Raw genomic sequence first — 54195 nt, forward strand, 5'->3', positions numbered from 1 at the left:
CATGATCAAACTCTTCAGTTCAAACATCTTTGGGTTTTTAAGAAACCCTAAACTTGGCTCAGCAATCGTTGGTTACATCTTTGATTTCTCGCGGAGTAACTTGTGATGCTGATAATCTTGTTGACTACCAGTCTGACTCCACAAGCACCCACACGAATTGCTTGATTCAGTTGTTAAAGAGCGGTTGGTTAAGATCTTTCGTCTCAACCGAGGCGCGCATTCTACAGCAGCCTCATTTACTGTCAAGCGATTATTTTCATTAAGAATCAATCACTTAGCTAGGTGAGCAGCAACTGCTCGCTAGCGGGAGGCGAATAATACAGGACTAAAATTCGCGGTCAACCCCTGTCTGAAAATTCTTTTTGGTAGCCAAGTGCTCATGCTGCCACAGTCGACCTGCCACGCCGAGATGGTCGTCACTGCGTCTATATATATAGAAGGGAAGCTATGGTGCTGACAGCGTTGCGAGAGAATCCATTGCAGCATCAGTGCATACGAGCAGACGCTCAGCGCTACGCTACGCTACCAGCTCAACGTAACTCGACTCCCCGCCCGAATCTCACCCTCCATGGTGATGCACCGATTGTTCTTTAGTCAGTGCCTAGCCATCGCTGGCAGTCCAGCGCCACACGGCCCGGACTTGAAGCCGTGCCCCCCCGTGGCGAGAGAACTTGCTCACGCTGGGCTGCGAACCGCCCCCTGTAATCCTCCGCCAAACCAGCAGTCACTCCAACGCCCCCAAAACACTTCGCAAAACCTCACTGTGTTTAACCTGAATCCCACCCCTGTTTAAAGACATCCGTCGTTACGTCATCCCAGGCTACAACGCCTTGCGCCATTACCTACGACTACGCCAGAATCCGCCGGCTTGTGCGCCTCGAGTGCGGGCTCTATCGTGGGCTGGTCACTGAAAAGCAGTGATCGGGTTTGGTAGCCCGGCATACCCAGGCGCATCGCGCACCTCCTGTAGAGATGGATTTTTCATCTCGGCTTGATGGTGGCCATGCGTAGGGCGTCTTCGGGCGCGCCGGGCTCCTGGGCCGGTCTACCAACCTGTGCATGGCCGCCACCCCTCGTTTGGTAGCGAATGGTGAAGGCTCCTTAATCGTTTTCCCAGGAGTGTCATCCATGTTCAAAATTACGCCCAACCCACCACAAACCGATCCAGCGTCCCCCTACGAATTAGCCGACTCGAAGAAATTCCACGAAGCCGCCGAACGCGCCCTCGACCACTACCTGAAACCCGCAGCCGCCATCAACGCCACGCCCTACAAAACCAGCACTATGTTCTCCGCAAACCCAAAAACCCCGACTGAGGAATTGCTGGTTAACGCCAGTGAATCGCTGGGCTCGGCTTCGGTCATGCTTGGGAATGTGATTGGACTGGTGGACGGGTCGGCTCGCAAGACACTGCAAGGAATTGCGCAGGTAGTGATGCTGGGGGAATTGGCAGTGAATCGGGCGTTGGATAACGTTGTGCCGGTGGAGTAAGTCGTGATCCTCTGGGGCAGCGACAGGTTGTTGCCCCAGAAGGATCAACTACTGACAAAGCTGCATGATGCGTCCGCTTTCGGCCAAGAGCTGCCGTTCGAGAAATGCAGCTTCTGACCCATTACAGACATCGATTCAGGGGCCACTGGAATAGATGAGCACAGCTATAAATGCTACGAATGGAGATAGCAGAATCAGTCCACCGACGACAACTGCCCAGCCCCAGGAAAAACCACTCTCACCCTTGAAGCGGCCGCCACTCAGCAAACCCAGCACAAAAACACCAATGCGATGAGCTATCAAATCGATAACGAAGTCCATTGCTCCTTTCTCCTTGTCGGTTTTCCCAGCAATGTCAGAACGTCTGCTTCTGGCCGAAAGCAGACCTTACAACAGTAACCCCCTCTCCCGTCACAGACCTGTCACACCCAATTGCTAGCCTCACCCCGCCCAAACGCCCCCCTCTTCTCCGAATGCCTTCCAACCCAAGGAACCGCCTAAAGTGTTCCCAACCCCACCCCGCCAAAAAATTATCCTCCGCTCCGCAAACCTCCACTCCGAAGACTTCGGCGCGCTCTTCTCCAAACTCTTCGGCAACCGCTATTCCGACACCCCGCCTTTACCCTCCAACATCATCATCGGCGGTGTCTATGGCCGTCACGAAGGCGTCAGTTTTCGTCGCATGCATTACCACGGCGATTTCACCGTGACCTTCCCAGACCCGCAGGACGAAATTACTTTCGTCATCCCCACTGCCGGCAGGATCATCTTCAACCACGCCACCGAATCCATCGGCATGGCGCACATCGGTTTAGCCATCGACAAGGCTGACATTCGCTCGATGCACTTCCTCGACAATCACGCGCAGCATGGGATGTCGATTAGTCGGGGTCAGCTCACCGAGCGGTTGTCGATGCTGTTGGGTAAGCCGGTTCTGCAGAAGATTGTGTTTGAGCCGGTGGTGGATCTGAACACGGCGCCGTTTCAGGGGATCAAGGCGTTGATCGATTTGGCGACGGGGACGGAGTTTGATGTGTTGATCAACACCGGCACGTTGATGCCGTCGCGGTTGCGGGAGATGTTGATTGATGCGGTGCTGGAAGCCTGGCCGCACAATTTCACTGAGGCCTTGCGCCGCCCTGCTCCGTTGATTGCGCCGCGGCATGTGAAGTTGGTGGTGGAGTTTATCCAGGCGCATCCGGAGCAGTTGGTGAGTGGTGTGGATCTGGCGCGGTTGAGTAATGTCAGTCAGCGCGCATTGCAGGAGGGGTTTCGGCGGTTTGTCGGGACGTCGATTGTGGCGTATCAGCGGCAGGTGCGGTTGGAGCGGGCTTATGAGACGTTGGCGCAGCGGCATTCGGGGTCGGTGACTGAGGTGGCGTTGCGGTTTGGGTTTAGTAACGTCGGGCGGTTTTGTCAGTATTTTCAGAAGGCTTATGGGGTCAGTCCTGCGCAGTTGATCGGTCGGCGTTGAGCGTTGCTCGGAAATATTGATCTGCGACAAGTTTGCTGGCGGGCGGCGGGGGTAAGCTGGTTTTGCTGAAGAAACAGCCGTGCAGCCGCACGTCACGGGCCGAGGGCCAAGGTGGCGTCAAATGAATAAAAAACGCATTGTCTGGGGGAGCATTCTCCTGGGCCTTCCGTGTGTCTTGCTTCCCGTACTTTTGATGGGCTATGTCGCCTGGGTGTTGAACCTGGCCGCGACGCAGCAACGTCTGGAATCGCTGGCCGTCGTGGCCTCGAATCGCGCCAACAATACGTTCCATGAAGCGGCCGGCGTGCTGAAGAGCATCGCTGCGTCCGAACTCGCCCCTTGCACCCCGGACAGCATCGATGAAATGCGTCTGCTGACCATCAACACCTTCTCGGTGAAGTCGATCGGCTACGTCGAGGAAGAGGTTTACGTCTGCGGTTCGTGGGGGACGGTGGGCCATCGGGTGACGCCGTGGAAGGAAGATTTCACCACCGCTGATGGTGTGCGTGTGTCGCTTGGCGTTCAGGCGCGAATTGTTCCCGCCAAGCCGATGATGGCGCTGCAATATGCTGCGTTTAACGTGCTGGTCGACCCTGAGCAGTTTTTGCAGGTGATGGTGGAGGATGATGTGCATCTGATGGTCGGCACCGCCGCCGGGCAACTGGTCGGTGTATCACGGCCGGGGGCGGAGCGGTTCATTAGCCGGGTACATTTGGGCTCGGCCACAGCGCTGGAGGATGGCTATCTCTATACGCTGGTGCACAGCGGCGACTGGGTGGCGATTGCCGCGGTGTCGCGCCATGAGTTACTGCAGGGGCTGATCCGCAGGGAGATGCTGTTATTGCCGATGGGTGGGCTGCTCGCCGGCATGCTGGTGTTGATGCTCGTCGGGCGTACCCGGCAGCGCTTGTCGCCACTGGCCGAACTTGAGGTGGCGGTGCGCAATCACGAGTTCATCGTGCACTATCAGCCGATCATCGATTTGCACGATGGCGCCTGCGTCGGGGCCGAAGCGCTGGTGCGCTGGCTGCGTCCGGACGGCAGCCTGGTGCCGCCAGACGCGTTTATTCCATTAGCGGAGCAGAGTGGTTTGATTCTGCCGATCACGGATCAGGTCATCGACCATGTACTCGAGGATCTGGGGCCGCTACTGGTGCAGCAGCGTGATCTGCATGTGGCGATCAACCTGGCGGCGGCGGATGTCAGCAGCGGGCGTTTTCTGCCCCGGCTGCAAGCGGCGATAAGCAAGGCTGATGTGTGGCCGAGTCAGATATGGCTTGAGGCAACCGAGCGCGGCTTTCTGCAGATTGATGCGGCGCGGCAGATGATTAATCGGGCGCGAGAGTTGGGCTTTGTGGCGGCCATCGACGATTTCGGCACCGGGTTTTCCAGCCTGCAGCATCTGCAGCAGTTGCCATTGGATGTGTTGAAGATCGACAAGTCGTTCGTCGACAGCATCGACGTCGATCCGGCGGCGTCTTCGGTGACGGTGCATATCATCGAAATGGCCAAGAGTCTGCGCTTGAAACTGGTGGCTGAGGGCATAGAGACCGAGGCGCAGCGCGAGTATTTGCGTGGTCATGGCGTGCACTTCGGGCAAGGTTGGCTGTTTGCCAGACCGATGCCCGTCGCGCAATTTTATGGGTTCCTGCACAAGCATTCGAATACTCAGGCGCCAGTTGGGCAAGCACTTGAATGCCTGTGAATGCAGCGCTTTTAGAACTGGTAACTGGCCTTCAGGCTACCTGCGAAACCGTGGCTATCCCCGCCTCCGCTGGCACCCACTTCAGCGCCCACGCTCACCGGGCCAAGGCTGGCCATCAGGTTGACGCCGCCGCTGAACTGATCGCGGTTGTCGAAAGCGGCGCGTTGTTCGACATCCAGCCCCAGTAAGTGACCTTCACTGTCGACCTGATGATTGCCGAGTACATGCTCGTAACCCACGCGCGCACCGGGCACCAGTTGCCAGTTACCCATGGCAATCGGGGTGAAGGACATGTCGAGATTGGCCACGGCGCTGCGGCGGGTTTGTTTGCTGTCGTCGACGTCCAACGACAGTTCGCTGCCCTTCTCTTTGAAGCCTTTCAGATCGAGGTGGCTGACACGCACGCCGAGACTCGGCTCCAGAATCACGCCACTTACAGGTACGCGGTAACCCAGCGCCAACGTCGCGCCGGTGAGGTTGCCGTGGGTGTCGCCCTTCGCTGTGCCGAGGCCGCTACCGAGGTCGCGTTTGCTGTCGTAATCGACGTAACCGGCGCTGGCGTTGGCATCGACGAACAGGCCGCGTTCCAGACTGGTGAAACCGTAGCGGGCGCCAATGTTGAAGAAGGTGAAGTCGGTATCGGCCTCGCCACCCGCACCACCGACAGTGCCTTTGCTGTAGCCGAAGCCGCCGCGTGCGCTGAGTTGTTCGGTGAAGCGTTGGGTGATGCCGACCATCAGGCCCTGGCTGTGTTCGTTGCTGCTGTCGGCATGGGCTGAGCCGTCGGTGCCGAGGTAGCCGGCGAGCGCGGTGGTCCACAAACGGTATTGGCCGACTTTGAGGTCGGTGCCGCTGGCGAAGGGGGCGGTGGCTTGTTCAATCAGTGCGTTCTGGCGCAGCAGGTAGCTGGCGGCGTCAGCGTGGACTTGGCCGCCTACCGTGGATTCGACGCCGCCGAGGGTGCCGGCGTCGATGGCCGATTGCAGGTAATAGTTGTAAGCGCTGTAGGTGCCGGACAGGTTGGTGTTCTGCAACTGGCGCAAAAGCTCGGCGCCGGCAGCCGCGTTGCGGATCAGGCCAACCTGACCGGGCAGGCTGTTGTACTCGACCAGTTTGCCGCGCAGGACGTAGATGGTTTCCTGCGACAGGCCCAGGCCTTGTTTGAGGTAGTTGTCCATGCTGCCGTATTCGGCGGTGACTTCATCGAGGCCGGCCTGCAAGTAGCTGGCCTGCACACCGAGCAGTGGCGCGTAGATGCTCGCCATACTTGCCGGCATTGCTTTCAACGTGGCAGCGACGCGGGCGGCGGTGTAGTCGTTGGTCGCCAGGTAATTGGCCATGATGGTAGCGTCGTCGACGCCGGCGATGCTCTGCAACACGGCGGCGGTCCAGCCGGTGCGATCCTTGCCGGCGGTGCAGTGGAACAACTGTGCGGCGTCGACGCTGGCGAGTTCGTTGAACAGTTTGCCGAACTGGCCGCGCATGCCCGCATCGCTGACGAACGCGCGGTTGGTCTGTTCCATCATGGCGATGGCGTCGGCGGCGCTTTTGAACGAGATCGTGGTGATGTTTGCGCCGGAAGTGGTGCTGCCGATGATGTCGATGTTTTCGTAGGTTGCGCCAGTGAGCAGGGTGTCCGGCGTCGCGGCGATTTCGCTTGGCGTGCGCAGGTCGTAAATGGCGTTGATACCGAGACTGTTGAGCGTCGTCAGATCCGCCGCCGACGGGGTCAGCGCGTTGGAGCGGTAGAACACGCCACTACGCATCGTCCCATCGTGGGCGGTGGAATACGCGGTGGTGAGGCCGGCGATGTCACGGAAGTTGTCGATGCTGCTCAGACGCGGCGTATCGAGCGCGACGGACTCGGCAGCGTGGGCAGCGGCGATAGACAGGCTCAGAACGGACAGCGAACACAGAAGACGTTGGAACACAGTGCAGCCTCATGGAATAAGCGTTGGGCTGGTGACTATGTGCAATGAAGTGATACGGAATATGACAGATTGAGTTCGAGTGAAAATGGCTGCGCGATTGGGCCGTGGGGTACGTAATCTGTCCATTAACGACGACTTCAGCGATTTCCCGCGGGCGCTGATGTTTGCCGATGAACTTGATCCGCTACGAGACGATACCCTGATAAAGCGCACTGGCCGTCAGCAGCGCCGCAACCAAGTGGCCAAAAAAAGCCCGGCGGTTGAGGCCGGGCTTTCATCGAGTATTGCGGTCAAACCTTGCACTCAGACTGCACGGCGTTCGAGCAGACGGTCAGAACCACCTTCGGCTACCCGATTGCCTATCAGGCGATCCGAACCATCGGCGGCAACGGCGTCGCTGAACAGTGGATCGGTTTCAGTCGCGGCAAAAGCGTTCAGTGCAAAGATCGAGAAAGCGATGCCGAGGATGGTTTGACGTTTCATGGCGGTGTGCTCCAGAAGTGCAGTGAGTGGGTATGGAGCCGATCTTACGCCGCAAATCTGATATGAAAACCTGATTGAGTTAATGGCTGTTATTGACACAGTCAATGATACCGCCGATCAAACACATTCAGGTCAGGACGCTGTTCGACTCATCCTTGTTCGCCGGTAGAAAAAGCCGGCCCCTCAATGTGATAGACCGTGGGCTCCTGCGAAAAATATTCCTCCAGGCCCAGCATGAATATCCGATGGTCTTCGCTCGCTTCAAAGCCCGGGGTGTGATCTTCCAGTGTTTGCCACTGCACGATCAGGCTGAATTGATGGGGGGTTTCGATCCCCTGAGCGAGCGTGTGACCGATATACCCCTTTGCGCGGCTGAGCAAAGGAGCCACCTCGGCAAATGCATGTCTGAATTTTTCAATGTGTTGCTGGTGAACCGGGAGCAAAGCGATTTCATAAATCATGGCGTTTCTCCAAATCGAGTTTCAATAGTCAACAATGCGCACTGATCAGGTGAGTCTACGGCGCGACGGTAATTGCGATTTTTCCCTGAAGACCGTTGTTGCGACTCTCCAGCCGCGCATGAGCAAGTGGAATGTCGGCAAGCGAATACACAGCACCCACATGCGGCCGTAGCTGACCGCGCTCCACCAATGCGCTCAACTCATCCAGCTTGCCGCGATTTTGTCGGGTGAACACGAAGTGATAACTGGCGTTCTTGCCCCAGGCCTGAACGAGGTTTTGTGGCTGGGCAATGTCCACAATCGAGACCACCCGGCCAAGTTGCGCGAGTACATCGGGGCTGCGCGACAATGTGTTGCCACCAATGGTGTCGAACACCACATCGACGCCGTGGCCAGCCGTTTCCCGCAGGATGACCTCGACGTAATCTTCCTTTTCGTAGTCGATAATCACGTCGGCACCCAAACCCCGTGCGAACTCGAAGTTTGCCTCGCGTACGGTAGTGAACACCTTGGCGCCCATGGCTTTTGCCAGCTGTATCGCGACATGACCGACGCCGCCCGCACCGCCGTGCACCAGGATGCTTTCCCCCACTCTGAGCGCCGCTCGCACGACCAGTGCTTCCCACGCCGTCCCGCCAACCAGCGTCAAACTTGCCGCTTCAAGATGGCTCAGCGAAGGCGGCTTCTTGCCAATGATGCTTTCGGCCGCCACGTGGTATTCGGCATAACTGCCTGAGCCTTCAAATATTTGCGGGGTGTACCAGACTTCGTCTCCCGGAGCGAAAGCTGTCACCCCCGGCCCGACAGCTTCGACAACCCCAGACACGTCGTGCCCGGTGATGGCCGGCAGCGGCACCAGATCGGGATAATCGCCACGTCGAACCTGGAAATCCAACGGATTGATGGAGGTTGCGTGTACCCGAACCAAGACCTGTCCTGCCTGCGGCACTGGTTTGGGCACGTCGCAAAGTTCGAACGATTCCGGACCGCCAAATGATTTCAGTATCAGCGCTTTCACTGTAAATCCTCATTTCGACAAAAAGGGATATCGAGATTTCTCGATATATTGGGGCAAAAAAACTACAGATCTTTCCCTATGATCTCGGCAAGCACACGGAGGGTGGCTTCATTGCGTTTGTAGTAAGTCCACTGACCGATGCGCGTGACTTCGACCAGGCCTACTCGTTGCAGCGTTGCAAGATAAGACGACACCGTCGACTGCGAAAGTCCGACGCCTTCTTGAATACTGCTGACGCAAACGCCCACCGTGTGAACGTCCCCTTCATCCTGTGGAGGGAAGTTCTTCTCGGGGTCCTTCAAACCGGTCAGGATTTCAAGACGTGTACGGTTTGAGAGTGCTTTGAATATTTCGAGTAAGTCCATGCCGCGAGGATATCGACATTTTTCGATATGTCAATACGGAAAACATCCTCACCCGTTATGGTTTCAAGGCGTGATCGTCTGCAGTGTGGGAGACGGCCATTGATTTCTTCTCCGGGACCACAAAACTCACTGTCGTGCTGGTGAGTACTTTGTGAGTCGGATCGGCTACTTCCAAAAGAACCTTGTGAGCGCCGGGCGTCAGTCCCACCAGAATAATCGGGCCTTCGCTGGTATGTGCCCATGTGCCCTTCCAGTCGTCGACGGTCACATGGAGGTGCCCGAGACGCGGTGAAACATCGGCAGCCGCTTTGCCAAATACCGGCATGACCCTGGCGTGATCCGCTTGATATTGAATAATGACAACTCCACGGGCGAGTGGCTCGGCAAGCGGCGCGTAGGCAATGAGTTTCGGCGCAGTTTCAGAGTCCAATGGCAGTATTGCCGGTGGAGAATCGGCGTTTGCTATCCCTACTCCGCACACGGCGGTGCAAAAGAAGGCGCTCAATGTCAGGGCAAATAGGTTTCCGGAAGCGAGGGGCATGGGTTTTCTCCCGCGTTATTTCATTCAAGCCTAGTTCAAACCAATGGTTGCTGTTGCCCCTCGTGGCCGAGAGCGATGCCGAGGCGCGCATGCGGCGCTGCCAGTCTGGGTCAGCCCTAAGCTATCCTTCACGCAGAGATGCCGAGCCGAGCAGCCGATACTGTCATCAGCAGATCAAGAAGAAGGAGCTTTTGTGATCCCGGAATATCGACTCCGAATCTACTGTCTCATCTGCGCCCTGTTGTGCCTGCTCTGCGCATGGGCAGTAGCCGAACAGCTAAACGACGCACTGAATATTGGACAATTCGATTCAATGACAGGGCGTAGCCCGCACAAAGTCAAAGAACACTTTGTCTTCGACGAGCAGCCACGGCGCTTCAGCTTGTATCTGCTGCGCGACATCGCCGTATTCATTGCATCCGGCGGCGCTGGACTGGCCTTCTCGTGGGGGGCTCTGCGGGGACGGCGGTCGTTCAAGCGCTTGCGCGCAAAGTTCTAGCGCCTCTTTTAAAAAGCACTCACTCTTCATCGGTCGAATATTCAAGCGACTGAACTCAACCACTGGGCATCACCAGACATGAACCAACTGTTAGCCATTCGTGTGTTTGCCCGGGTCGTCGAAGCGGGATCATTTGTAAAGGCTGCGGACTCTTTGGAGATGCCTAAAGCGACCGTAAGCAAGTTGATTCAAGACCTCGAAAGTTTTTTGCGGGTGCGCCTGCTCCAACGCACCACGCGCAGTGTGACCGTCACCGTCGAAGGGGCCAAATATTACGAACAGACCGCTCGAATCATTCGCGATCTTGAAGAGATTGATTCCTGCCTTCAAAGCACGCGACTCAATCCTGGCGGCACACTTCATGTCGATGTAGGTGGTTCCGTGGCCACTTCGTTGATCATTCCGGCCTTGCCGGCGTTTTTTGCGCGGTTTCCCGATATCAAGATCGACCTTGGCGTGAGCGACCGGCATGTCGACTTGATCAGTGAAAACGTCGACTGTGTGATTCGCGGTGGCGCCCTCCGGGAGCAGTCATTGGCGGCAAGGTTCCTGGGCGAGGCTTCTTGGACCACCTGTGCCTCACCGACCTACTTGCAGCAATTTGGTAAGCCTGCTCACCCGTCGGAGCTGGAAAAGGAGCATCGCCTTGTCAGTTATCAATCGGCGCGCACCCGTCGAGCGGTCCCGGCAGTGTTTCAGCGCGGCGAAGAGAACATCGAGGTGATCGGCAACAGTGCGTTGAGTGTCAATGAAAGCAATGCGCACATCGCTGCTGGACTGGCGGGGCTGGGTGTAATCCATACGTTCAGTTATTCCGTGCAGTCTTACATCGAGACCGGCGCATTGGTGGCCATCCTGCAAGACTGGCGTCCAGCCCCCTACCCCTTTCATGTCGCCTATCCGCCGAACCGCAACCTCAGCCACCGGGTCCGTGTGTTCATCGACTGGCTGGTGGAGCACTTTTCCACGTTGCAGTGATCGCTCCACGCAGGCCATGCGCAATCAGATTTGTGCAGCACCACCGTCGACGAACAATTCGATACCGTTGATGAAGCTGCTGTCATCAGAAGCCAGGAACAACACGGCCTTGGCGACTTCTTTCGGATCACCCAGACGCCCCATCGGCACCAGGCTGGCCAGATGCGCGTGCAGACCGTCAACCTGTTCTGCCGGTACCAGGCCTGCCAGACCGGGCGTGGCGACCGGGCCAGGGCTGATGGCATTCACACGAATGTTGCGCGGTTTCAGATCCAGCAGCCAAGAGCGGGCGAAGTTGCGCACGGCGGCTTTACTCGCGCTGTAGACGCTGAAGTTTTCGGTGCCTTGGCTGGCAGTGGTCGACGCCGTCAGGATCACCGAGCCACCGTCTTTGAGCAGCGGCAACGCCTTCTGTACGGTAAAGAGCAGGCCTTTAACGTTAACGCTGAAGATGCGGTCGAAATGCTCTTCGGTGATCGACCCCAGGGGCAACATGTCGCCACCACCGGCATTGGCAAAGACGATATCGAGCTGGCCGGCCTGCGCCGCAATGACCGAGAAAACGTTATCCAGATCAGCCAGATTGGCCACGTCGTCCTTGATACCGAATGCCTTGTCGCCAATCAGGGCGACCGCTGCATCCAGCTCGGCCTGACGGCGACCGGTGATGAAAACCGTTGCACCCTGTGCTGCAAACTCCTGCGCGGAGGCCAGGCCGATACCTGTGGTGCCGCCGGTAACCAGTGCAACTTTACCTGCCAGTTTATTGCTCATCTGTGATGCTCCGAGTGACTGCGTAGTGGGGTTTCAGTTCGGTATTTCGAACCGGTGAATCCACTCTATGCCTGCCGATTGCACAGAAAAACCGGGTAAATCCGATTTGTCTATCCATCCACTTGGATAATTAAAATCGGTGTATCCATCAGATAACGGCTCGAATCTTCATTCGGACAAACAAAAAACGCACCCGAAGGTGCGCCTTGATGCGATCAAACAGGATCAAGCGGTGAAACCACCGTCGGCGACGATGTCGGCGCCCGTGACACAGCGACAACTTGCCCGGCAGTTTTCAGGCCGTAACGGCTGACGTTTCTGCGCACCTTCTTCCATCGATCAACAATCGTCCAAAAGCAGACGTCAAACCTGTCACGCGGTTATGATCCCGAACACCCGGCCTCCATGGACTCACGCTGATGCCAAGTTCAAAAACCCGCCCTACCCCCGCGCCACTGCTCAAGCCAGGCGAAACAGTGGTGCTGTTCGACGGCGTGTGCAAGCTGTGCAATGGCTGGGCACGGTTTCTGATTCGGCATGATCATCAGCGGCGTGTGCGCTTGGCGGCAGTTCAGTCACCCGAAGGCCAGGCACTGCTGGCATGGGCGGGTTTGCCGGTGGATCAGTTCGACACCATGGCAGTGATTCGCGATCGGCAATATTGGGAACGTTCCGATGCCTTTTTCGAAGTCATCGGCCAGTTATCCGCCCGTTGGCAACCCTTGCGATTGCTGCGTGTCGTCCCGCGCAGGTTGCGCGATTGGGCCTATGACCGCATTGCGCTGAATCGTTATCGGCTGTTCGGCAAGTACAATACGTGCCTGCTGCCGAATCCTGACCACGAACAACGCTTTTTGAAAATGACGATGCCGTTCGTGGCTAAATCAGAAAACTGACCAATTGGACCGGCGTCATCTTCGTCACCATCATCAGCACTATCACAAACATCCCGGCAAAACCGGCGACGCCCATCCAGAACCACTTTCTGTACACGGCTCGATAATCTTCATTGAGCCCCGTCCCGGCCTCCCCCGCACTCGTTGCCATCACACACAGGCGTTTCTGCAAGACCAACACCGGCAGCCAAAGCGACCCGACACAAAGGAAAATGACCAGCGAGGTCAGCACCCACTCAGTAGTCATGGGCAGGCCCGAGAGCCTCATCAGCAGATAGCCCGTGATGATCTGTACAAAGCCTGCCGGTGTGGTGATCCAGGCATCGAAACGCACGACCATGCGCGCGACGTGGGCGATCACCTGCGGATTGGCCGTGCGGCTCGCGGCGACCAGATAGAGGTAGGAACCCATGCCGAAACCGAACAGGAAAATCGCCGCAATGATGTGCAGGTATTTGAGGCCCAGATAGAGCATGTTCAGTGCTGCCCGTCAGAGAAATGCACGGACAAACTCAGGTTGTCCGGATCATTGATCGCGGCCAGGTATTCGTCGACGCTGACTTCACCCACGCAAGGTCGGGCCCCGGGTTGCGGCACGTAGCCTTGGGCCATTTTTGCGGCCAGCGCCACAGCCGCGCAGCTTGGGATTTCCGGGCCTTTGTCATTGAGTGCGGTCAGTTGCGCAGTCATGGATAGCGGTTGTCCTTCAGCGCCAATCCCCTGAACGTCGATGTACATTGCACTTTTGCCATCGCCGAAACGTTCGAACCGGGTGCCCAGCCGATGCAACCTTGCGGCCCAAACGGTATGGTCGCGAACCAGTCCGGTCTTCAGCGCCTGCGCCAAGAGAGCGTTGGCGATACCGCCCAGCTTCAACCCGGCGCCAGCCTTGAACCTCAGGGTTTGCGCGCCATAGCGGCCGTCAAAAATATCCATGTCCGGCACATCGACGTTGGCCAACAAACGGGTGCCCAGTTGCGGCATCTTGCGCAGGGTCAGATCCTGCCAACCCGACACCTCATGCACCTTACCGTCCTTCAGTTGTTTGATCGGTTTGCCTGCGTAGGCCAGAACACCTTCAATCGTCGACAGCCCCGGCATCTTTGCCGAAGAAGAAATGCCGTGTTCGATCGAGTCGATCCGTGCGAAGCGATGGCGTTGCTGATCGATGATCGCCGATGAAAGTGTCGGCACCGAACTGCAACCACTGAGGATCGCCACGCCCGCCGCTTTCGCACTGGCATCGAGAACGCCCACGGCATTGACGAAGGTTCGGCAGTCCGCCAGATCGCAATAATTCACCCCGGCAGCGATGCAGCTTTCGGCGACCGCATAGGATTGGCCCTGAAACGGCCCGCCGGTATGAACCACCAACTGGATGTTCAATGAACGCAAAACCGAGCTGAACTCCGCTCCCATGGCATCACCGCACCAGCCTTCGGCGACCGTGCCGGGCTGGCGGTTCAACTCATCGAGCTTGCGCTGCAACTTTTGCGCATCACGCCCCGAGAGCAAAAGCTCCACACCCGGCATGACCGCCAAATGCCTGCAAACGATGCTACCGAAATTGCCGTAGCCACCGACCACCATCACCCTGAACGGCATTTAACGCTTCCCTAAATGACAGGCTGTTCTCAGCCAATTCCGACACGGACCTACCGGCGTGAAGAATATAGAGCCGAGCGTCAGCTAGCCACTCAACAAATCCAAGGCGCCTGTGCGGTCACGTCAGATCGAGACTTGCTCAAGAAAGATCAACTGCAACGGCTCAGCGAGCAGATCATTCGCCGCTGCAGCAAAGCGCTGGAAGTATGGCGTGGCGAAATGCGCGTCCAGCGCCGCTTGATCCTTGAATGCCTCACGCATGTAGAACGTGCCGCGCTCGTCACGCAGTTCAAACAACACATAGTCGAGATTGCCTGGCTCTGCCCGGGTGGGCTCAACCAATGCCAACAACCCCTCTTTCAATGCCTGCTCCTGACCCGTTCTGGCCTTGAGCACGGCAATCGAAACCAACACTTCAGCGGATGTAGTCATCATCAATTCTCCAAAATCCAAAACAGGTATTAACGGGTAGGTGCTGGCGCCGCATCGATTTTCAGGCGTAGCAGGCTGTAGGGTTTTTGCCGCTGATCCTGACCACCGCGAAACGCCGCTTGGCGGTGTAACTGGTTCGCGATGAAATACAGATAACCGTCGGGACCGATCGATAAGGTGTCGGGCCAGAGCAGACGCGGATCGTGCACCAACGTCTGCCATTGGCCATCCGGCAGGCGCTTGCGGATCGCGTTGTGCTCGTAGTCCCCGGCATAGACAGCGCCTTCGGCATCCGCCTCCATGCCATCGGACGCGCCCTTCTCACCCAGATCCTGCACTGCGGCGGCCAGTTGCTGTTCGCTTACGCGGGTATCACGCAGCAGCGCTGTGGATACGGCATACAAATGCCGGCTCGACAGTGGCGTGAAATACAGCGTCTTGCCGTCCGCCGACAGCGCGATCCCGTCGGATGCCACGCCTAACGGTTTGCGTTTGCCGTCAGGTCCTTCGACCGTCACTGCCAAGCCTTCAACCACCGGTACAAAAGCCGGATCAACCGAGGTTGCCGGGACGTCGCTCAAGCGGCGCATGGCACGGCCAGTGGCAATGTCCATGACGATGATCGCCCCGGGGCCGCGCAAGGATGAGTCAGTGAGGTAGACCGTGCCTTCGGCGCCGGTGCGAAAGTCGAAACGCATGTCGTTGACGTAGGTACTGGGCAACATGACGTTCTCTGGAAACACCAGGCGCTTGACGACTTTGTTGCTGGCAAGGTCTATCGCCACCAGCTTCGCGCCACGCGGCTTCGGTTCAGCGAAGCCCGGCGCGGCCGTGTCGAGAAGCCAGACGCGGCCCTGCCCGTCAGCAACCACACTCTGTACGCTGATCAGACCATCGCTCGGATCGTTGGGGTTTTCCCGGTTGATCGCGGCGTTCGGATAAGCCACTACCTGGCCGCTGCGGATCTCGCCCACGGTGAAAGGTACGTTGTCACCCCAACGCGGAAAGTTGACGAAGATCCGCCCGGTCTCACTGACCGTTACGCCGGTTGGCATCGCGTCGTAAAACCCATGGACCTGTTCCAGTTTGCCGAAGGATCGATCAGCGGGTGCATCCGCCTCTAAAGGAATGGCGCTGATCGCATGAGCGAACGGCGTCGACAACACAGCGGCCGAGACCATGGCCAACAGGACGGGAAGTTTTTTCATACGCATAACGTGCTCCTGGCGGCCGCTTCGAAGGCCCCCTCTGAATGTCTGGACGGTGCTGATCAGAACCCTTCAAGAACGATTTTTCCCCGGGCTTTGCCGTTCTCGACCAGCGCATGGGCGCGCCGCATGTTTGCTGCGTTGATCGCGCCGAAATGCTCGCCCACGGTGGTCTGCAAAACGCCCCGATCAATCAGGTCCGAGATCCGGTCAAGCAAGTGATGCTGCTCGATCATGTCCGCGGTTTCGTACAGCGAGCGGGTGAACATCAACTCCCAATGCAGCGACAACGACTTGCGCTTGAGCGGCATCACATCAAGACGCTCGGGATCGTCGATCACGCCCAGACGCCCCTGCGGCTTGAGCACTTCAATCAGCTGTAAAAAGTGTTGCTCGGTATGGGTCAGACTGGCGACATAGTCGACTTCGCAAAGGCCCAGCGCCTGCAACTGACTGAGCATCGGCTGGCTATGGTCGATGACGTGATGCGCCCCCAATTGCTTCACCCAATCCGCCGTTTCCGGACGTGACGCCGTGCCAATCACCGTAAGGCGGGTCAACTGCCGGGCCAGTTGCACCAGCATCGAACCCACGCCGCCAGCCGCTCCCGTGATCAACAGGCACTCGCCCTCCCCTGAACCCTCAACGACGCCGAGCCGGTTAAACAGCAACTCCCAGGCAGTGATCGAGGTCAGTGGCAACGCGGCAGCCGCGCCTGCGCTCAAGGATTGTGGTTTGTGCCCGACAATCCGCTCATCCACCACATGCAATTCGCTGTAACTGCCGGCGCGGGCAATCGAGCCGGCGTAGAACACTTCATCACCGGGTTGAAACAAGGTCACTTCAGACCCGACCTCACGGACAATACCTGCCGCATCCCAGCCAAGGATTTTCGGTTCCTTGGTGAAAGTACCGGCACGTACCTTGGTATCGACCGGATTGACTGAAACCGCCCGCACTTCGACCAGCAGATCCCGTGGGCCGGGCACTGGCGCAGGCATATAGATGTCATGCAATGACTGTGGATCTTCAATGGGTATGGCGTGCCGGGTGAAGGTGATGGCTTTCATGGAAACTCGCTGTCTGAAGGGCTGATACGTTGATATGCCCCCATCTTCGGCTTCACACGGACAAAGAAAAACCTGCAGAATGCGCCAACACTTTCACTACAGGAGTGAAAATGATCCGCATCGATGATCTTGGTTTGTTCATCCGCAGCGCAGCGCTGGGCAGCTTTACCGCTGCGGCGCTGGAGACTGATCTGTTGCCCGGTCAGGTCGCTGCTGCCATCAAACGCCTGGAGCGCGAGCTGGACGTTCGTCTGTTCGCGCGCACTACGCGCAGCCTGAGGTTGACCGCCGAGGGCGAGCAATACCTGCCCACTGCGCACGCCGTGCTGGAGGCGTTGAAGCAAGGCAAGGAAAACCTGCGGGGAGAAAACGCCACGCTACGCGGCGTGCTGCAAGTCACCGCGCCTTCTGACTTGGGGCGCAATATTTTGCTGCCGTGGTTAACCGCGTTCCGTCGTCAGCATCCGGAACTTACCCTGCGCTTTGTCCTGTCGGACCAAATGGCCGATCTGTTCCGCGATCCGGTGGATGTCGCCATTCGGTATGGCTCGAACGAAGACGCCAATTATGTCGCGCTGCCTCTGGCACCCTGGAACCACAGAGTGCTGGTGGCCTCCCCGGACTATGTGCAACGTCACGGGCAGCCAACAACCCCCGATGATTTGTTGCAGCATGCGTGCCTGCTCTATCTGCAGGCGGGCCGGGTCTACGACAAATGGTGCCTGGGCACGCAAACGATTCAAGTCTGCGGCCCGCTGTTCAGCGACGACGCCGATGTGGTTCGGCGCTGGGCACTGGACGGTGAAGGTATCGCCTATAAATCGTGGCTGGATGTCAGCGCCGATGTGAGCGCAGGTCGTCTGCTTGTGCTCCTGCCGGACTATCCCGGCGAAGCCTCGCCGTTGAGCCTGGTATGCCCGCATCGCAAGCAGATTACCCCTGCGGTATCGCAACTCTATAGCTGGTTGAGCAACCAGTTTTCCTGCATGGCGAGAATTTGAACGCAAGACCGCTCCAGGACTTCTCTTTTCACTTCTGGCACATTGACACTCATGGGCTATCCTTCGCTGACGGCCATCGCACAGAACGTTGCATTATCATGTCCAGGGAAGGCCAATGTTGTAGGGGTGCAAGAAAACACAAACTTGCAACTTCAACCTTTAGTGCAGCGGAGAAGCAAAATGCCGTTAATCACTGATGTCGCTAACGCGATCCGTAAAGATGAGCCAAAAAATCTGTTTTGCGTTGTCGAGTTTGGTGATCATGGCAATGTATTCGTTTTTTCATCTGGCAAAGGATGGCGACCACAGGGTGCAAATATTGAATTTTTTCGCGGTAACGAACTGGTCAACTTCTTTCACGACAATAACAAGTCGGATGGGGAAGAAAGAATGGTGAATAACTTTGACTCCATCTATAAATCACACGGAAACTCGACTCAGCACATCACCATGATTACGGCTGCCAGCCCGTGTTCTCGCGTTTGTTCCCGAGTAATCGTTGAGCTCGCTCTGCGATACAAAGAACACATAAAAACCTGGACTATCGCCTATCATGCCCCTTACCTGGGAGAAGGCCAGGATGGTTTTGCTGAAGCCATGTACACCCTGAACAGATACTGGGACGGCAAGCCTCAGATTCGTGCATTCAATCTGACCGGTGTATATGTGGACACCAATACCGTCCACAGTCGGCGAGCCTGAACGCAAGTAGCAGGAATCGTATTGTTGAACACCCATCTCGGCAAATAACCTGACCTTGTTCTTTGGGTTTCCAGGTTGCGTCTTTTACATCCACCGAATGATTTGTCATCGCCTTCCCCCGTGCCGTTCCCAGCGCCGATGTCAGGCGCGCGCATTCTATTCGCCGACAGTGCCGACGGCCGTGTCGCGTTGTATCTGGCGCAGCAACTACAGGATCTGCGCAAAATTAAATGAACCCAGCGTCACACGCGCCACCTAACAGAGACCATCAGGAGGTAGCCAATGCAAATCGAAACCGTGTGGATCGTACTGGCGGCAGTTCTTCTGCTGATCGAACTTTGGGCCATCAATCGGGTGCGTAAAAGCGAGGGGAAATCGAATAACAAGGGAGTTTGGATCGTGTTGATTGTGTTTGTGCCGCTGTTCGGGCTGATTGCCTGGGCGATCGCTGGTCCCAAACACATCAGCCAAAATACGGCATCGCATCCCGGTCGCTAAAAAAGCACCGCGCCGGCTTCACGCATAAGAATCTCGATGGTCTTCGGACCAATCCCGTCAAACTCCGCCAGGCGCTTCTCAAACGCTTGGCGTTCGGCGCTCGCCGCAACAATATTGCCGACCTTTCCCACGTACTCATGATTGAGCTTGTGGGCCAAGAAGGACATGGCGGCCGAAAATATGGCGGCGTAAATGTCTGAAGGCACCCGAGGCCCGGCAGAACATGCCGGGCTTTTTTTGCGTTAATTTCACTACCACTCACTGCCGAATATCGAGGGTGCCTACGTCTGCTCAATCCACCCGGGTATCACGCTGGAGGCGGTTGTGGGTCGTCTTGTCAGTGAAGAGATCATCGAGAACGCAACACACTGGTACCAGAACTAATGGTCACCCAATTGGAGGCAAAGTCATGCTGGAACAAGTTGATTCGCATGCCTATCAATGGCTGACCGCTGCGCTGGACAAACCTTTTGGCAGAGGCATCAAACTGCAGATTGACGTTGAAGCTGTCGCGCCCGTCATTCGCAGGCTTGAAGAGGCGGGTTTTGCACTTTACAGAGCCTGCCAGGACACCTGGTATCGGGCGGACAAGGTAGAAGTGGGTCAACGCGAATTCATCGTTCAGGCCCCTGACGGTTATCTTGTAAGGTTGGTAGAGCGTTTGGATGAGCGGCCAGTCAGTTCAATCTGATGGTTCGCCATTGCCTCCCACAATTCCACTAACCTCATCACACTCAAGGACACTACCCATCATGGATGAAACCATCACTTACCGAGTCGCAACCGCCGCCGATGCACTGACCCTGTGCGAGCTGGGCCAATTGCTAAACGCGGTGCACCACGCTGCCCGCCCCGACATCTACGCCGCCGCCACCGAAGATTTTTCCCGCGACCTGCCGCACTGGTCAGGGGTTTTCGAAAAGCCGGATCAGATTGTCTTCATCGCCCACGTCGGCGATCAGGCTGCGGCTTTTATCACGGCCAATCTGTCGGCAAGCGCCGGGCCGCTGATGCAGCCGCAAAAGGTCGTTCGCATCGGATCGGTTTGCGTAGCGGAGCAGTTTTCCGGCAAAGGCATTGGTCGCGCGCTGCTCCAGTTCGTCAGAGACTGGGCAATTGAACATGACGCACAGGATTTGCGGCTGACGGTCTGGCCATTCAACGAACGCGCGGCGCGCATGTACGCCGAGTTTGGTTTTGAGAATCGTGCCGTCGAGATGGGTATGCGTCTGGCGTGAACTGACAGGTTCAGACGAAGAACTCGTCTACGCTCACTCCATCGCATCCCCTGCCATTGGCACGATTGGAGACTCTGACATGATTCGCACTCTGCTGGCCGCCCTGACTTTGCTCGCCCTCAGTCATCAGGCCCACGCTGACGTGACGCCCTTCCCTGCGGCCTTTCGGGTTCAGGAAATCCCGGTCGATGGCGCGACGATGCACGTGCGCATCGGTGGCAAAGGCCCTGCGGTGGTTCTATTGCATGGCTTCGGCGACACCGGCGACATGTGGGCGCCGATGGCGGCCGATCTGGCGCGCGACCACACAGTGGTGGTCCCGGACCTGCGGGGCATGGGTTTGTCGTCGATCCCGGAGGGCGGCTACGACAAGAAAACTCAGGCCGCTGACATTCGCGCAGTTCTCAGTGCGCTGAAGATCGAACACTCAGTGGTCATCGGTCACGACATCGGCACCATGGTCGCCTTCGCCTACGCCGCACGCTACCCCGAGCGCACCGAGCGCTTGGTGGTGATGGATGCGCCCGTCCCCGGCATCACGCCATGGAACGACATCGTGCGCTCGCCGATGCTCTGGCACTTCGACTTCGGCGGTGCCGACATGGAGCGCCTGGTGGCGGGCCGCGAACGCATCTACCTCGACCGTTTCTGGAACGAATTCGCCGGCACGCCCGCGAAGATCGATGAGGACACCCGCCAGCATTACGCCAAACTTTACGCTCGGCCCGGCGCCATGCGCGCCGCGTTCGCCCAGTTCCGCAGCATTCGCCAGGATGCCACCGACAACGCACCCGTGTTGCAGAAACGCCTGACCATGCCGGTGCTGGCCGTCGGCGGCGAGAAGTCCTTTGGCAACAATGAGGCAATCGTCATGCGTAACGCGGCGGACAAGGTGACGGAAGTGGTGATTCCGGGGGCGGGGCACTGGCTGATGGAGGAAGCGCCGGCACCGACGATCAAGGCCGTTCGGGACTTTATCTCGATGTGAGGAAATGAGGTTGCCTGCGTCCTGCCCATGCGTCAGGATTCCACCCCTTTTGGACCATTGGGCAAGCGACCGACACGCCCTTCGATCGTCGATATTCAACTGACAAACCGAGTAGTCACCATGAACCGTCAGAAAAAACTGCAGCAGTTGTTCAAGGAAAAAGCCAAAAAGGCCAGCGCGAAACTCGCGCCGAAAAAGCCCAAATACATCAGCAAGGCTGATCGGGCCAAGCTGGAGGCTGAGGCGGCAGCTTCGACCGGGAGCCCCGCGACCACTGATTAATCCGGACACCGCATCAGCGGGAGGCATTCAATGGATCTGAAGTTCAGTCACGTCGATGTGCTGGTCAACCATCTCGAGGACGCGTGTGCCTACTACGCGCAGATCCTCAAAGCCAATATCTGCAAAACCCAGACATGGCAACGCGGTGGCCTGCATGTGCGCTACGCCGTCGCGATGATCGGACAAGAGCGTTTCATGCTGGTGCAACCGCTGGAAGGGAACTTGAAGACGCTGCTCGATACCGTCGGCGAAGGCATGATTTACCGTCACTGCTACACGACACCGGACATCGAGAAAGCTTATGACGACCTGCTGATCGCCGGTGTGCAGCCTGAAGATGAAAATGGCAATCCACTGACCCGCCAACACCTGCAATCCCCTTCCGGGACACGCATTATCTGGTTGCCGAAACGCTTCGGTCACTTCTCTATTGAAATTCTGGAAGAACAATCACTGGAAGCGTTCATTGAAACTGCGTTTGCTTGAGTGATGAACAACGCCCGAGATTGGGCGAGCGCCTCCGTCCTTTCTCAAAGCGTTTTACCTGCCAGCCAAGCCCCCCAGAACAGACTGCTGAAAAACCGTATCGCCTCACCAAATCCAGCTTCGTGCAACAGCGCCTGAACCGCCGCCTCCGAATGCGGCGGATCGGCACCCTGAAGAATCTTGCCAAGCTTGGCCTGCACCTCATCCGCACTGGCACCCTGCTGCCGCCACCGCTGCCCCCATGCTGCCAGCAATAAAGGTTGGCTGGCATAAGCGTAGTGGTTGCCCGCGACGATCAGCGGCGCACCTGGTTTCAGGCGAGCCTGAATCGATTGCAGGATTGCTCGTTTGGGTTCCTCGCCATTCAGATGATGGAGCACGCCGATCAACGTCGCCGCGTCGAATGACTCATCAGCCGGCAAGTCATCGACATGCCCGAGATGCACATCCGTTCTGTGCAGCAAATCATTGGCCTGCAAATGCTGCGTCGCGGCCTCCAGCATTGGCTCGGAAGGATCAACCGCCGTGAAGCGCCAGCTCGGCTCCAGTGCGGCCATCGCTATGATTTCCTCCGCTGTACCGCCAGCGCCGACGACCAGTATTTTGGCCGAGGGCGAGGCGCCGAGGCTGGCCGCCAACATGCACGCCGCCAGATCGTGGCATGCGTCATAACCCGCCAGTGCGATGCGGCTTTGGCTGGCGTATTCGTTGGCGCGGGAGGTGTCGAATTTTTCAGCGGGGTTGGCAGCGGATGAGTTCAATGGGCGATTCTCCTTGTCTTTGCAGCAAGGTACGCCGTGGTGTGGGATAAGAAAAATTCAATGATTTCATGTGGTGCATTCCTGTGGGGAATGCGGAACTGGAGTCCTGGCTTACTTCCTCGAGTATCGATGGCGTCTTGATACCTGCCACTCAACCCCAGTGATCGGGTTCAGTAGCCCATGGTAAATGAAAGTGCATAAGCGTCTCTAAATCAGATTTTTATAGACCTTTTCAACCGTCCGCTTTCGGCCAGAAGCGGACGATCAATTAGGAGTTGTAACAAAGAGTTGTCCGCCATTTAATGAGCGATCGAACATCAGGTTGATGAACCGCAAATGAGTAAACTGGGTTGCAAGTGTGGCCATGTGATTACCGATCAGACCGACAGCTTGCCCTACAAGGCGAGCTTGCTTCGCGACGAGGTGGAAAATAAATTTTGGGATGAGGTGCACCGAGAACTCAAACCTCTGGTCGAGGCGGCGGAGTCCGGAGACAAGACTTCAATCGCCGATGCATTTGGCGAGTTTTCACCCATATTCAGCGCTGCTGACAAGCTGCAAGACCGGATATCCAGCCTTTACATTCAACGAATGTCGACTGCCTACGAGTGCCAGAACTGTGGGCGCCTTTGGGTGCAAAAAAATAACAGTGAACGATTTGTTTCCTATGTCCCAGAGGAAGGCGCATATGGCGCGATCCTGGCAGTGGCATCAGGAGTACCTGAAAATCTGGATTAAGCATGCGCGATTGGTCGGAAGCTGAGATTGCAATCGGTAGCAATCGACCCATAGGGGACACTCGAAAATGGAGAGGTTGACTGTCCGTCTCTCGGCATAGCAGCTTCCCAGCCAGCATTCTCTCTAATGCCCCGATACAAGGTTTCCGATGTCTATTGATCTTGATGAGTTGTTAGAGCGCGTGAACGATGAGCAATCGTTCATTGAGTTTATCCAGGCTCTTGGCTCTGATTTTGCCAGTGAGCGCGTATTGGAGGAAACGACGCCATCGTCTCCTTATGGGCCAGGCGCCTTGGGGTGGGAAAATGGCTCTATAGATACATTTTTCGATGCAGCTGCTGAATGGGCGACCGCCAGTACCAGGAGCTTTCCTCCGAGTGCTCCTGTTTCAAATGTATGGCAGCGGTGTGCATCCATTTTGCTGGCTGGCAAATTTTATGAGTGAACGCTAGTTCTACCTTCAGAGAAAATCGAGAGACTCATTCAGTCTGCTATTGGCCGATTGCTGCCTGTCGTGAATGGGAGCAAACGGCCACAATCGGACAGTCGGATTAAGGGCGGCGCTTGGTAGCAGCCTCAATTCCTCGGCGCGATAAACGAGCAGTACCTCACAGACATCACTGACAAACGCTATCTGGTTTTCCCGGTCGACGACGAACACCGTGTCCAGCATCAGGTGAATCAATTTTGGATAGAGCGCTCGTAAATCAACGAGCATGGCTTCAGTGTCCGGTTCAGATAGCGCGATAAAAGCCTTAACGTGATGGGCGACGGCAAGCAACCCCATTCGATTTGACCGATATCGGATGGCCTGCACACTTCCCAGCTCATCAATGATGGTCATTTTTCCCGATTGGTCGATCAACGTGCCAAACGCAACGGCTCGGCAAAGGCGCCGGGCCGTGAAGAGCCGTGCTTAGAGGAACGTCAGGACAGCGTTGAACACCAGTGCCGCGACAAAGCCAACAGGCGCTGCGCGAAACAGGAGCTGCTGGAATAGAGAGCTGCGACTCTGCTCCGTGGCACACGAGCCTAATATCAAGCTGCCACCCGAGGAGAACGGCGAGATGGAGGTGGCTTGAGCGCCCACGACGATGGCCACGAACAGGATCATCGGATCGAGCCCCAGTGCAGTGGCAAGCGGTGGCACCAACGGGAATAGCGCCGGCGTCACCACCCCCAGCGTGCTGGAGAACAGCGACATGAACGCCGCCACCACACCGAAGACAATCGGCACCATGATGGGCGCAATGCTATTGCCCATCCACGATGCAAGCAAACCGATGGTCCCGGCTTTGATCGCGACCGAAATCAGCATGCCTACACCGCAGATCATGATCAACGTGCCCCAGGGCACGGACGCCATTGCCTTGCGTTCGTCGCCCAGTTTCAGCAAGAGCGCGATCACCGAGAACAGGCTGGCGATCAAACCGATGTCCATCTTCGAATTGATGAAGCTCACCGTGGAGTTGTCCGGGAAGACAATTTGCGCGACGGGCGCCGCCAGTACGATCACCATCATCGCCAACGTCAGCCACAGGGTGATTGTCTGCTCGCGGTTCAGCGGCGACGGCACGGCGACCGCATAAGCGGACGCCTTCATCGCCTTGCCATGGCCGGTGAGAAACACTAATACCGAAATCACCGCCAGCGGTATCACCAGGGTACTGGCGAAAATCGCTGCGGCGTTGATGAAGGCCTCGTTTTCTGGGATGCCGGCATTGACCATCAAGCCACGAAAAATGATACCACTCTGGCTGGAAACGAAGTTGGCTCCGCTCAAGGCGCCATAGTTGACCGCCATGCCGCCCGTGATCAGGCTCATCCCGGTGCGCTCACACAGCAGCAGCGTGATGGGCGCCATGAACGCCAGCACTGTGTAGTAGCCCGCCCCCATCGCCGAGATGGTGGTTGCCGTGAAGAAGACCGCGAACGGCAACAATTGAGGCATCGACCGGCATCGATAAATCAGATGCTCCGCCAGTTTTTCAAGCGTGCCATTGACGGTGGCAAAACTATAGAACAGACAAACCGAGAAGATGATGAAGAAAATCTTCAACGGCCACAGGCTGATGACTTCGGACGGGCTCAACCCCATGCCGTAACAGCCGATCAGGTAAGCAAAAGCGATGGCGAACAGACCTATGTTGATCTTGGTCTTGTAACCCAGGGCAACGGCGATAACGATTGCCGCGACGACGAGCAGGCTCATCATGATGGAAGTCCTATTGTTGTTATTGATTGTTTAGCTGCATATGTCGAAGCCAAACAGCTTCGCCGGGTTGTCCTTGAGCACATGCGCCCGCTCGGCCGCGTCCGGTAGCAAGCCTTCGAGGAAAGCCACTTGCCGGGTATAGTCCGTCTGCTGTTCATACTGAGTGTTGGGCCAATCGCTGCCCCAGACGAGTCGCTGGAGACCGCCACTCGTGTCGCGCAACAGCGCCAGCCCATGCGATGCCTGGGCAAGATCGGATTGACTGCGGTACGCGGCGGACAGCTTGAGCCAAACCCCGTCATCGTTCAGCAACTCAAGAAACGCCTGATGGTTGGGGTTCCCGACATCGATGCCCCCCGTCGGCAGGCCGAAATGATCGATGACGACGGTCACACCGCAGGCCCTGATGGCCGATACGATCGGCGCCAGGTCATCGATGCCACGCTGAATTTCAACTTGCCATCCCCGCAGCGCCAACCGCTGGAACAGAGCGGTCCAGGCTGGGCCGCTGTAATCCGCCAGCGCCTTACCAATGAGATTCAAACGGATGCCGACCACACCCGCTTCGGCCAATTCGTCCAACTGGGTTTCGCTGACGTCGACATCCACCACCGCCACCCCACGCAAGCGCTGCGGATAACGGCGCAACGCGTCGAGCATGAAGTGATTGTCGGTGCCCAGAAAGCTCGGCTGAATCAACACGCCGTGTGAAAAACCGTGGCGATCCAGGTGATCCACGTATTGCTCCACTAAAGCGTTGTAACTCGGGCTGTAGCGACGGTTGGCAACCATCGGCAGATCTTGGCGGAAGACGTGGGCGTGCGTGTCCACACCGGTGAAGGCTGGCGGGTGAAGGCTGGTCATAAACAGATAACCCCGGTCGTTTGTTGTTATGGAAAATCACCTGCCGCCATGAGAAATCAGGTCCTTTTGCCCAATTTCCCATCGTCAGCATGTGTATAAAATTCGACAATTCATATATATGACTAGATCACCATATATTCACGGATGGATATCTGTCAAACCTCACACAGGTGATAAAGTGGCTCGGCATGCCGAAAAGGAATCAAAGAAAAATGAACGCCCCTACCCTCGGATACGACGAGCGCTTGCCGCTCTATCAGCGCCTGCGAGAAGAAATGCTCGCCAAGATCGCCACCGGCGAATGGATGCCAGGTTCGCCCATCCCCACGGAGGCCGAGCTCACCAAACACTATGGTGTGGCCATCGGCACGGTACGAAAGGCCGTGGATACACTGGTCAATGAAGGTCTGCTCCTGCGCAGCCAAGGCCGGGGCACCTACGTGCGCCGCCCCAACTTCGATGCCTCACTGGCGCGATTCTTCAGGCAAGTGAATGCCGCGGGTGGGCGCGAAATACCGACCAGCCGCATCTTGGCAAAGAACCGGCAAAAACCCTCACAGCTGGTGGCAACAGCACTGAAGTTGCAGGACGGCGAAGACGTCGTGCATCTGGAACGGCTGCGGATGGTTGAAAGCCGCACACTGTTTCACGAGGATATCTGGCTCCCCGCCACACGGTTCGGCGTATTGCTGGAAATTAATTCCGAAAGCTTCGGCGACCTGCTCTACCCGTTTTATGAAACCCAGTGCGGCCAATGTATCGGCTCGGCGACAGAGACCCTCACCGTAGAGCAAGCCGACCGGGCCACCGCCAAAATCCTTTCGATCAAAGAAGGCGCCCCGGTCGTCACCATCGAGCGCACCGCCCTCGGCTATGACCGCTCCCCGCTCGAATACCGAATTTCCCGCGCGGCGGCCGAGGGGTTCAGGTACCAGATCGATATCTCATGAGCAGTGACAAGGGCACCCACGCCCTCGCCGCCCGGTGTCGGGATTACGCCAGCGGTCCAGCCGATCCAGCTCTCGATTGACCGCCAACTCACCGAGCATGATGATCTGCACAATCCCCAACAACGCATTACGACTCGGCCACTGAAACGTCTGCGCCAAGTCGCAGGCCATTACAATGGCCGACGCCAAGGATTCACAGGCGTGAACCAGCAAGTCTTCCGTGTCGAAATCCGGGTTAATCGCATACATTGTGCTCGGGACCCGGCTGCGGGTTTTGATGTCTTCGGTGTTGAGGTAATAGGCGAGGGAGTTAGCCTTATGGGCGCCACATTTGGAGCAAAACCGAAAGGGAACTTCAGGTGAGCATCCGCGTAGGGTCCAGGCTGCCAGAAGCAGTCATTGAGCATTCTTCGGACCTACCTCTTTTTCCGCTCAGTGTATGAACAGCTAGTGACCGGCGTTAGCAAGATGCCGGTCACTTCCACTATTTTATTTACTGATGGACACAATGGTGGCTCTGCCACCATCTAGCCGAAACGAAAACGAAACACGGTCTCCAGCCGTCAACCCTTTCAGTTGATCGTCCGATACGGAAAAGGCCATGGTCATCGGGGGCCATTGCACAGCTGGAACAGCGCCGTGAGAGATGGTCACCGTATGCTTCGTAGAATCTATAGCCTTGATCGTTCCGTCGGCGGTGGCGACTGGAGCCTGTTTTGTTTCCTGCTCCATCTTCATGCCATCCATACCGTCCATTTTCATACCCGGCATGTCCTCTGCCAGCGCCGAAAAAGACAGCGTAACTACGGTGCTAGCAACTGCAATCATGGTCAATTTCATACAACTTTTCCTTGAGGTTTTTTGGGTTCAACTGCGAGGCGGCGGCGACGCATCAGGCGATAAGCTGCCGGAATGACAAACAGGGAAAGCAAGGGTGCCGTGATCATGCCGCCCACCATGGGCGCGGCGATGCGACTCATCACTTCGCTCCCAGTACCGCTGCCCAACAGAATGGGCAGCAGGCCGGCAATAATGACGGCTACGGTCATGGCCTTGGGGCGAACGCGCTGCACAGCACCTTCACGAATCGCCGCGACCAATCCACGCTCAGTGCTGTCGCCGAGGTCTTCACGTTCGGCCCAGGCGTTCTTCAGATAGAGCAGCATGATCACGCCAAACTCGGCAGAAACCCCGGCCAAGGCGATAAAGCCAACACCGGTAGCGACCGAAAGATTGAATCCCAACAGATAGAGGAACCATGCCCCGCCCGTCAGTGCGAATGGCAGCGTGGCCATGATCAGCAAGGCCTCATCGAAGCGGGCGAACGTCAGGTAGAGCAATACGAAGATGATCAACAGCGTGGCAGGCACCACCAGCTTGAGTCTTGCGTTGGCCCGTTCGAGAAACTCGAACTGCCCTGAGTAACTCAGACTCATGCCGGGCTGCAACTTGACCTGCTCATTGACGACCCGGCGTAGATCAGCAACTACCGAGGCAATGTCCCGGCCACGCACGTCGATGTATACCCAACCAGAGGGCCGCGCGTTCTCGCTCTTGAGCATCGGCGGACCGTCAGTAACTTTGACCTTCGCCACGGTACCGAGGGTGATCTGGCTACCTAGCGGGGTATAGATCGGCAATTGCTCCAAGGCACCGAGCGAGTCACGCCACTCTCGTGGGTAACGCACGTTGATCGGGAAGCGTGCGAGCCCTTCAATGGTCTCACCAACATTTTCACCGCCGATAGCGCCGGCCACGATGGACTGAACATCGGCGATATTCAGTCCGTAGCGAGCGGCGGCTTTGCGGTCGATATCCACGTCGATATAGCGGCCACCGGTCAGACGCTCGGCCAGAGCCGAACTGACGCCGGACACGCCCTTGGCCACTCGCTCAACCGCCTGAGTCGCAGCATCAATTTCCGTCAGGTTGGTACCGGCAACTTTCACGCCGATGGGACTCTTGATCCCGGTCGCCAGCATGTCGATACGGTTGCGAATCGGTGGTATCCAGATATTGGTTAGCCCAGGAACCCGTACCACTCGATCCAGTTCTTCCACCAACTTTTCCTGGGTCATGCCTGCACGCCATTGCTCGTGCGGCTTGAACTGGATGGTGGTTTCGAACATCTCCAGCGGTGCCGGGTCGGTGGCGGTTTCAGCGCGTCCGGCTTTACCGAAGACATGTTCGACCTCTGGGACGGTCTTGATCAAACGGTCGGTCTGTTGCAGCAGTTGCGCGGCCTTCTGCGCCGACAGCCCCGGCAAAGCCGAAGGCATATAGAGCAGATCGCCTTCGTCCAGCGGTGGAAGAAACTCACCACCCAATCGAGACATTGGCCACAGCGCACTGACAAAAACCAACAGCGCCACCAGTAGCGTGACTTTGGGGCGGCGTAGCACCGCATCCAAGGCTGGCTGATAGATCCTGATCAACCAACGGTTCAACGGGTTCTGTTGCTCATTGGGGATTCGTCCTCTGATCCAATAGCCCATCAGCACTGGCACCAAGGTCACTGACAATCCCGCCGCTGCGGCCATGGCGTAGGTCTTGGTGAACGCCAAAGGGCCAAACAGCCGACCCTCCTGGGCTTCCAGCGTGAACACCGGGATGAACGACAGAGTGATGATCAACAAACAGAAGAATAGCGCCGGGCCTACCTCTGCCGCCGCCTCAGTCATTACATGCCAATGACGCTCCCCCTTCAGTTCTTCCCCCGGATTGGCCGCGTGCCAAGCCTCAATCTTCTTGTGCGCGTTCTCGATCATCACCACGGCGGCATCGACCATGGCGCCGATGGCGATGGCTATTCCGCCCAAGGACATGATGTTGGCGTTGATGCCCTGATAGCGCATGACGATGAAGGCAATCAGCACCCCCACCGGCAGCGAAATGATCGCCACCAGGGATGAACGCAGGTGCCAGAGGAAGATCCCACACACCAGCGCGACGACGATGAACTCTTCGATGAGCTTGTGGCTGAGATTTTCCACCGCGCGGTCGATCAGCTTGCTGCGGTCGTAGGTCGTGACGATTTCCACCCCGGCCGGCAGGCTGCTTTTCAGTTCGTCGAGTTTGGTCTTGACCGCCGCAATGGTCTCGCGAGCATTCTTGCCGCTGCGCAAAATCACCACGCCGCCGACGGTCTCGCCTTCGCCGTCGAGTTCAGTAATGCCACGCCGCATTTCCGGTCCCAACTGAATCGTCGCGACATCGCCAAGGGTTACCGGCACACCGCCGAAACCCAGTTTGAGCGGGATCGCCCGAAAGTCATTAAGCGTCTTCAAGTATCCGGAAGCGCGCACGATGAACTCGGTCTCTGCCATCTCCAGCACGGCACCACCGGTTTCCTGATTGGCCTTGCCGATAGCGTCGGTCACCTCAGCCTGAGTGATACCGAGGCTGGCCAGTTTGAGCGGATCAATCTGCACCTGGTACTGCTTGACCATGCCACCCACGGTGGCCACTTCCGCAACGTTGGGCAGGGTCTTGAGTTCGAACTTGAGGAACCAGTCCTGAAGTGCGCGTAGCTGCGCCAGGTCGTGTCCTCCACTGCGATCTACCAATGCGTACTGATAGATCCAGCCCACGCCCGTCGCATCCGGCCCCAACGCCGGCTTGGCGCTGGCCGGCAACCGACTTTGTATTTGGCTCAGATACTCCAACACCCGCGAGCGAGCCCAGTACAAGTCCGTGCCGTCTTCGAACAGCACGTAAACGAAGCTGTCACCGAAGAAGGAATAACCACGCACAGTCTTGGCTCCCGGTACTGAGAGCATGGTGGTGGCCAACGGATAGGTCACCTGGTTCTCGACGATCTGCGGCGCTTGTCCCGGATAAGGGGTCCGGATGATCACCTGAACATCCGAGAGATCTGGCAGCGCATCGATGGGCGTGCTCTGCACTGACCAGATGCCCCAGGCCGTAACGAACAGCGTCGCCAGTAGCACCAGGAATCGGTTGGCCACTGACCAGCGAATCAGGGCCGCGATCATGGCTGGCTCCCCGATTTATCCAGACGCTCAACACGCAAGCCATCATCGGTCTGGCTCACCGCAATCCGAACCTTGTCACCCGCTTTCAGTCCCTGCACCAGAGTCGGATTGGCGAGTGGAAACGTCATCGTCATGCCTGGCATGCCCAGTGTCTTGAAGGGACCGTGGGCAAGCGTGACTTCTTTATCGTTGATCTCAACGATCTGCCCATCCGCTTCATGAAAGCTGGAGGCTGCTGCGCTGGGTGGTGACTCTTTCTCCGTGCTTGCAACAACGCCCTTGAGACTGGCCTCCGAGTCGAGCAAGAACTGGCCAGAGGTAACCACCTTCTGACCTCCTTCCAGACCTTTCAATATCGCCGTCTTGCCATCGCTTTCCTGCCCGAGTTGCACTTCAACAGGGCGGTAGCGACCCGCGTCTTCGGCGAGCATCACCAAGGCACGTCGGCCAGTGCGAATGACGGCTTCGCTCGGCACCCACAACACACTTTGCTCAGTTGAGCGGTTCAGGCGTACCTGTGCGGTCATACCCGGTCTGAGGCGCCCGTCCGGATTGGGCAGTTCCACCCGCACGCGAAGGGTGCGGCTGTCGGGATTGGTCTCGGGCAAAATCGCGCTGACCTTGCCATTGAGTATTGTCCCTGGGAAAGCTGGCAGACGCGCTTCGACTGCCTGTCCCGTGGTGATCGATCCGGCATCCGATTCTGGTACGGCCACAGCTAGCCAGACACTGCTCAAGCCATTAACGCGTGCCAGGGTGTCGCCGGTCGCCACGGTCATACCCGCGCGCACGTTCAACTCTTGCAGCACACCGGCAATGGGAGTGGTCAAAGTCAGGTACGGCTGAACCTTACCGACACGCTCTACCTGAGTAATCAGCGCTGCCGGCATCCCTGTGAGCCGCAGACGCTGACGGGCCGCATCCAACAGGGCAGCATCCCCGTTGCGTTTCAGGGCAAGGAACTCTGTCTGAGCCGCGGCCCATTCCGGCACCAGGATATCTGCCAACGCCGCGTTGGCTTTGAGCACATCACCGGACGCATGGGCATAGACCCGCTCCACAAAGCCAGCGGTGCGTGCCTGAATCACAGCGACATCACGTTCGTTGAACACCAAGACACCTGTCACGTCGAGACTGGAATCAAAGATCCCACGGGTGACGGTCGCAAAACGCAGTCCGAGATTTTGGGTCAGACTTGGATCGATACTGACGGTCGCTCGATCCCCTGCGCCGCTGGCGTACTGCGGGACCAGTTGCATGTCCATGAAGGGGGACTTACCCGGCTTATCGAACTTTTGCTGCGGGTACATGGGGTCGTACCAATACAGTGCTTTACGTTCACCCGGTGAATTGAGGCTCTGCTCTGGGGTGGAAACTGGTACTGCGCTCATGCGCTGATGCGCGAACCAGTAACCACCGGCAACACCCAATGCCAACGAGATGCCCACCAGCAATACCCCATTCCATTTTTTGAGGTTCATTGGCTGGACTCCCCATAAGCAAAATAAAGACGCGCACTGGTCAGCGCTCGCTGTTCTTCCACGTCGATCTGTTTGAGGCGGGCTTCGATGAGTTCACGTCGGGCGGCAACAACGGCGTTCAAATCGCCTTTGCCGGCACGGTAACTGGCCATGCTGAGGTCGACCTTTTCCTTGGCCAGCGGCAACAGGCTTTCCTGGTTTCGGCGCACGGCACGATTCAGACGCTCATAGTCGGCCAGTTCGCTCTCCAGTTGCTGAGTGTGCTCGCGTGACAGGGCTTCGCGCTCGGCCTCAAGCTGACTGAGTTCAGCCTGTTTGGCGGCGATTTTGGGGTTTTGGCGCGAGTCAGGAAACAGCGGCAGGTCCCAGGAAAATTGCACGCTGACCATATCGCCAAACTCACGGCCACGGCGCTGATAATCCAGTTCCCAGCTCCAGTCCGACTGCTTCTCCGACACGGCTTCACGAACCTTGGCTTGCGCTTCACGGGTCATCGGCGCAAACGCTGCCAGCTCGGGATGATGTTGCAGTTTATGGGCGTAGCCGGAGGTATCGACGGGCCATTCAGGCAAGCTGCCCACAGGCTTATCGTTGGCGGCGGAGCCAACCCAGCGTTTGAGGGCTGCTCGGGCCTGCGCTCTCTGGAGAATCAGATTGTCCTGTTGCTCCGCCAGTTGAGCTGCTTCCTGCTTGGGTGTCACCGCATCGGCGGGTTGAGCGCGGCCACCGGCAATCTGGGCCCGGACGGTATCGGTCAACAGGCGATTTTCTTTGTAGAAGTCCTGGAACAGCGCATCTTTACGCTCAACCGAGTAACTACTGATCCAGGCCAACGCCGTGGACTGGCGTACCTTCAGACGTTCGACTCGACGCTCCGCAGCGGCGCGATCAATGGCCGCATCAGCGACCTCGACGCGCGCTTTGCGCTTATCGCTGTTGGGCATCTCTTGCCTGACCCCGACCATTTGCATGGTCATGAAGTCCTGGTCGATGCTCCAGCGATCCGGACCGCCAATGGGGTAGTTCTGCACACCTAGCAGTAGCTTGGGGTCAGGTAGTTCACCGGCTGGAATAGCTGCACTGCTGGCAGCCTGAATTTTGGCGTCTTGTGCGGTCAGCGACGGCGCATTGTTTTCGGCCAGCCGCAACGCTTCATCGAGTGTCAATGCGGCAGCGAAGCTCGGCAATGCCAGTACGCTTGCCGCCAGACCGGCCACGAGGGACCAGCCTGTGCAATAGCACTTGGAGTTCATGTTTACGATTCCTGTGATCATCCACTGCACGCGTCAAAAAGACATGCGCGCAGCTAGTCCATCCCGCTAATGCGGAAAGAGGCTCAAAGTGGGACAGGAATCAAACGCGAGGCGGTCGCCATACCCCGGACGGGGTCTGTACGGGTAGGGAATTGCTGAAGAAGGTAAGCACGACGGGGCTGAATACGGTTACTTGAGGCTTGAAGATCGAGACTTGCAGCATGCCACCTGTTTTGCATTCCTGGCCCGGCTTACAAGGTTTGCCGTGCTCGGAAGGGCTTTTCATATCGTTGCAGCAGTCCATGCCCATGTCGTCCATCATCGCCATACCCATCGTCTTCATTGGGCACGGTTCTGTCGGTGCTTGGACACCCGCCATCCCGCTGAGGGGAAGCGCCAAGCTAATCATGAAGATGATGCAAAACCGCAGATAGCGTTTCATGGGCTGGAGTGTAGTCGCTGCAAATGGCTCTTACAATTGGAAGCGGTCGACCCAATAGGCCTGCCAAAGGCGATAAAACACATCCTGAGTTAAGCCAGCATTACCGACGCGGAATAAAGCTTCTGAGACGCAGTTTCTAGATCTGCAAGTGATTCAAAAACGATCAAGGCATCACTCAAGCCAGCAGCCCCCATCCCAACCCTGCTAATCTCCCCCAATGAAAACCGCCATTATCTCCGATACCCATGGCCTCCTCCGCCCCGAAGCCCTCGCCGCCCTCCAAGGCTGCGACCTCATCATCCACGCTGGTGACATCGGCAACCCCGAAATTCTGGATCAACTTTCCGAAATTGCGCCGCTCCACGCCGTACGCGGCAACAACGACCTGAACCTGCCCTGGGCCGCCGACCTCCCCGACTACCTCACCTTCGACCTCAACGGCTGGCAAACCCTGCTCACCCACGATATCGCCGACGTCCCCACCGATCTCGACAGCCACGTCAAACGGGTCATTACCGGCCACTCGCACAAACCCTGCATCGAATGGCGCGGTGATCGTCTGTACCTCAATCCCGGCAGCGCCGGTCGTCGTCGTTTCAAACTCCCGGTCACTCTGGCGTTGCTCGACGTCACCCCAGACGCCCTGCAACCCCAGATAATCCACCTCCTCCCCTGAAACTTTTCCTCAATCCTCGTACCGATCACCTAACCTCATAAACTGTGTGATCAATTCGGGTCTACCCCTCCATGCGCAACACATTGAAGTCATTGTTTTTTGTCGCGCTCACGTTGCTTGCTCCGGGCGGTTCGTCGCTATGGGCGGCTGATCTACCGGCGCCTTCCACGATGGCTGCCGCGCCAGCTACGGTCATTTCCCAAAACGACTTGCAAGCCCTTCAACAACGCCTCGACGGGCTCAAGCAACAAATCTCGTCTGCCAACAATTACAACCAGCTCGAAGGGCCGCAGGATCGGGTGCAGGCGTTCATTCTGGATGTTGATCGGTTGTCGGCGTCGTTGTTGCCGCAGCAGGCGCAACTGGCGGTGCAATTGGGTGTGTTGGGGGCGGCGCCGGATACCGGGGTGGCGTCTGAGCAGGCGGATATCATTGCGCAGCGGGCGTCGCTGGCAGAACAAAAGAACAAGGTTGATGCGACGCTGAAGAATCTGGCGGCGTTGAAGCAGAGCGCGGCGGATCTGATCACGCAGATTGCCGGGATCCGGCGCACGTTGCTGGAGAGTGAGCTGACGCTGCGCACCAACAGTGTGTTGAGTCCGGATTTCTGGGCGCCACTGATCAAACCCCGGCCCGATGATCGGCAACGTTTTAGTTTTTTTGTAGATCGGGTGGGCGATACGTGGGCCAGGGTCTGGGCGCCGGGGCAGCGTTTTTATACCAGTGTGCTGGTGTTGTTGGCGTTGGTGATCTGGACGTTCGGACGCAGGCTGGCCGAGCGTGGGCTGACGTGGGTGTGCATCCATCGCATGCCGGAGGGGCGTGTGCGCCGCAGTGCATTGGCGTTCGCTTCGGCGTTGGCGACCATTGTCACCACGGGCATTGCCCTGCAACTACTGTTCTACGCCCTCACCCGCCACGCACCTTTGCCGCCGGTGCTGGATACGTTTTCCGAGGAGTTCGAAAAGGTCGTGTACGCCTGCGTGTTGATCACCGGGCTGAGCCGCGCGCTGCTCTCGACCAAACATCCGTCGTGGCGGCTGCCGGCGATTGCCGATCCGGTAGCGCTGGCACTGAAGCCTTACCCGCGCATTCTTTCCGGCACGTTGCTGGTGCTGGTGACACTGGTGCAGGTCAGCAACGCCACCGGCATGAGCAGCCAGATCGTGCTCGCCGGGCGGGGCGTGATCGCGATTGCTGTAATGGTGATCATCGTGGCAATGCTGTTGCGGGTCAGCAAAGTGCGCAAGGCAATGATTGCTGCCAACGACACATCGGCGGCAGGCAACGTGTTCGCCGGGGTGATTTACACCGTCGCCAGTGTTTCGATGTTTGTCTCGATGGCTGCGTTGCTCATCGGTTATGTGTCGCTGGCCCGGTTCATTACTTATGAAGTGGTGTGGGCGTACATCGTACTGTCGGGGTTTTACTTGCTGATCCAATTCATCAAGGACGGCTGCGAATATGTGTTTTCGCCCAAACATTCGAGCGGAAAGGCGCTTAAGCAGTTGCTGGGGATTGGTGATCGGCGGCTGGATCAGATCTCGATTCTATTGTCCGGGTTCAGCCGCGCCGGGCTGTTGCTGCTGGCGGTGATTGCGCTGTTTGTCGGCGGCATCGGCACCACGCTCGGGCAACTACTAAGCAACATCATGGCCATTCTCGGCGGCGCCGGGTTGCGCAAACTGAACATCGTCCCCGGGCATCTGCTCAATGCGGTACTGGCGTTGTTGATCGGCATCTACCTGATTCGCGCCCTGCGCCGCTGGCTGGACAACGAGTTCCTGCCCAAGACTGATATGGACCCGGGCATGTGCGCGTCGTTGAGCACGCTGTTTTCCAATATCGGTTATGCGCTGGTGATCCTGTTGACGCTGTCGTCGCTGGGGGTGCAGTGGACCAACCTGGCGTGGATCGTCAGTGCGCTGTCGGTGGGGATCGGTTTTGGTTTACAGGAGATCGTGAAGAACTTCGTTTCGGGTCTGATTCTGCTGACCGAGCGTCCGGTGAAGGTCGGCGATTTGATCAGTATCAGTGGCGTCGAGGGTGATATCCGCCGGATCAACGTCCGCGCTACGGAGATACAGCTCAGCGACCGCTCGATTGTGATCGTGCCCAACTCGCAATTGATCTCGCAGAACTTGCGCAACGTTACGCTAGGGGGGAGCGCCCAGGGCGTGGCATCGCTTGAATTGGTATTCCCGCTGGATATCGATCCTGAGGAGGTGAAGGAGCTGTTGCTAAACACTTATCGAGAGAACGAAAGCATCCTCGATAAACCGGCGTCGTTTGTGCGTTTCAGCAAGTTGTCGCAGGACGGGATTACGTTGACGATTACCGGTTATGTAGGCAGCCCGAGGATTGTCGGGGTGACCAAGAGTGATTTGTTGTTCGAGATTCTCAAGCGGCTGGGGGCGGCGGGTATTGAGTTGGCGAAGCTGCCGGCGAGTGCCTGAAGCGGCTTTTATGTCTCGATACATCTGCGGCGTCAACGAACGACCCGGCTCGGCGCATCGATGAGGTCTGCCTTGCCTCCGGCAAGCGAGGGCGCCGAAGCAGTGACGATGTCGTGTGGAAATCCGAGGGATATTGCGCTGGCACTATCCAGATGTTCCAGTTGTTCCACCGTCAATTTAACGTCCGCTGACGCAAGGTTATCGGCCATCTGCTCCGGCGTGCGCGGACCAATGATGGGGAGTGTTCCCTTGGCCAGAACCCAGGCGATTGCGATCTGACCCGGTGAATGGCCGGTCTCTTTGGCGATCGCCAACACTGAATCCACAGTTGCGGTCTTGCGCTCGCTGCTCTCGTCGTGGATGACCGCCCCCAAACCCTGGGCACGACCGGTTTCCCCTTTGCGGTACTTACCGGTCAGCAAACCACCGCCTAGCGGTGACCATCCAACGGTTCCCAAATTGAAAGCGGCCGCCATCGGCAGAAGTTCGCGTTCGGCCGACCGCTCCACCAGACTGTGTTCCAACTGCACCGCCGAAATAGCCGACCAGCCACGAAGCTCGGCCAGGGTGGCGGCCGTCGCCACCCGCCAGGCCGGGAAGTCTGACAATCCACCATAGAGAACTTTGCCAGAGCGGATCAGATCGTCCAGCCCCCGTACGATTTCTTCGACAGGCGTCACGCCATCGGGCATATGCACCCATAACAGATCAATTCGATCTGTCTTGAGGCGCTTGAGGCTAGCTTCCACCGAGCTGAGCATGGCTTTGCGGCTATTGCCGGAACGCAGGACGCCGGCACCAGGTGAATCACCGAGCGAGAATTTGGTCGCCAGCACGACTTCATCGCGCTCGGTAGCCATGAAATCGCCGAGCATTGATTCCGATTGTCCGAATTGATATTGATCGGCCGTATCAATGAAGTTGCCGCCCGCTTCACGGTAACCGTTGTAGATTTTTCGCGCTTCGTCCTGATCGGAGCCATAGCCCCAGCCTTTACCGAAGTTGCCAGTGCCCAGCGCGAGCGAAGATACCCGCAGGCCGGTATTGCCGAAGATTCGATAACGCATGGCTTGCTCCTTCCAAGCAGGAGGCTACAGCGACCTGCGCTGGGTTGAACGTGAATGGATGCGCAAGAAGTTTAGACGGCTGATTGCAGTCTTGCTGCAGGCGGTAATGGGCGCTATCCACCGATCATTACCGACGAGATGAGCCGCTATCTGCTGCTCTGTCGGGTACTGCGCAGCATGCATGAGAGCCGACGCAACAGGGCTTTGAGCGGGCCTCCCGTCATTTGCACTTGGCCAATACCACCTGACAGGTATTCGGCGTGCCCCCCGATCGCCCGGCGTAGCGCATGCAATTGGTCATGGATTTTTGCCGAGCCATGTTCAGGCTGGAACCCCAGGCGAGACCGCCCTCCCCAACCGTCGGCAGCGCCTTGGCATAGCAGCTGTCGCCGACGCCTGATGGCGGATAGTGTTTTCGGTTTGAGCAGCCGCCGCTCAGCGCCAGGCTGAGGGCGATCAAGATGGACAAGGGCCACAGCGAGCATCGGCGTCTGAGTATTCCCCTCATCGCGTTTCTCCTGCCGCAATCGGGTCGTGACGTATTGAGTCTAGTCGGTATGCGCAGCGGCCTCTCACTGCTCCGTCGCCTGACGATACTCCCGGGGCGTAAACCCGGTCGAAGCCTTGAACTGCCGGGTAAACGCACTGTGATCGGTGTAACCGCATTGCAGCGCAACGTCGGTGATCGGTAAATCGGTATGCAGCAGACGATGCGCATGTTCCAGCCGCACCTTCTGGATCATCTGCCGTGGCGTCAGGTGGAACACCCGTTTGCAGTAGCGTTCCAGTTGCGCCACGGAAATACCGGCAATGCGCGTCAGTTCGCCCAATGTGACGCGGCGGTTGAAGTGCGTGCGGATGTGTTCGTCGACAGCGGCCAGCCGCTCAAACGCCGGGTGGGTTTCGCTGGCTGATTGCAGATCGACGGAGATGCCGGCCAGCCCGATGATCTGCCCCTCGCGGTTGTACAGCGGTTGTTTATGAGTCAGGCACCAACCCGGTTCGCGACTGCCGTACAGATGCAGTTCCAGCTGATCCTCCAGCACAAAGCCCTCTTCCAGCACTTTGCGATCCTGTTCGGTGTAGCCCGGCCCCAATTGCGCCGGGAACACCTGCACGCTGGTTTTGCCGAGCAACGGACGCAAGTCCTTCAAACCACAGCGCTGCACCAGTGTGCGGTTAGCGAGGACGTAACGGGCTTGAACATCCTTGATGAATATCGCTGCGTTGGGGATCACATCGAGCATCGGCAACAGCAGCGCGGCGCCGGCCAATAGCTCGTCCAGGGTTTGCGGGCGGCTCTGAGACAGCATCGAAAAGGCGCTCTTCATTGAAGATCCCTCCCTGTTCGTGGATATGCCAAGTGCCCGTGCTGCGGCAGTCGCGAGCAGATTGCAGCATCGCTCAAGTCGTGTCGAGGGCCGCGTTTCATCGGCGCAACTGTGCCGATTTCGTCATCGATCCCGCTGAAAAACATCAATCACCGCCCTGTCGATGAGTTCAAAGTTTGCCCGTCCCAGTGACACAACTGCCAGCACCGTGAACACACGCCCTGCCGGCGCCTACTGAAATCACTCAACGGGGCACGTCCATGAAACGAGTACACGTCATCGATTCCCACACCGGCGGTGAACCCACGCGCCTGGTGATGAACGGCTTCCCCGAACTGCCCGGCGGCACCATGGCCGAAAAACGCGACGCCCTGCGCACTCAGCATGATCCATGGCGCCGCGCCTGCCTGCTGGAACCGCGCGGCAACGATGTGTTGGTCGGTGCGCTGTACTGCGAGCCGGTATCGGCGGACGCCACGTGTGGGGTGATTTTCTTTAACAATGCCGGGTATCTCGGCATGTGCGGCCACGGCACCATCGGCCTGATCAATTCGTTGCACTACCTGGGACTGATCGCGCCGGGCGAGCACAAGATCGACACACCCGTCGGCGCGGTCACCGCGACATTGCATGAAGACAGCAGCGTGACCCTGGGTAACGTGCCGTCCTGGCGTTATCGCAAACAGGTGCCGGTGGAAGTGCCGGGTTACGGCCGTGTGTCCGGCGATATCGCTTATGGCGGCAACTGGTTTTTCCTCGTCTCCGAGCATGGGCAAACGCTGAGCATGGACAACGTTGAACACCTCACCGCGTACACCTGGGCGATGCTCAAGGCTCTCGAAGATCAAGGCATCTATGGCGAGGACGGTGCCGTGATCGACCACATCGAGCTGTTCGCTGACGACGCCAATGCCGACAGCCGCAACTTCGTCATGTGCCCCGGCAAAGCCTATGACCGCTCACCCTGCGGTACCGGCACCAGCGCCAAACTCGCCTGCCTGGCCGCCGACGACAAGCTGCGACCCGGCGAGCGCTGGGTGCAGGCGAGCATCACGGGCAGCCAGTTCGAGGGCCGCTTCGAATGGGCAGGCGAACGCATTCGCCCGTACATCACTGGCCGCGCCTACATGACCGCCGACAGCACGTTGCTGATCGACGAAGAAGACCCGTTCGCGTGGGGTATCTGAGCTGCTGCGCTGACTTTTCAACCCAATCCGAATGATGTGCCAAGGAGTTAAAACAATGAGCGACAACGTCTTCACTGGTTGCATGCCGGCCCTGATGACCCCGTGCACCGCCCAGCGCAAACCGGACTTCGACGCATTGGTGGCCAAGGGTCGCGAGCTGATCGATATCGGCATGAGCGCGGTGGTGTATTGCGGCTCCATGGGCGACTGGCCGCTGCTCACCGAGGCCGAGCGTCAGGAAGGCGTGGCGCGGCTAGTCGCGGCGGGCATTCCAACCATCGTCGGCACCGGGGCTGTGAATAGCCGCGAAGCGGTGTCCCATGCCGCCCACGCCGCGAAAGTCGGCGCGCAGGGTTTGATGGTAATTCCACGAGTGCTGTCCCGGGGTGCTTCGGCCGCCGCGCAGAAGGCTCACTTCGCTGCAATTCTCAAAGCAGCTCCCGGGCTGCCGGCGGTTATCTACAACAGCCCTTACTACGGCTTCGCCACCCGCGCCGATCTGTTCTTCGACCTGCGTCGCGAGCACCCGAACCTGATCGGCTTCAAGGAGTTCGGTGGCGGTGCCGACTTGCGCTACGCGGCGGAAAACATCACCTCCAAAGATGATGGCGTGACACTGATGGTCGGCGTCGACACCCAAGTCGTGCACGGCTTCGTCAACTGCAACGCCACCGGAGCCATTACCGGTATCGGCAACGCCCTGCCTCGCGAAGTGCTGCAACTGGTGGCGCTGAGCAAGCAAGCGGCCAAGGGAGACGCCAAAGCCCGACGTCAGGCGCAGGAGCTGGAATCGGCGCTGGCGGTGTTGTCGTCCTTCGACGAGGGTTGCGATCTGGTGCTGTATTACAAACACCTGATGGTGCTCAACGGTGACAAGAAATACACCCTGCACTTCAACGAGACCGATGCGTTGAGTGACTCCCAGCGTCGTTATGCGCAGACCCAATACGCGCTGTTCCGTCACTGGTACGAGAACTGGTCGGCAGAGCAGAACTTCGCCTGATCTGGAAAGACTTTGAGCTAGCCCGCGCGTCGCTGCCAATGCTGGCGCGCAAGGCCGGTCGCCTGTTCGATGGGCAAAGGGAAAACTGAAAAATGTCGAATAATCCCGTGCACGACATCGCCGTGGTCGGCGCCGGCATCATCGGCGTCGCTTGCGCCCTGCGTCTGGCTCGCCAAGGCTTGCGAGTAATCGTCATCGATCAACAGGAACCCGGCCACGGCGCCTCGTTCGGCAATGCCGGGCACTTGGCGACCGAGCAGGTATTTCCGATTGCCGATGTGTCGATTCTCAAGCGCTTGCCGGCCATGCTGATGGACCCGATGGGCCCGCTGCGGCTGGACTGGAAATACCTGCCTCGTGCGCTGCCCTGGTTCACGCGGCTGCTGCTGAATCTGCGCTTGGAACCTTTCAGCCAAACCGTCGCGGGATTGCGCGCGCTGAATGAAAGCAGCCTCGATGCCTGGCATCGTTTACTCGCGGATATCCAGCGCCCCGAACTGCTGAAAGTCGACGGTTCATTGCTGGTATTCGAACGCGCCGAATCGCGTCAGACCATCGAAACGCTGCAGGCTCGCTTGCGTCAGCAGCAAGTGCCTGTCGATTTCTGGCAGGCCGGCGCTGTACGGGAAACCGCGCCGCAACTTAGCGAACAGATTCAGGGCGGCCTGTTCTTTCCGAGCACCGGGCATTTCATCGATCCGTATCGCGTGGTGTGCGAGCTGGTCGAGGCAGCAAAGGCCGGCGGCGTGAGCTTTGTGAAGGAACAGGTTCAGGGCGGGTATGTGCAGGCCAGCGGTGTTTCCCTGATCACCAAAACCGGCGATCTGACCGCGAGCCGCGTATTGATCGCCTGCGGTGCGCACTCGGCAAAACTCACCGCCGCGCTCACGGGCAAGAAAGTGCCGCTGGACACAGAACGCGGTTATCACCTGATGCTGCCCGCCGAACACAACCGCCTGCCCTTCCCTGTCACCTCGCTGGAACGCAAGTTCATCATGACGCCAATGTCCGATGGCTTGAGATTGGCGGGCACCGTCGAGTTCGCCGGGCTGGAGCGGCCACCGAGCATGGAGCGCGCGTGGCAATTGCATCGGTTGAGCAAGGGTTTGTTTCGCAAGGATCTGAGTGCTGAGGCGGCGACCCCGTGGATGGGCTTTCGACCGTCGTTGCCGGATTCGCTGCCAGTGATTGATCAGGTGTGCGGGGGCAAAGTGCTGCTTGCTTTTGGGCATCAGCATCTGGGGCTGACGCAGGCGGCGGTGACGGCGGAGATGGTTGTGGGGATGGCCTCTGCGACAGCGCTGAATCCATCGATCGGTTTGCCGAGTATCGAGCCTTACGCGCTTTCTCGCTTCTGATAAAAAAGCCTGCTCTCAGCGCAGGCTTTCGATGGGGTACGTCGGGATCAGGCGTCGTAAAACGCCTCAACCGCCACCCGACTCCCCACAAAGAAACTATCCGCCACCAACCGCAACGGCTGCAGATCCAGATCACTGGCCTTGTCGTGAATCAACTGCTGGAAATGTCGATACACCGCCGCGTACTCGCCCTCCTCCGACACGGCTTGGCGCACGCCGTCGATACTCAACACCGCGCCCCCGTTATCCAGGCGCAGCACACCCTCGGCGCAGCGAATCTCGATGCTCCAGAGTTCGTCATGACCATGGTCGAAATCGAACTCGGCGCGCACATCGAGGTGGCGCGCGTCAGACATTTTGATCGACGCGGCAATCGGCGACTGGCAGTTACTCGGCACGCGCAGTTCGGCCGATTCGACGAACAACGGCAGCGCCAGCAAGTGGGTCGCGATCGACAAGGCATTGATGCCCGGATCGAAAACGCCCAGGCCGCCCGGTTGCCAGATCCAGGTCTGGCCGGGATGCCACTTGCGCACGTCTTCCTTCCAGTCGATCTGCACGCTTTGCAGGGTGCGAGTGGCGAGCCAGTCGCGGGCGGCGGCAATGCCCGGCGCATAGCGTGAATGCCAGGCAAACAACGCGCTGACGCCTTGCTGTTCAGCCAGCGTCACCAACGCCATCGCTTCACCCAACGTGGCGCAAGGCGGTTTTTCCACCAACACATGCTTACCAGCTGCCAGTGCCTGTTGCACCAGAGCGAAGCGACCTTGCGGTGGCGTGCAGAACGCAATCGCATCAACCGGCGGGCCGTTTTCGAGCAACTCGCTCAACGACTGAAAATTCTCTACACCGGCGCAGGGCTTGCCTTGCGTGGCGACAGACACCAACTGGAATCCGGGATTGGCGAGGATCGCCGGGACGTGTTGATCCTGCGCAATTTTGCCGTAGCCCACCAGGCCGAGACGGATCGGTTGCATCAATGACTCCTGCTTTTGTTTGTTTTAGTCAGCGAAGCGGCAGATTACCTGCAAACCTCGCGGTCGTCTGTCGGTGCAACGTCACAAGCATCCGCAGGATCAGGCAAGCATTGCACAGGAATGCACTACTCCACTGCCGCGCAGAACCGCAAAGATGGGCATCCGACAACCCCATTGAGGACGTTCTTATGCTCGTACAAGCCTACGGTGCCCACGCTGGCGACAAACCCTTTGAGCCGATGCAGATCAACCGCCGCGCGCCGGCCGCTCACGATGTGCAGATCGACATCGCCTTCTGTGGCATCTGCCATTCGGACTTGCATCAGGTACGCGCCGAATGGGCGGGCACGCAGTTCCCTTGCGTGCCGGGGCATGAAATCGTCGGTCGCGTCTCGGCCGTCGGTGCACATGTCACGGATTTCAAAGTCGGCGATCTGGTCGGCGTCGGTTGCATCGTCGACAGCTGCAAACATTGCGACGACTGCGAGACCGGTCTGGAAAACTATTGCGACGGGATGATCGGCACCTACAATTTCCCGACCCCGGACGCACCGGGCTGGACGCTGGGCGGCTACTCGCAAAACATCGTCGTGCATGAACGCTACGTGCTGCGCATCCGCCATCCAGAGGCGCAACTCGCGGCCGTCGCGCCGCTGCTGTGTGCGGGGATCACCACTTACTCGCCGCTGCGTCACTGGAATGCCGGGCCAGGCAAAAAGGTCGGAGTGGTCGGCATCGGCGGCCTCGGTCACATGGGCATCAAACTGGCCCACGCCATGGGCGCGCATGTGGTGGCATTCACCACGTCCGAATCGAAACGCGAAGCGGCGAAACAATTGGGTGCCGACGAGGTGGTCGTGTCGCGCAATGCCGAGGAGATGGCCGCACACGCGAAGAGCTTCGACTTCATCCTCAACACGGTTGCAGCGCCACACGATCTCGATGCGTTTCTGGTTCTGCTCAAACGTGACGGTGCATTGACGCTGGTCGGTGCGCCTGCCTCGCCGCATCCGTCGCCCAACGTGTTCAACCTGATCATGAAGCGCCGCACCATTGCCGGGTCGATGATTGGCGGTATTTCAGAGACGCAGGAGATGCTGGATTTCTGCGCAGAGCACGGCATCGTCTCCGACATCGAACTGATCCGCGCTGATCAGATCAACGAATCCTACGAGCGGATGCTCAAGGGCGACGTGAAGTATCGCTTCGTGATCGATAACGCGACGCTGACCGTCTAAGCGCTACGTGCCGTGACCCTTGTCGCCGGAATTTGACATGCGCCGTGTTGCTCGCCAGAGTCGCACCCCTTTTGCGGACTTACGCGCCGCAGGTTTGTGCTGAACAGGGGTTGCCGTTGAACGAACAGACATTGTCCACGCGCCTGGAGCGTGTGGCGGCGCATGTGCCTGCCGGCGCACGGCTGGCCGATATCGGCTCGGATCACGGCTATCTGCCGGTGGCGTTGATGCGCCGTGGTCTCGTAGAAGCAGCGGTGGCTGGTGAGGTGGCGTTGACGCCGTTTCATGCAGCCGAACGTACCGTGCGCGAGAACGACCTGCACCACCGAATCACCGTGCGCCTGGCCAATGGTCTGGCAGCTATCAAACCGGAAGACGGGGTCACCGCCATCACTATTTGCGGCATGGGCGGCGAGACCATTCGGGACATCCTCGACAGCGGCAAATCTTGCTTGAGCGGGCAGGAACGCCTGATCCTGCAACCCAACGGCGGCGAGCAGCCACTGCGCCAATGGCTGATGAATAACCGCTACCGCATCCTCAGCGAAGAAGTGCTGCGCGAGAACCGTTTCGACTACGAAATCATCGTTGCCGAGCGTGCAGCGTCAGTGACGTATACCGACCAGGAGCTGTACTTCGGCCCGTTACAGATGCAGGCACGCAGTCCGGCGTTTCTGACCAAGTGGCAACGCAAGCTGCGCCAGAAGCAGAAGACCCTGAGCCACTTCTCCCGGGCCCGGCAGGCGTTGCCCGAGGCGAAAGTGCAAGAGGTCGCGCGACAGGCACAGTGGATCGAGCAGATGTTGGCGCCGGCCTCGCTGTAGCTCCGGGTGGTGCCGCAATCAGGGCCATCACGCCGTTTACATTTGATACACCGCATCACAAATGATGTACCTCAAGCCCCATTTATCAATCTCCAGCAACTTCTTAAAGTTCTCTCCAACAGCAGCCCATCATCCCGACAGGCCTGCGACTGGAGATATTCAAATGCCTTTCATCAGCGTGCGTATCACCCGTGACGGCGTCACCCGGGAGCAGAAAGCCCAGGTGATCAAGGAAATCACGGAAACGATGGAACGGGTTCTGAACAAGGATCCGAAACTCACCCACATCGTGATCGAGGAAGTTGACACCGATAACTGGGGTTATGCCGGTATGACGACCACGGAGTACCGCAAACAGTTGACGGACTCGCCGTCATGAGCCGCACGGTAAAAATCGATTTTGTCTCGGATGTCGTCTGCCCTTGGTGTGCACTGGGCGCTACCGCACTTGAGCAAGCGATCGTGAACCTGGCCGGTGAAGTCGAGGTTGAGCTGACTTACAAACCGTTCGAGCTGAATCCGGACATGCCGGCGGAAGGTGAAAACGCCATCGCCCACATGATCCGCAAGTACGGCCGCACGGCTCAGCAAGTGGCCGAGCGCAACGCAATGATCATTGAACGCGGCGCGCAGATCGGTTTTCGCTTTGACCTGGAAAAACGCAGTCATTTTTACAACACGTTCGATGCCCATCGCTTGTTGCTTTGGGCATCGACACAGGGGCTCCAGCGCGAACTGAAGAAAGTCCTGTTACGGGCTTACTTCGCGGACGGAAAGAACCCGAATGACCGTGAAACGCTGGTGACGCTGGCTGGCGAAGTTGGCCTTGATACCGAACGTGCGCAGGCAGTGCTGGCATCCGATGAGTTGAGTCGCGAAGTCCGTGAACTTGAAGCGTTTTACCAGCAGCGCGGCATCAACTCGGTTCCGGCGATGGTTCTGAATGATCGGCAACTCATGTCCGGATCGCTATCGGTCGCCGAATACGAGCAAGCGCTACGTCAGGCAGCGCAGGTCGCGGCTCACGTCTGACAGTTGCAAATTTGTTTACTCAATTAACTTCGATTCAATGAGGATTCATCATGAGCACGTCCAATAAAGTTGTAGTGATTACTGGCGCATCCCAAGGCATTGGCGCAGGTTTGGTAAAGGGTTTCCGTGATCGCGGCTATCAGGTGGTCGCCACTTCCCGCTCGATCAAACCGTCTACAGACCCGGATATTCTGACCGTCGCTGGCGACATTGCTGACCCTGAAACCGCCGAGCGCGTTATCCGCGAAGCCGTTGCACGCTTCGGCCGTATCGATACGCTGGTCAACAATGCCGGTATCTTCGTGGCGAAGCCGTTCACCGAGTACAGCAAAGCAGATTACGCTCAGGTCGTGGCCACCAACATGAGCGGCTTCTTCCACATCTCCCAACTGGCCATTGCCGAGATGGAGAAGCACAACAGCGGACACATCGTCAGCGTCACCACCAGCCTGGTGGATCATGCGATTGACGGCGTACCGTCGGTGCTGGCCTCGCTGACCAAGGGTGGCATCAACGCTGCGACCAAATCGCTGGCCATCGAGTATGCCAAGCGCGGCATTCGGGTCAACGCCGTGTCACCAGGCATCATCAAGACCCCGATGCATGGCGTCGAGACTCACGAAGCACTGGGCAACCTGCACCCGGTTGGCCACATGGGCGAAATTGATGACATCGTTCAAGCGATCCTTTATCTGGACACCGCGAACTTCGTGACCGGCGAAATCCTTCACGTCGACGGGGGCCAGAGTGCAGGTCATTGATCCAGACGTTTTGTTTACGACATGAAAAAGCACCGCCGGCCTATACCGGCGGTGCCTTTTCATGTGGTACACACCCGAATGAAATGTCCGTTGATTCTCGGTGTAATCGATTATGAAGCGCCACTTTGATGACTTGCAGTTGGGCAGTATCGAGCTCTTTTGCCTCGCCGCCGAGGCCGGTAGCTTCACGGCTGCCGCCCAACTGGCCGGGGTAACACCGGCAGCGGTGAGCCGGTCGATTCTGCGCATGGAGCAGAGGCTGGGTTCGCGCCTGTTTACCCGAACGACGCGCAGCATTCGATTGACCGAAGCGGGAAGAAAGTTTTTCGAGCAATGCAGTCAGGCACTGACGCAACTGGTTGAAGCCCAGCAAGAAGTCATGGGCGCGCAGACGACACCTTCGGGGCAGTTACGCATCAGTGTGCCGACCACTTACGGGCATCACCGCATTCTGCCGCTGTTGCCAAAGTTTCGCGCGCTCTATCCCGAAGTCTCCGTGGATATTCACTTGGGCAATCGCAACATCGACTTCGTCGCGGAAGGCTACGATCTGGCGATCCGGGTTCGGGCGCAACCGGACTCGACCATGATCGCGCGCTTGCTGGAAGACGCGAAGCTGGTGGTGGTCGCCTCGCCCGACTATCTGCACAAGGCCGGCATGCCGAAAACCCTGGAAGACCTGGATCAGCACGAGTGCATCCAGTTTGAGTTGCCCAGCAGCGGGCGAAAAATTTCGTGGCTGTTTCTGGAGGATGGCACGGATCGTGAGGTGTACTCCGACGGAGGCTACTCCTGTTCTGACGATGTGCTCGGCGGTGTGACGCTGGCCAGAAACGGCGCGGGACTGTTCCAGACCTACAAGTTCATTGTCGAACAGGAACTGGCAGACGGCCGTCTCGTCGAGGTTCTTCAGCCCTATAAAGGTCGTTCCCGGCCATACACCTTGCTGTACCCGCACGGTCGCTACGTTCCCCAACGCGTGCGGGCGTTCGTGGATTTCCTCCTGCAATATCGCGATGAATGGGCGGTGATTTAACCGTGAACGCCGCGTTAAACACCCAGCAGCTGCTTGGTCGTCGCCATCGAGGTGTTCAGCGACTGCCCCGTGCGCTGCAGTTTGTTTAGCAGGCTGGCGCCCAACCACAGTTGATACAGGGTTTCAGCCAAGTGCCGGGCGTCTCCCGCAGGCAGGCTTTTTTCAGCCTGGCCCTGTTCGATGCACTGGGTAATGCGGGCCACCACCCGTTCGGCGCCATCTCGCAATGTGAGGCGCATGGACTCGGACAAGTCGGCCACTTCGGCACTGAGCTTGACCACCAGACATTCGTCACCATGCCCTTCAAGAGTGCAACGGTTCTGCCAGCCCTGCCAGTAATCCATCAGCCGCTCATAGGCGTTCAGCCCTGGCAGAGTCAGGCGCTGCTCCATGTCGGCGAGGTAACAGACAAAGTAATCCTCAAGCAAGGCCTGTCCGTAGAGTTCCTTGGATTTGAAGTAGTGATAGAACGAGCCTTTGGGCACACCTGCGGTTTGCAGGATCTCGTTCAGGCCAACACTGGTGAAGCCCTTCTCGGCCATCATCCGGTGACCCGTGTCGAGCAAGTGTTGGCGAGTATCGTCGTAGGTCGCTTTCATGGGGCGCTAAATACCAAACAATAGACCAGTCGTATATTTCGAAGAAATGCGAGTTTGCCACACCCGAGGTCTAAAAACCCACAGGCAAAAAAATTACTAGACGACTGGTCTAATTGGAATCTATGCTGTGTCCCGACAAACATCACCGGGTGTCCCCAACGTGCGAATCCGTCGCGCTTCGATAACACCTGATCAATGCAAGGGTGCTTTATGAAAATCCTGATGGTTCTGACTTCCCACGATCAACTCGGCAACACCGGCAAGAAAACCGGTTTCTGGCTCGAAGAATTCGCCGCGCCCTACTACGCCTTCAAGGATGCCGGTGCACAGATCACCGTGGTTTCGCCGGCCGGCGGCCAGCCACCGCTCGATCCGAAAAGCGACGAGCCAGATGCACAAACCGCAGAAACCGAGCGCTTTCGCAATGACCCGGCGACGCAACAGGTACTGGCCAACACCGGGCGTCTGGCCGATGTCAGCGCTGATGATTTCGATGCCGTGTTCTACCCGGGTGGCCACGGCCCGCTGTGGGACCTGGCCGAAGACAAGCAGTCGATCGCGTTGATCGAAGCTTTCGACCGTGCCAACAAGCCCCACGGATTTGTCTGCCATGCACCGGGTGTGCTGCGTCACGTCCTGAATGCCGACGGCAAACCGCTGATTCAAAACCGCGAAGTGACGGGCTTCACCAATGCCGAAGAAGCGGCGGTCGGTTTGACGGAAGTGGTGCCTTTCCTCATCGAAGACGAGTTCCAGCGTCTCGGCGGGCGTTATTCCAAAGTCGCCGACTGGCAGGTGTATGTGGTGGCTGACGGGCAACTGGTCACCGGACAGAATCCGGCAAGCTCCGCCGCTGTCGCCGAGAAACTGCTGAAGATGCTCGGCTAAGCCTTTTACAACTCCAGACACCGTGTGCGGCTTGCACGGTGTTTTTTTTCGCTCATCAACTAGTCGACTGGTCTAATAAACGACCGGATTGCAGACATTTATCAAGGTCAACTCCATGAACAACAGCAGCTTCTTCAAGCCCGCCAAACTGGGCGTTCACACCCTGAAAAACCGCATCGTTCTGCCGCCCCTCACCCGCCAGCGCAGCACGCAACCGGGCAACATCGCCAACGAGCTGATGGCCGAGTATTACCAGCAGCGTGCCGGCGCCGGTTTGCTCGTCACCGAAGGCACACAGATCGAACCGCGTGGCCAGGGTTACGCCTGGACCCCGGGCATTCACACACCTGAGCAAATCGCCGGCTGGCGCAAAGTCACCGAGGCCGTGCATGCCGTCGATGGCATGATCTTCGCCCAGTTGTGGCATGTGGGCCGGGTTTCCCACACCGCGTTGCAGCCCGAAGGCGCGGCACCTGTATCAGCGTCCGCAGTGTCTACCGACCGAGTCAGCGTGTTCATCGAAACCGCGCCTGGCGCGGGTGAGCTGGTATCGCCGTCCGCTCCTCGCGCGTTGACCACCGATGAAGTGCAGGAACTGATTCAGCTCTACATTCAGGCTGCACGCAACGCGATGGACGCCGGGTTCGACGGCATCGAACTGCACTGCGCCAACGGCTATCTGGTCAACCAGTTCATCTCCGCCCACAGCAATCTGCGCACCGATCAGTACGGTGGTTCGTTGCAAAATCGCCTGCGTTTTCTGCGCGAAGTGGTAGCCGGTGTCGCCGAGTGCATCGGCAAGGAGAAAGTCGGCGTACGTTTCGCGCCGCTGTTCAGCACCACCGATGAAGCGCGGACTTACCTGGGCCTGGTCGAGGAAGATCCGCACACCACTTACATTGAGGCGATCAAAGTGCTGGAAGAGGTAGGCATTGCCTATCTGTCGATCGCCGAAGCGGACTGGGACAATGCACCCGCCATGCCGCAAACCTTTCGCCAAGCGGTGCGCGACACCTTCAGCGGCGCGATCATTTACGCCGGACGCTACAACGCGCAATCCGGTGCGCAGTTGCTCGATTCTGGCCTGGCAGACTTTGTCGCCTTCGGCCGCCCGTTCATGGCCAACCCGGACCTGCCCGCGCGGATCGCCAATGACTGGCCGCTGAACGCGCTGAACCCGGCCACGGTGTATGGCGGCAATGCCGAAGGGTACGTGGATTACCCGGCCTACCTCGCCTGACGCAAAGAGCCCGAAACAGTGCTCCCGCTCTTGCGGGAGCGCTGCTTTGCGCCGCCCAATCCGCTCCCGGTTCCGTGGGGCGCCTGGATGTAACGACTTCCTATCTTCACAAAAAGAATGGCGCTCCATTGTCAGCTCGATTTTTTCGGCCTATCTTTATAAAAAGCCTATACAAGGCATGCCGCAATGTACAACTTAGAGCCGTGGCCACTGACGCTTTACTTTGACGGTGAATGCCCGCTCTGTGCGCGAGAAATCAAGCTGTTACGCCAACACGCCGTCGAAACACGCCTGCGCTTCGTTGACCTTAGCCATGAGGACTTCGATCCAGCCGCACTGGGGTTCACGCTTAAGCAAATGCAATCCTCACTGCATGCACGATTCGACGATGGACGCTGGGTAAAAGGCCTCGACGCTACGCTATGGAGCTGGCGAGCCGCAGGGCTTGGCGTCTGGGTCGCCCCCCTGAGCTGGCGTTTGACCCGGCCTTTGTTTGCCATTGCTTATCGCTTGTTCTGCCACCTGCGTCCTCACTTGGCCTGGCTGCCTCACCCGGACGGCAGCCGTCGTTGTCACGACAGCCACAGCAGTTGCCGCACTCCTATCCTGTCGCAACGCCGCGAGAAATCCGAATGACTGAATCATTAGCCAACCATTACCGTGAAATTCTTCTCGGCGTCGGTGAAAACCCCGACCGCGAAGGCCTGCGGGACACGCCCAAGCGTGCAGCCAAAGCCATGCAGTACCTGTGCGACGGCTACTCGATGAACCTGGAAGGCATCATCAATGGCGCGCTGTTCGAGTCACAGAACGATGAAATGGTCATCGTTCGCGACATCGAGCTTTATTCACTGTGCGAACACCACATGCTGCCCTTCATCGGCAAGGCCCACGTGGCCTACATCCCGACTGGCCGGGTGCTGGGGCTGTCGAAAGTGGCCCGGGTGGTCGATATGTTCGCGCGCCGCTTGCAGATCCAGGAAAACCTGACCAGACAGATCGCCGATGCGATCCAGCAAATTACCGATGCTGCGGGTGTAGCCGTGGTCATTGAGGCCCGGCACATGTGCATGATGATGCGCGGTGTGGCAAAGCAGAATTCGGTCATGACGTCATCGGTCATGCTCGGTGCCTTTCGAGAGTCCTCTAGCACGCGTCAGGAGTTCCTCCAACTGATCAGCCGATGAAAGTGATTTCGTTGGCGGTTTGTCGAGTCAAATACGCCATTAAACCTGTACAAGCATAGATAGCTGTACAAGCACTTTTGTGGAATGTCCTCCACCTCGACCTGTGTATTCAGGGAGTAAAAACAATGACCCGTTTTTTGGTTTTACTGGCTCTGGTGCTCAGCCTGTCGAGCTGTGGCAGCGTTGAGGTCGGGCACTATGCCGACCAGCAACCGGCCTTCAACCTGGAGAAGTTTTTTAGCAAACCCGTCAAAGCCTGGGGGATGTTTCAAAAACGCTCTGGCGAAGTCGTCAAGCGCTTCGAGGTGAACATCGAGAGTCGCCGCGAGGGTAACAACCTGATTCTCGACGAGCGTTTTCTCTATAGCGACGGCACTCGCGAGCGTCGCGTCTGGACCCTGACCCCGGAAGGTGCGGGCAAATGGCGCGGCCGCGCCGGCGATGTGGTCGGTGAGGCGAAGGGTGAAGTTGCCGGCAACGCGCTGCGTTGGCGCTACATCTTGAGCCTGC

59 protein-coding genes and 4 pseudogenes (1 of these 63 only partly in view) are annotated in these 54195 nt (G+C 58.1%); 34 read left to right on the forward strand and 29 right to left on the reverse strand.

Translation table 11 applies throughout. The features are described from left to right. Positions 1-1128 precede the first annotated feature (1128 nt). Positions 1129-1491 (forward strand): DUF6124 family protein, encoded by a 363-nt coding sequence (locus IAI51_RS11925; RefSeq protein ID WP_187678670.1) that lies wholly within the window; start codon positions 1129-1131, stop codon positions 1489-1491. Positions 1492-1626: 135 nt separating this feature from the next. Here IAI51_RS11925 and IAI51_RS11930 read toward each other — a convergent pair whose 3' ends face one another. Beyond that, positions 1627-1812, reverse strand: coding sequence for a hypothetical protein (locus IAI51_RS11930; RefSeq protein WP_187678671.1), 186 nt, complete (start codon positions 1810-1812; stop codon positions 1627-1629). Between the two features lie 181 nt (positions 1813-1993). Between IAI51_RS11930 and IAI51_RS11935 the strand changes: the two genes are divergently transcribed. Both IAI51_RS11935 and IAI51_RS11940 read left to right on the forward strand, forming a co-directional pair. Then, positions 1994-2965, forward strand: coding sequence for a helix-turn-helix transcriptional regulator (locus tag IAI51_RS11935; RefSeq protein ID WP_187678672.1), 972 nt, complete (start codon positions 1994-1996; stop codon positions 2963-2965). Positions 2966-3086: 121 nt separating this feature from the next. After that, the gene (locus tag IAI51_RS11940) at positions 3087-4670 is read left to right on the forward strand and encodes an EAL domain-containing protein (RefSeq protein ID WP_187678673.1); all 1584 of its coding nucleotides are present in this window, start codon (positions 3087-3089) and stop codon (positions 4668-4670) included. A gap of 11 nt (positions 4671-4681) precedes the next feature. Here IAI51_RS11940 and IAI51_RS11945 read toward each other — a convergent pair whose 3' ends face one another. The 6 genes from IAI51_RS11945 to IAI51_RS11970 all read right to left on the reverse strand — a co-directional run bounded on the left by IAI51_RS11945 (position 4682) and on the right by IAI51_RS11970 (position 9469). Next, positions 4682-6601, reverse strand: a complete 1920-nt coding sequence (locus IAI51_RS11945; protein ID WP_187678674.1) for a tyrosine-protein phosphatase — start codon at positions 6599-6601, stop codon at positions 4682-4684. A gap of 303 nt (positions 6602-6904) precedes the next feature. Next, on the reverse strand, positions 6905-7084 hold the full coding sequence (locus IAI51_RS11950; RefSeq protein ID WP_187678675.1) for a hypothetical protein: 180 nt from the start codon (positions 7082-7084) through the stop codon (positions 6905-6907). A gap of 149 nt (positions 7085-7233) precedes the next feature. Further along, entirely contained in the window at positions 7234-7545 is a 312-nt protein-coding gene (locus IAI51_RS11955; protein WP_187678676.1) for an antibiotic biosynthesis monooxygenase family protein, read from the reverse strand. 55 nt (positions 7546-7600) lie between these two features. Next, complete coding sequence (locus tag IAI51_RS11960) at positions 7601-8563, reverse strand: zinc-dependent alcohol dehydrogenase family protein (protein ID WP_187678677.1); 963 nt, start codon at positions 8561-8563, stop codon at positions 7601-7603. Positions 8564-8625: 62 nt separating this feature from the next. Next, positions 8626-8928: an ArsR/SmtB family transcription factor gene (locus tag IAI51_RS11965; RefSeq protein ID WP_187678678.1), complete on the reverse strand. Its 303-nt coding sequence runs from the start codon at positions 8926-8928 to the stop codon at positions 8626-8628. 55 nt (positions 8929-8983) lie between these two features. Further along, positions 8984-9469: a DUF6130 family protein gene (locus tag IAI51_RS11970; RefSeq protein ID WP_187678679.1), complete on the reverse strand. Its 486-nt coding sequence runs from the start codon at positions 9467-9469 to the stop codon at positions 8984-8986. Positions 9470-9662: 193 nt separating this feature from the next. On the opposite strand from IAI51_RS11970, the gene IAI51_RS11975 reads away from it, so the two are divergent. Together IAI51_RS11975 and IAI51_RS11980 are read left to right on the forward strand one after the other, a co-directional pair. After that, on the forward strand, positions 9663-9968 hold the full coding sequence (locus IAI51_RS11975; RefSeq protein ID WP_187678680.1) for a hypothetical protein: 306 nt from the start codon (positions 9663-9665) through the stop codon (positions 9966-9968). Between the two features lie 78 nt (positions 9969-10046). After that, the gene (locus tag IAI51_RS11980; protein WP_187678681.1) at positions 10047-10946 is read left to right on the forward strand and encodes a LysR family transcriptional regulator; all 900 of its coding nucleotides are present in this window, start codon (positions 10047-10049) and stop codon (positions 10944-10946) included. 24 nt (positions 10947-10970) lie between these two features. On the opposite strand, the gene IAI51_RS11985 is transcribed toward IAI51_RS11980, so the two are convergent. Continuing rightward, entirely contained in the window at positions 10971-11720 is a 750-nt protein-coding gene (locus IAI51_RS11985; RefSeq protein ID WP_187678682.1) for an SDR family NAD(P)-dependent oxidoreductase, read from the reverse strand. 419 nt (positions 11721-12139) lie between these two features. Between IAI51_RS11985 and IAI51_RS11990 the strand changes: the two genes are divergently transcribed. Continuing rightward, positions 12140-12616 (forward strand): thiol-disulfide oxidoreductase DCC family protein, encoded by a 477-nt coding sequence (locus IAI51_RS11990; protein WP_187678683.1) that lies wholly within the window; start codon positions 12140-12142, stop codon positions 12614-12616. Here the strand turns inward: IAI51_RS11990 and IAI51_RS11995 are convergent. From IAI51_RS11995 to IAI51_RS12015, 5 genes are all read right to left on the reverse strand, one after another. After that, a complete protein-coding gene (locus IAI51_RS11995; RefSeq protein ID WP_187678684.1) occupies positions 12600-13091 on the reverse strand; it encodes a DUF2269 family protein in 492 nt (163 codons plus the stop codon). The genes IAI51_RS11990 and IAI51_RS11995 overlap by 17 nt on opposite strands. 2 nt (positions 13092-13093) lie before the next feature. Beyond that, positions 13094-14221 carry a saccharopine dehydrogenase family protein gene (locus IAI51_RS12000; RefSeq protein ID WP_187678685.1) on the reverse strand — a complete coding sequence of 376 codons (1128 nt, stop codon included), beginning with the start codon at positions 14219-14221 and terminating at the stop codon, positions 13094-13096. 123 nt (positions 14222-14344) lie between these two features. Beyond that, positions 14345-14653 (reverse strand): putative quinol monooxygenase, encoded by a 309-nt coding sequence (locus IAI51_RS12005; protein ID WP_187678686.1) that lies wholly within the window; start codon positions 14651-14653, stop codon positions 14345-14347. Between the two features lie 29 nt (positions 14654-14682). Next, entirely contained in the window at positions 14683-15867 is a 1185-nt protein-coding gene (locus tag IAI51_RS12010) for an L-dopachrome tautomerase-related protein (protein WP_187678687.1), read from the reverse strand. A gap of 56 nt (positions 15868-15923) precedes the next feature. Beyond that, positions 15924-16931, reverse strand: coding sequence for a zinc-binding alcohol dehydrogenase family protein (locus IAI51_RS12015; protein ID WP_187678688.1), 1008 nt, complete (start codon positions 16929-16931; stop codon positions 15924-15926). Positions 16932-17041: 110 nt separating this feature from the next. On the opposite strand from IAI51_RS12015, the gene IAI51_RS12020 reads away from it, so the two are divergent. The 3 genes from IAI51_RS12020 to IAI51_RS12030 all read left to right on the forward strand — a co-directional run bounded on the left by IAI51_RS12020 (position 17042) and on the right by IAI51_RS12030 (position 19132). Beyond that, positions 17042-17932, forward strand: coding sequence for a LysR family transcriptional regulator (locus tag IAI51_RS12020; RefSeq protein WP_187678689.1), 891 nt, complete (start codon positions 17042-17044; stop codon positions 17930-17932). A gap of 180 nt (positions 17933-18112) precedes the next feature. Beyond that, positions 18113-18634, forward strand: coding sequence for a hypothetical protein (locus IAI51_RS12025; RefSeq protein WP_187678690.1), 522 nt, complete (start codon positions 18113-18115; stop codon positions 18632-18634). A 282-nt stretch (positions 18635-18916) separates the two neighbouring features. Next, positions 18917-19132, forward strand: coding sequence for a PLD nuclease N-terminal domain-containing protein (locus IAI51_RS12030; protein ID WP_187678691.1), 216 nt, complete (start codon positions 18917-18919; stop codon positions 19130-19132). Here the strand turns inward: IAI51_RS12030 and IAI51_RS12035 are convergent. Then, a pseudogene (locus tag IAI51_RS12035) lies at positions 19129-19290 on the reverse strand (DNA methylase); the annotation flags it as partial. The gene IAI51_RS12030 and the pseudogene IAI51_RS12035 sit on opposite strands and share 4 nt — an antisense overlap. A gap of 103 nt (positions 19291-19393) precedes the next feature. Here IAI51_RS12035 and IAI51_RS27940 point away from each other — a divergent pair. The 6 genes and pseudogenes from IAI51_RS27940 to IAI51_RS12060 all read left to right on the forward strand — a co-directional run. Continuing rightward, positions 19394-19516, forward strand: a pseudogene (locus IAI51_RS27940) (FAD-binding oxidoreductase); the annotation flags it as partial. A 13-nt stretch (positions 19517-19529) separates the two neighbouring features. Next, positions 19530-19823: pseudogene (locus tag IAI51_RS12040) on the forward strand (VOC family protein); the annotation flags it as partial. 61 nt (positions 19824-19884) lie between these two features. Further along, entirely contained in the window at positions 19885-20370 is a 486-nt protein-coding gene (locus IAI51_RS12045; RefSeq protein ID WP_187678692.1) for a GNAT family N-acetyltransferase, read from the forward strand. Between the two features lie 79 nt (positions 20371-20449). Then, on the forward strand, positions 20450-21358 hold the full coding sequence (locus IAI51_RS12050) for an alpha/beta fold hydrolase (RefSeq protein ID WP_187678693.1): 909 nt from the start codon (positions 20450-20452) through the stop codon (positions 21356-21358). 120 nt (positions 21359-21478) lie between these two features. Further along, entirely contained in the window at positions 21479-21640 is a 162-nt protein-coding gene (locus tag IAI51_RS12055) for a DUF2986 domain-containing protein (protein WP_187678694.1), read from the forward strand. A 30-nt stretch (positions 21641-21670) separates the two neighbouring features. After that, positions 21671-22126: a VOC family protein gene (locus IAI51_RS12060; protein ID WP_187678695.1), complete on the forward strand. Its 456-nt coding sequence runs from the start codon at positions 21671-21673 to the stop codon at positions 22124-22126. A gap of 44 nt (positions 22127-22170) precedes the next feature. Here IAI51_RS12060 and IAI51_RS12065 read toward each other — a convergent pair whose 3' ends face one another. Then, entirely contained in the window at positions 22171-22887 is a 717-nt protein-coding gene (locus IAI51_RS12065; protein WP_187678696.1) for an SAM-dependent methyltransferase, read from the reverse strand. Between the two features lie 336 nt (positions 22888-23223). On the opposite strand from IAI51_RS12065, the gene IAI51_RS12070 reads away from it, so the two are divergent. Then, the gene (locus IAI51_RS12070) at positions 23224-23625 is read left to right on the forward strand and encodes a hypothetical protein (RefSeq protein ID WP_187678697.1); all 402 of its coding nucleotides are present in this window, start codon (positions 23224-23226) and stop codon (positions 23623-23625) included. Positions 23626-23773: 148 nt separating this feature from the next. Then, a complete protein-coding gene (locus IAI51_RS12075; RefSeq protein WP_187678698.1) occupies positions 23774-24070 on the forward strand; it encodes a hypothetical protein in 297 nt (98 codons plus the stop codon). Between the two features lie 132 nt (positions 24071-24202). On the opposite strand, the pseudogene IAI51_RS12080 reads toward IAI51_RS12075, so the two are convergent. The 3 genes and pseudogenes from IAI51_RS12080 to IAI51_RS12090 form a co-directional block, all read right to left on the reverse strand. Then, positions 24203-24343: pseudogene (locus IAI51_RS12080) on the reverse strand (diguanylate cyclase); the annotation flags it as partial. Between the two features lie 198 nt (positions 24344-24541). Continuing rightward, positions 24542-25840: an SLC13 family permease gene (locus IAI51_RS12085; RefSeq protein WP_187678699.1), complete on the reverse strand. Its 1299-nt coding sequence runs from the start codon at positions 25838-25840 to the stop codon at positions 24542-24544. 30 nt (positions 25841-25870) lie between these two features. Continuing rightward, positions 25871-26704 (reverse strand): amidohydrolase family protein, encoded by an 834-nt coding sequence (locus tag IAI51_RS12090; protein WP_187678700.1) that lies wholly within the window; start codon positions 26702-26704, stop codon positions 25871-25873. Between the two features lie 212 nt (positions 26705-26916). Here IAI51_RS12090 and IAI51_RS12095 point away from each other — a divergent pair, with 212 nt between their 5' ends. Continuing rightward, positions 26917-27654 (forward strand): GntR family transcriptional regulator, encoded by a 738-nt coding sequence (locus IAI51_RS12095; RefSeq protein ID WP_187678701.1) that lies wholly within the window; start codon positions 26917-26919, stop codon positions 27652-27654. Here IAI51_RS12095 and IAI51_RS12100 read toward each other — a convergent pair. From IAI51_RS12100 to IAI51_RS12125, 6 genes are all read right to left on the reverse strand, one after another. Further along, a complete protein-coding gene (locus tag IAI51_RS12100) occupies positions 27649-27933 on the reverse strand; it encodes a DUF6124 family protein (protein WP_410458001.1) in 285 nt (94 codons plus the stop codon). The two genes, IAI51_RS12095 and IAI51_RS12100, sit on opposite strands and share 6 nt — an antisense overlap. Positions 27934-28143: 210 nt before the next feature. After that, positions 28144-28494: a copper-binding protein gene (locus IAI51_RS12105; RefSeq protein ID WP_187678702.1), complete on the reverse strand. Its 351-nt coding sequence runs from the start codon at positions 28492-28494 to the stop codon at positions 28144-28146. After that, positions 28491-31649 carry an efflux RND transporter permease subunit gene (locus tag IAI51_RS12110; protein ID WP_187678703.1) on the reverse strand — a complete coding sequence of 1053 codons (3159 nt, stop codon included), beginning with the start codon at positions 31647-31649 and terminating at the stop codon, positions 28491-28493. Before IAI51_RS12110 ends, IAI51_RS12105 begins: the two co-directional genes overlap by 4 nt. After that, positions 31646-33130: an efflux RND transporter periplasmic adaptor subunit gene (locus IAI51_RS12115; protein ID WP_187678704.1), complete on the reverse strand. Its 1485-nt coding sequence runs from the start codon at positions 33128-33130 to the stop codon at positions 31646-31648. Before IAI51_RS12115 ends, IAI51_RS12110 begins: the two co-directional genes overlap by 4 nt. Beyond that, entirely contained in the window at positions 33127-34383 is a 1257-nt protein-coding gene (locus IAI51_RS12120; RefSeq protein ID WP_134178162.1) for a TolC family protein, read from the reverse strand. Before IAI51_RS12120 ends, IAI51_RS12115 begins: the two co-directional genes overlap by 4 nt. Before the next feature lie 100 nt (positions 34384-34483). Beyond that, the gene (locus tag IAI51_RS12125) at positions 34484-34825 is read right to left on the reverse strand and encodes a hypothetical protein (RefSeq protein WP_134178161.1); all 342 of its coding nucleotides are present in this window, start codon (positions 34823-34825) and stop codon (positions 34484-34486) included. Positions 34826-35042: 217 nt separating this feature from the next. Between IAI51_RS12125 and IAI51_RS12130 the strand changes: the two genes are divergently transcribed. Together IAI51_RS12130 and IAI51_RS12135 are read left to right on the forward strand one after the other, a co-directional pair. Then, a complete protein-coding gene (locus tag IAI51_RS12130) occupies positions 35043-35501 on the forward strand; it encodes a metallophosphoesterase family protein (protein ID WP_187678705.1) in 459 nt (152 codons plus the stop codon). 71 nt (positions 35502-35572) lie between these two features. After that, positions 35573-37957, forward strand: coding sequence for a DUF3772 domain-containing protein (locus tag IAI51_RS12135; RefSeq protein ID WP_187678706.1), 2385 nt, complete (start codon positions 35573-35575; stop codon positions 37955-37957). Between the two features lie 32 nt (positions 37958-37989). Here the strand turns inward: IAI51_RS12135 and IAI51_RS12140 are convergent, their stop codons facing one another. The 3 genes from IAI51_RS12140 to IAI51_RS12145 form a co-directional block, all read right to left on the reverse strand. Next, entirely contained in the window at positions 37990-39024 is a 1035-nt protein-coding gene (locus IAI51_RS12140) for an aldo/keto reductase (protein ID WP_187678707.1), read from the reverse strand. Positions 39025-39244: 220 nt separating this feature from the next. After that, the gene (locus IAI51_RS27945; RefSeq protein WP_262410331.1) at positions 39245-39532 is read right to left on the reverse strand and encodes a hypothetical protein; all 288 of its coding nucleotides are present in this window, start codon (positions 39530-39532) and stop codon (positions 39245-39247) included. Positions 39533-39596: 64 nt separating this feature from the next. Continuing rightward, a complete protein-coding gene (locus IAI51_RS12145) occupies positions 39597-40355 on the reverse strand; it encodes an AraC family transcriptional regulator (protein ID WP_187678708.1) in 759 nt (252 codons plus the stop codon). Positions 40356-40615: 260 nt separating this feature from the next. Between IAI51_RS12145 and IAI51_RS12150 the strand changes: the two genes are divergently transcribed. The 3 genes from IAI51_RS12150 (at position 40616) to IAI51_RS12160 (ending at position 43903) form a co-directional block, all read left to right on the forward strand. Further along, positions 40616-41542, forward strand: coding sequence for a 4-hydroxyproline epimerase (locus tag IAI51_RS12150; RefSeq protein WP_187678709.1), 927 nt, complete (start codon positions 40616-40618; stop codon positions 41540-41542). Positions 41543-41597: 55 nt separating this feature from the next. Then, positions 41598-42545 (forward strand): dihydrodipicolinate synthase family protein, encoded by a 948-nt coding sequence (locus tag IAI51_RS12155; protein WP_187678710.1) that lies wholly within the window; start codon positions 41598-41600, stop codon positions 42543-42545. Positions 42546-42637: 92 nt separating this feature from the next. Further along, on the forward strand, positions 42638-43903 hold the full coding sequence (locus IAI51_RS12160) for an NAD(P)/FAD-dependent oxidoreductase (RefSeq protein ID WP_187678711.1): 1266 nt from the start codon (positions 42638-42640) through the stop codon (positions 43901-43903). A gap of 47 nt (positions 43904-43950) precedes the next feature. Here IAI51_RS12160 and IAI51_RS12165 read toward each other — a convergent pair whose 3' ends face one another. Next, positions 43951-44880, reverse strand: a complete 930-nt coding sequence (locus IAI51_RS12165) for a Gfo/Idh/MocA family protein (RefSeq protein ID WP_187678712.1) — start codon at positions 44878-44880, stop codon at positions 43951-43953. A 188-nt stretch (positions 44881-45068) separates the two neighbouring features. Here IAI51_RS12165 and IAI51_RS12170 point away from each other — a divergent pair, with 188 nt between their 5' ends. From IAI51_RS12170 to IAI51_RS12195, 6 genes are all read left to right on the forward strand, one after another. Then, on the forward strand, positions 45069-46118 hold the full coding sequence (locus IAI51_RS12170; RefSeq protein ID WP_187678713.1) for an NAD(P)-dependent alcohol dehydrogenase: 1050 nt from the start codon (positions 45069-45071) through the stop codon (positions 46116-46118). A 116-nt stretch (positions 46119-46234) separates the two neighbouring features. Then, complete coding sequence (locus IAI51_RS12175; protein ID WP_187678714.1) at positions 46235-46942, forward strand: tRNA (adenine(22)-N(1))-methyltransferase; 708 nt, start codon at positions 46235-46237, stop codon at positions 46940-46942. Positions 46943-47105: 163 nt separating this feature from the next. Next, positions 47106-47321: a tautomerase family protein gene (locus IAI51_RS12180; RefSeq protein ID WP_187678715.1), complete on the forward strand. Its 216-nt coding sequence runs from the start codon at positions 47106-47108 to the stop codon at positions 47319-47321. Beyond that, positions 47318-47974: a DsbA family oxidoreductase gene (locus tag IAI51_RS12185; protein ID WP_187678716.1), complete on the forward strand. Its 657-nt coding sequence runs from the start codon at positions 47318-47320 to the stop codon at positions 47972-47974. The genes IAI51_RS12180 and IAI51_RS12185 overlap by 4 nt, the downstream gene beginning before the upstream one ends. 50 nt (positions 47975-48024) lie before the next feature. Next, positions 48025-48735 (forward strand): SDR family NAD(P)-dependent oxidoreductase, encoded by a 711-nt coding sequence (locus IAI51_RS12190; protein ID WP_187678717.1) that lies wholly within the window; start codon positions 48025-48027, stop codon positions 48733-48735. Between the two features lie 112 nt (positions 48736-48847). Further along, a complete protein-coding gene (locus IAI51_RS12195; RefSeq protein WP_187678718.1) occupies positions 48848-49771 on the forward strand; it encodes a LysR family transcriptional regulator in 924 nt (307 codons plus the stop codon). 14 nt (positions 49772-49785) lie between these two features. Here the strand turns inward: IAI51_RS12195 and IAI51_RS12200 are convergent, their stop codons facing one another. Next, the gene (locus IAI51_RS12200) at positions 49786-50370 is read right to left on the reverse strand and encodes a TetR/AcrR family transcriptional regulator (protein ID WP_187678719.1); all 585 of its coding nucleotides are present in this window, start codon (positions 50368-50370) and stop codon (positions 49786-49788) included. Between the two features lie 210 nt (positions 50371-50580). On the opposite strand from IAI51_RS12200, the gene IAI51_RS12205 reads away from it, so the two are divergent. The 5 genes from IAI51_RS12205 to IAI51_RS12225 form a co-directional block, all read left to right on the forward strand. Further along, positions 50581-51258: a type 1 glutamine amidotransferase domain-containing protein gene (locus tag IAI51_RS12205; RefSeq protein ID WP_187678720.1), complete on the forward strand. Its 678-nt coding sequence runs from the start codon at positions 50581-50583 to the stop codon at positions 51256-51258. Between the two features lie 115 nt (positions 51259-51373). Beyond that, positions 51374-52498, forward strand: a complete 1125-nt coding sequence (locus tag IAI51_RS12210) for an alkene reductase (RefSeq protein ID WP_187678721.1) — start codon at positions 51374-51376, stop codon at positions 52496-52498. A gap of 186 nt (positions 52499-52684) precedes the next feature. Continuing rightward, entirely contained in the window at positions 52685-53134 is a 450-nt protein-coding gene (locus IAI51_RS12215) for a thiol-disulfide oxidoreductase DCC family protein (protein ID WP_187678722.1), read from the forward strand. Next, positions 53131-53685, forward strand: a complete 555-nt coding sequence (gene folE, locus IAI51_RS12220) for a GTP cyclohydrolase I FolE (protein WP_187678723.1) — start codon at positions 53131-53133, stop codon at positions 53683-53685. The genes IAI51_RS12215 and folE overlap by 4 nt, the downstream gene beginning before the upstream one ends. Positions 53686-53810: 125 nt before the next feature. Beyond that, positions 53811-54195: the 5' portion of a DUF3833 domain-containing protein gene (locus IAI51_RS12225; RefSeq protein WP_187678724.1), read on the forward strand. It continues 158 nt past the right edge of the window; only the first 385 of its 543 coding nucleotides appear in the window; it begins with the start codon at positions 53811-53813; its stop codon lies off the right edge, out of view.

Source organism: Pseudomonas sp. N40(2020), from assembly GCF_014472415.1.
Classification (GTDB): domain Bacteria; phylum Pseudomonadota; class Gammaproteobacteria; order Pseudomonadales; family Pseudomonadaceae; genus Aquipseudomonas.

What these genes read in the sequence shown, in the direction of transcription:
- IAI51_RS11925 (WP_187678670.1), top strand. Translation starts at nt 1,129, where the DNA reads ATGTTCAAAATTACGCCCAACCCACCACAAACCGATCCAGCGTCCCCC.
- IAI51_RS11930 (WP_187678671.1), bottom strand. Translation starts at nt 1,812, where the DNA reads ATGGACTTCGTTATCGATTTGATAGCTCATCGCATTGGTGTTTTTGTG.
- IAI51_RS11940 (WP_187678673.1), top strand. Translation starts at nt 3,087, where the DNA reads ATGAATAAAAAACGCATTGTCTGGGGGAGCATTCTCCTGGGCCTTCCG.
- IAI51_RS11950 (WP_187678675.1), bottom strand. Translation starts at nt 7,084, where the DNA reads ATGAAACGTCAAACCATCCTCGGCATCGCTTTCTCGATCTTTGCACTG.
- IAI51_RS11955 (WP_187678676.1), bottom strand. Translation starts at nt 7,545, where the DNA reads ATGATTTATGAAATCGCTTTGCTCCCGGTTCACCAGCAACACATTGAA.
- IAI51_RS11965 (WP_187678678.1), bottom strand. Translation starts at nt 8,928, where the DNA reads ATGGACTTACTCGAAATATTCAAAGCACTCTCAAACCGTACACGTCTT.
- IAI51_RS11970 (WP_187678679.1), bottom strand. Translation starts at nt 9,469, where the DNA reads ATGCCCCTCGCTTCCGGAAACCTATTTGCCCTGACATTGAGCGCCTTC.
- IAI51_RS11980 (WP_187678681.1), top strand. Translation starts at nt 10,047, where the DNA reads ATGAACCAACTGTTAGCCATTCGTGTGTTTGCCCGGGTCGTCGAAGCG.
- IAI51_RS11985 (WP_187678682.1), bottom strand. Translation starts at nt 11,720, where the DNA reads ATGAGCAATAAACTGGCAGGTAAAGTTGCACTGGTTACCGGCGGCACC.
- IAI51_RS11990 (WP_187678683.1), top strand. Translation starts at nt 12,140, where the DNA reads ATGCCAAGTTCAAAAACCCGCCCTACCCCCGCGCCACTGCTCAAGCCA.
- IAI51_RS11995 (WP_187678684.1), bottom strand. Translation starts at nt 13,091, where the DNA reads ATGCTCTATCTGGGCCTCAAATACCTGCACATCATTGCGGCGATTTTC.
- IAI51_RS12000 (WP_187678685.1), bottom strand. Translation starts at nt 14,221, where the DNA reads ATGCCGTTCAGGGTGATGGTGGTCGGTGGCTACGGCAATTTCGGTAGC.
- IAI51_RS12005 (WP_187678686.1), bottom strand. Translation starts at nt 14,653, where the DNA reads ATGACTACATCCGCTGAAGTGTTGGTTTCGATTGCCGTGCTCAAGGCC.
- IAI51_RS12010 (WP_187678687.1), bottom strand. Translation starts at nt 15,867, where the DNA reads ATGCGTATGAAAAAACTTCCCGTCCTGTTGGCCATGGTCTCGGCCGCT.
- IAI51_RS12015 (WP_187678688.1), bottom strand. Translation starts at nt 16,931, where the DNA reads ATGAAAGCCATCACCTTCACCCGGCACGCCATACCCATTGAAGATCCA.
- IAI51_RS12020 (WP_187678689.1), top strand. Translation starts at nt 17,042, where the DNA reads ATGATCCGCATCGATGATCTTGGTTTGTTCATCCGCAGCGCAGCGCTG.
- IAI51_RS12025 (WP_187678690.1), top strand. Translation starts at nt 18,113, where the DNA reads ATGCCGTTAATCACTGATGTCGCTAACGCGATCCGTAAAGATGAGCCA.
- IAI51_RS12030 (WP_187678691.1), top strand. Translation starts at nt 18,917, where the DNA reads ATGCAAATCGAAACCGTGTGGATCGTACTGGCGGCAGTTCTTCTGCTG.
- IAI51_RS12045 (WP_187678692.1), top strand. Translation starts at nt 19,885, where the DNA reads ATGGATGAAACCATCACTTACCGAGTCGCAACCGCCGCCGATGCACTG.
- IAI51_RS12050 (WP_187678693.1), top strand. Translation starts at nt 20,450, where the DNA reads ATGATTCGCACTCTGCTGGCCGCCCTGACTTTGCTCGCCCTCAGTCAT.
- IAI51_RS12055 (WP_187678694.1), top strand. Translation starts at nt 21,479, where the DNA reads ATGAACCGTCAGAAAAAACTGCAGCAGTTGTTCAAGGAAAAAGCCAAA.
- IAI51_RS12060 (WP_187678695.1), top strand. Translation starts at nt 21,671, where the DNA reads ATGGATCTGAAGTTCAGTCACGTCGATGTGCTGGTCAACCATCTCGAG.
- IAI51_RS12070 (WP_187678697.1), top strand. Translation starts at nt 23,224, where the DNA reads ATGAGTAAACTGGGTTGCAAGTGTGGCCATGTGATTACCGATCAGACC.
- IAI51_RS12075 (WP_187678698.1), top strand. Translation starts at nt 23,774, where the DNA reads ATGTCTATTGATCTTGATGAGTTGTTAGAGCGCGTGAACGATGAGCAA.
- IAI51_RS12085 (WP_187678699.1), bottom strand. Translation starts at nt 25,840, where the DNA reads ATGATGAGCCTGCTCGTCGTCGCGGCAATCGTTATCGCCGTTGCCCTG.
- IAI51_RS12090 (WP_187678700.1), bottom strand. Translation starts at nt 26,704, where the DNA reads ATGACCAGCCTTCACCCGCCAGCCTTCACCGGTGTGGACACGCACGCC.
- IAI51_RS12095 (WP_187678701.1), top strand. Translation starts at nt 26,917, where the DNA reads ATGAACGCCCCTACCCTCGGATACGACGAGCGCTTGCCGCTCTATCAG.
- IAI51_RS12105 (WP_187678702.1), bottom strand. Translation starts at nt 28,494, where the DNA reads ATGAAATTGACCATGATTGCAGTTGCTAGCACCGTAGTTACGCTGTCT.
- IAI51_RS12110 (WP_187678703.1), bottom strand. Translation starts at nt 31,649, where the DNA reads ATGATCGCGGCCCTGATTCGCTGGTCAGTGGCCAACCGATTCCTGGTG.
- IAI51_RS12115 (WP_187678704.1), bottom strand. Translation starts at nt 33,130, where the DNA reads ATGAACCTCAAAAAATGGAATGGGGTATTGCTGGTGGGCATCTCGTTG.
- IAI51_RS12120 (WP_134178162.1), bottom strand. Translation starts at nt 34,383, where the DNA reads ATGAACTCCAAGTGCTATTGCACAGGCTGGTCCCTCGTGGCCGGTCTG.
- IAI51_RS12125 (WP_134178161.1), bottom strand. Translation starts at nt 34,825, where the DNA reads ATGAAACGCTATCTGCGGTTTTGCATCATCTTCATGATTAGCTTGGCG.
- IAI51_RS12130 (WP_187678705.1), top strand. Translation starts at nt 35,043, where the DNA reads ATGAAAACCGCCATTATCTCCGATACCCATGGCCTCCTCCGCCCCGAA.
- IAI51_RS12135 (WP_187678706.1), top strand. Translation starts at nt 35,573, where the DNA reads ATGCGCAACACATTGAAGTCATTGTTTTTTGTCGCGCTCACGTTGCTT.
- IAI51_RS12140 (WP_187678707.1), bottom strand. Translation starts at nt 39,024, where the DNA reads ATGCGTTATCGAATCTTCGGCAATACCGGCCTGCGGGTATCTTCGCTC.
- IAI51_RS27945 (WP_262410331.1), bottom strand. Translation starts at nt 39,532, where the DNA reads ATGAGGGGAATACTCAGACGCCGATGCTCGCTGTGGCCCTTGTCCATC.
- IAI51_RS12145 (WP_187678708.1), bottom strand. Translation starts at nt 40,355, where the DNA reads ATGAAGAGCGCCTTTTCGATGCTGTCTCAGAGCCGCCCGCAAACCCTG.
- IAI51_RS12150 (WP_187678709.1), top strand. Translation starts at nt 40,616, where the DNA reads ATGAAACGAGTACACGTCATCGATTCCCACACCGGCGGTGAACCCACG.
- IAI51_RS12155 (WP_187678710.1), top strand. Translation starts at nt 41,598, where the DNA reads ATGAGCGACAACGTCTTCACTGGTTGCATGCCGGCCCTGATGACCCCG.
- IAI51_RS12160 (WP_187678711.1), top strand. Translation starts at nt 42,638, where the DNA reads ATGTCGAATAATCCCGTGCACGACATCGCCGTGGTCGGCGCCGGCATC.
- IAI51_RS12165 (WP_187678712.1), bottom strand. Translation starts at nt 44,880, where the DNA reads ATGCAACCGATCCGTCTCGGCCTGGTGGGCTACGGCAAAATTGCGCAG.
- IAI51_RS12170 (WP_187678713.1), top strand. Translation starts at nt 45,069, where the DNA reads ATGCTCGTACAAGCCTACGGTGCCCACGCTGGCGACAAACCCTTTGAG.
- IAI51_RS12180 (WP_187678715.1), top strand. Translation starts at nt 47,106, where the DNA reads ATGCCTTTCATCAGCGTGCGTATCACCCGTGACGGCGTCACCCGGGAG.
- IAI51_RS12185 (WP_187678716.1), top strand. Translation starts at nt 47,318, where the DNA reads ATGAGCCGCACGGTAAAAATCGATTTTGTCTCGGATGTCGTCTGCCCT.
- IAI51_RS12190 (WP_187678717.1), top strand. Translation starts at nt 48,025, where the DNA reads ATGAGCACGTCCAATAAAGTTGTAGTGATTACTGGCGCATCCCAAGGC.
- IAI51_RS12195 (WP_187678718.1), top strand. Translation starts at nt 48,848, where the DNA reads ATGAAGCGCCACTTTGATGACTTGCAGTTGGGCAGTATCGAGCTCTTT.
- IAI51_RS12200 (WP_187678719.1), bottom strand. Translation starts at nt 50,370, where the DNA reads ATGAAAGCGACCTACGACGATACTCGCCAACACTTGCTCGACACGGGT.
- IAI51_RS12205 (WP_187678720.1), top strand. Translation starts at nt 50,581, where the DNA reads ATGAAAATCCTGATGGTTCTGACTTCCCACGATCAACTCGGCAACACC.
- IAI51_RS12210 (WP_187678721.1), top strand. Translation starts at nt 51,374, where the DNA reads ATGAACAACAGCAGCTTCTTCAAGCCCGCCAAACTGGGCGTTCACACC.
- IAI51_RS12215 (WP_187678722.1), top strand. Translation starts at nt 52,685, where the DNA reads ATGTACAACTTAGAGCCGTGGCCACTGACGCTTTACTTTGACGGTGAA.
- folE (WP_187678723.1), top strand. Translation starts at nt 53,131, where the DNA reads ATGACTGAATCATTAGCCAACCATTACCGTGAAATTCTTCTCGGCGTC.